Here is a 57671-nt window from a genome sequence, read left to right as displayed (position 1 = left end):
CTTTTGCCGATAGATTTACTACCGCCGAATTTTTTTGCTTCAACGACTGGGCTAGTAACTAAGCTAACCGCAAAAATCATCGCCAGCATAATAAATAACTTTTTCATTTATAGGATCTTGTTCGTGTAATCTGAGGTGCTGCCATAATAGCGGGATGACATTATATGTCAATTAGCAAAAAGCGAAGGCTGATTGTCCTGTGCATATTTAGTGAGTTGCGATTAGCACTGTCATTCCAGTGACGCGCCAACTTTGGTTTAAAAATAAGTCATCCATGCGGGCTCGACGGCTGCATCTGCTGTATATGGACATACGAATGTCGCGATCACATGGATGTGAATGAGCGACCATGCCGCCAACGGTCACTTACATGCCAGTGCTTAATCCCATAAACTACCGTATATTCTGATAGCCAGAACGACCCAAACCGAAGTCCAATCCCCAGATAGGGGTAACCATCTCAGCAGTCATATCTTTTGAATCAAGATTTAGAATAATCGCCATGAAGAAAATATGCGTTTGTCCTATTTTTTCATCTTTTTAAAAAAGATGATTATGTTTCTATTTTTATAGATAAATCTGTACGATTAATTAGTCAAACCTTAAAATAAATGCCATTGAAAGTGGTGCATCGTTTATTAATTTTGCAGAAGAGTTTTCTGTTTCCTCAGACTCATCGTCGTCAGTAATTGAAACAAAACACACTGTCGAATTTAGCTCAATAGGCAGTTCTCTTTTTATTCTGATTAGTACATTTGATAATGTCTGAATGAGTTCATTTTTAAACTTTGCAAAGTTTATTTCTCGAGATGAGTCCTCTCGAAGCATCTTACTTATTTTGGAGAAGGCTCCCGCATTATATCCATCATAAAACCACTCAGATACTGCCCATCTATAGTAATTTTCACACTCTATGCTCTGATCTTCTTCAGCAACGAGAATGCTTTTAAGCTTACCCTCAGAGCTAGCACTTAATGATGCTGACATGGCACTACTGTCAGTGTAAAGAGATACCGCATAGAATGCCTCATCTTTATTTTCTAACAATAACATCTTGATTGTATCGTATGTAATTTCAAAGCATTTTTCTTCTAACTCAATCCAGTCCATTATTCACTCCTTGTACTTAGCTTCAATATTTTCATTTTATGATACACTCAGTTCCATGCAGAATACTGATAATTATCATTTATTTCCTTAAAACTCACACCCGTTAAACCAAGAGCCTCGTACTCGTTTTTAAACTGAATAGAACATACAGAAGCCGCTATCTCGTTACAAAAGAATAAATGTTCACGAATATTATTCTTTATTTTAAATTTATCTATAGACTCATAATATGTCTTCTTTAACCCACGTTCCTCTTGCGTGTTCAATTTTCCAGAATCTAAGTCAATCGAGATAGTATAAGTGGACTCATCCTTATCTAAGATAGACAAATAACTTATTGGAAAAAATAAAAAGTACTTTTTCTGCGGCCGAACTCCTCGATGCAGGTTAATATCGACAGGAATACGAATACACTTAACATTTAATTTTTCACACAAGTATAACATTTCATTAGAAACTAAATTTTCATCAACCAAATAATCACCATTCAGTTGATATGTTTTTGCTTTAAGAGAATAAGCATTTAAAAAATCACCCTCACATGGTGGTGAGTCATAAAACTCATAGTCAGGTAGCTCAGGAGTCCAATGTTTATCCATAAAATACGGTATTCCCTTACCATCAGGATCTGATTGGACAATAAAAAATGGCTGTAGATTTGTGCTCAAAATAACTACCCTGTAATAGGTTAAAAGTTTAATGTCCCTAAGAAAGCATTAGCGCAAACTTGAATTTATTTTAAACATCGTTTTACTCTGTTGCCAGCCATAATATTCCTTCGCAAGTCAAAAAAGCTTAACGAGCCACCCATTGTTAAATTCTCGGTATTAAATTATCGGAATGCATAATTATAAATAACAGACTATCAGGTATACCAAGGGTTTAACTGGATTAAGCACTGTCGTGGAAGTGACCGTTGGCGGCATGGTCGCTCATTAACATCCATGTGTTCGCGACATTCTAGTCTTGTTATAAATCTAGCAGATGCCGCCGTCGAGCCCTCAGGGATGAGTTCATGGCGTGTCACTGGAATGACAGTGCTTAAGCAAAAACAGTATGCATACACAAAAACCCCCGCATTGCGGGGATTTTCAATATATTAAAGACAACTAACACTCACAGCGTTACACGCATTTTCCATCCGATGAGTCACCGGAAGAAAGAGCCCGGCTGATGCCGCCAAAGATGACACTCAAGAAGCCGATACCGACATCTTTTTGTCGCTCATCGGCGCTGCCCGTATCGTGGCCGCTCGCCTCACGCATACTTTGATTACTGTTGGTTCCGCGCACAAAATCGCAAGACGCATTACTGGTATTGTTCACCGAACAGGCACTGAGCAGAGCGATCATTAGGCCGCAAAGGGCAAGGCGTAATCTTGGCATATTAGTTCAACACTTCTTCTAATGCCTTGAGGCATAAAGAAACATTCTCACGGCGGGCACCAAAGCCCATTAGACCGATACGCCATGCTTTACCCGCAAGGGCGCCAAGGCCTGCGCCGATTTCGAGGTTGTAATCCTTCAGTAAACGAGTGCGCACTGCGGCATCATCCACACCTGCTGGGATATAAACCGTATTCAGCTGCGGTAGGCGATAATCTTCGGCAACCACAAAATTAAGCCCTAACTTTTCAAGCCCAGCACGCAGCACTAAATGCATTTCGTGGTGGCGTTGCCATGCATTCTCTAAGCCTTCGGCCGCTAAAATACGCAGGGATTCATGCAGTGCATAAAGCGCATTCACTGGCGCAGTGTGATGGTAACTACGTTTGCCACCCGCGCTGGTCCAATAGGCCATCACTAAGCTTTGATCGAGGAACCAACTTTGCACTGGGGTCTTGCGATTCTTGAGTTTTTCGACGGCAGCAGGTGAGAAAGACACAGGTGATAAACCCGGTACACAGGAAAGGCACTTTTGACTGCCGGAATAAATAGCATCTATGCCCCATTCATCGACCCTTAACTCGACACCGCCAAGGGAAGTCACCGCATCAACTATGCTCAAGCAACCATAGGTTTTGGCTAATGCGCACAGAGTTTTGGCATCGGACAGCGCGCCAGTAGAAGTTTCGGCGTGCACAAAGGCTAAAAATTTGGCATCGGGATTGGCTTTCAGCGCCGCTTCAACCGCAGCAGGGTCAACAGGTGTGCCCCACTCATTGTCCACCAGCACGGCAATGGCGCCCATACGCTCGACGTTTTGGCGCATACGCTCACCAAACACACCGTTACGGCAGACAATCACCTTCTCACCCGGCTCGACTAAGTTAACGAAACAGGTTTCCATGCCCGCACTGCCCGGCGCTGATACCGCCATGGTCATTTCGTTTTTAGTTTGGAAGGCGTATTGGATCAGGCTCTTAAGCTCATCCATCATGCCCACAAACAGCGGATCTAAATGACCGACCGTCGGTCTGGACTGCGCCGCAAGCACTTCGGGATAAACATCCGACGGGCCAGGGCCCATTAAAATACGGCGAGGAGGATTAAAAGCGGTAAAACGCGGTGCTGGTAACATCATGTCTCCTTAATGCGTGTAGGTGTAGGTCGAAGTCTAGTTATTATTCGTTAGCCAATCGTCAGCGGATTAAGTCAGCGACTTAACTGTGGCGCGCTAATCGGCGGCTAGAGTATTAAGTCTACAAAACTACCACAAAAAGGAGCGCCTGTGCGCTCCTCCTTTAGCCTTAGTTATGACTAACATAACTATCACGCGTATGGTGCGCTAAGGTTGTAACGCCTTGTTGCCGTTACCCGCATTTAAAAACAGCTGATAGGCAGGACTTTGAGTTTCCTCTTGATAGACAAAACCCAGCTCAGTTAAAAACTGTTGGAACGGCAAGGCATCACTCGCGGGTACTTCAAACCCCGCCAGCACTCGGCCAAAGGCCGCGCCGTGGTTACGATAATGGAACAGACTGATGTTCCATTTGCTCTGCAAGGTAGTTAAAAACTTCAGCAGCGCACCGGGATGTTCAGGAAACTCAAAGCTAAATAAACGCTCCTCTAAAGGCTCAGGTGGATGACCACCGACCATATAACGCACATGCAATTTCGCGGTTTCATCACCGGATAAATCCTGCACTTCAAAACCATTGGCCTCTAAGGTGGCAATGATTTGTTCTAGCTCACCTTGGCCTCGGCTTAAACGAATGCCGGCAAACACCACGGCAAGATCACGACTACTGAAACGATAGTTAAACTCTGTCATCACCCGCTTATCGAGCAACTCACAGAATGTTAAGAAACTTCCCGGACGCTCAGGGACTTTCACCGCCAGTACCGCTTCTTTTTGCTCGCCGAGTTCGCAGCGCTCCGACACATAACGCAGACTGTGAAAATTCACATTCGCGCCACTTAAAATCGCCGCGACCTTTTCACCATTGCCGCAATCACCACTGGCATTAGCGCTGACATATTTTTTAAGCCCAGCTAAGGACAAGGCCCCTGCGGGTTCGGCGATCGCACGGGTGTCTTCGAAGATATCTTTCACCGCAGCGCAGATTTCATCCGAAGTGACAGTCACTACTTCATCGACATAGAGTTTAGCGACTCGAAACGGCTCAGTGCCGATACGTTTAACCGCCACGCCATCGGCAAATAAACCGACTTGCGCCAGCGTCACGGGCTCGCCCGCTTCCATCGCTGCCTTTAAACAGGCCGCGTCTTCTGGCTCGACACCGACAATTTTCACCTGCGGCATCACCGCCTTGTAATAGGCAGCGATCCCCGCGATGAGCCCGCCACCGCCTACGGGCACAAATACCACTTCGAGATCGCGCTGCTGCTGCAACATCTCTTGGGCGATAGTGCCTTGGCCTGCGATCACGGCTTCATCGTCGAAGGGCGCGATATAGACTCGGCCCTCTTCTTTGGCCATCGCCATCGCAAAGCCATTGGCTTGATCGAAGGCTTGGCCGTGCAATACCACGTTGCCACCTAAACGGCGCACCGCATCGACTTTAATATCGGGCGTCGTCTCAGGCATCACAATCACAGCATCCACACCGCGACTCGCCGCTGACATAGCCACACCCTGAGCATGATTGCCTGCCGAAGCGCACACCACGCCGCGCTGGCATTCTTCTTTCGTCAGCTGGGCGATACGGTTATAGGCACCGCGTAACTTGAAGGAATGCACTGGCTGCATATCTTCGCGCTTCAAAAATACCTGACAACCTAAACGCGCCGATAACTTGTTCATGCTTGAAAGCGGCGTCACTTTCGCTATGTCATACACGGATGACAACAGGATTTTTTGCAGATAGCTTTGTGCCAACTGAAAATGGGCTAAATCCGCCTGAGTTTGCGATGCAAGTGGCAACATAGATGCAGTAAACATAATTAGTCCTCCAGTTTACTGCGATCGCGCACCGCGCCCTTGTCGGCACTGGTGGCGAGCATGGCGTAGGCCTTAAGCGCGAGTGATACATAACGCTGGCGACCAATAGGTTTCCACGCCATTGGGCCAAGACTGTGCATTTTTTCACGGCGAGCATTGAGTTCAGTATCGCTTACCGCCAGCTTGATGCTGCGCTTTGGTATATCAATTTCGATGCGATCGCCATTTTCAATCAAGGCGATCGTACCGCCAGCGGCAGCTTCGGGTGAGACGTGGCCGATAGATAAACCTGAAGTGCCACCGGAGAAACGACCGTCGGTTATCAGCGCGCAGGCCTTGCCTAAACCGCGTGATTTTAAGTAACTGGTCGGATACAACATTTCTTGCATACCCGGGCCGCCTTTCGGGCCTTCATAACGAATAACAACCACATCACCCGCCACCACTTCGCCACCTAAAATACCCGCCACGGCATCATCTTGGCTTTCATAGACGCGCGCCGAGCCGATGAAGGTCAGATTCGATTCATCCACGCCCGCCGTTTTAACGATACAACCGTTTTCGGCCACGTTGCCCGACAATACGGCAAGCCCGCCCTCTTGGCTGAAGGCAAACTCGCGGCTACGGATACAGCCTTCTTGTCTGTCATTATCCAGTGACGGCCAGCGACAATCTTGGCTAAAGGCTTTAGTGGTCGGAATCCCCGCAGGTCCCGCCATAAAGAAGTGTTTTACTTTTTCATCTTGCGTCTGCATCACATCGTATTTCGCCAATACAGACTTCAAATTGCCACCTTCATCGGCCGCCACATGAAACACATCGGTATGCAGTAATCCGGCTCTGTCTAGCTCACCTAAAATCCCCATCACCCCACCCGCACGGTGCACGTCTTCCATATGATATTTAGGCGTTGATGGTGCAACTTTACAAAGGTGCGGCACCAGGCGCGACATGCGGTCAATATCCGCCATGGTAAAGTCAACATCAGCTTCCTGCGCGGCGGCCAATAAATGCAAAACGGTATTAGATGAGCCGCCCATGGCGATATCTAAGGTCATGGCATTTTCGAAGGCTTTAAAGTTAGCGATATTGCGTGGCAATGCCGATTCATCATCTTGATGATAATAACGTTTTGCCAGCGCCATCACGCGACGACCCGCTTCCAAAAACAGCTCGCGGCGATCGGCGTGGGTTGCCAGCATAGAACCGTTACCCGGCAGCGATAATCCTAGTGCTTCGGTTAAACAGTTCATTGAGTTGGCGGTAAACATACCCGAACAAGAACCGCAGGTTGGGCACGCGCTACGCTCGATTTTGGCACTGTCTTCATCGCTCACGTTCGAGTCGGCGCCCGCCACCATTGCATCGACTAAATCGAGCTTGATGAGCTTATCCGACAGCTTAGTTTTACCCGCTTCCATCGGTCCACCAGACACAAATACGACGGGAATATTGAGGCGCAGCGCCGCCATCAACATGCCGGGGGTGATCTTGTCGCAGTTGGAGATACACACTAAAGCATCGGCGCAGTGGGCGTTAACCATGTATTCCACACTGTCGGCGATAAGCTCGCGCGATGGCAGACTGTAAAGCATGCCGCCGTGGCCCATGGCGATACCGTCATCGACTGCGATCGTATTGAATTCTTTGGCGATACCGCCCGCTTCTTCGATGGCGCTCGCGACGAGTGAGCCCATGTCTTTTAAGTGCACATGACCCGGTACAAACTGAGTAAAGGAGTTGGCAATGGCGATAATTGGCTTACCAAAATCATTGTCTTTCACCCCTGTGGCGCGCCATAGCGCACGGGCACCCGCCATATTGCGGCCTTCGGTACTGGTAGCTGAACGTAACTTTGGCATTGACTGTATCCTTTATCTCAAATCGAAAATCGTATTCTTAATTCACATGACGAATGCTTAAGCATTCGCCGTTTGTTGCAAGCTCAGAGGTAACAATACCTTACACTGGGTCACATCAATCAGTTTATTCAACTGATTACTTAACAGTTCGATGGCACGTTCGCTATCGACCTCCATATCCAGCGACAGGCTAGCGTCGTCATTCATACGCATCTGCATTTGGGTAATCGTAAAGCCGCGATGGCGAGTCACGCGCAAAACACGCTCAAGCACTTCGGGGCGTTGTTGAACCGTTAATTCCAGAGAGTGGATCATGTTTGTTTCTCCATTTCGTCCATCATATCGCTGTTTGATGCGCCGGGGGGCACCAGTGGCCAAACGTTAAAAGCATCATCGATTGCAACGTGTAACAAATACGGGCCCTTAGCCGCTAACATTTCGGTTAAGGCTTCTTCCACTTCGTCGGAAGAAAAAATCGTCCGGCCGGGAATATCAAAAGCAGAGGCCAATAACACAAAATCAGGGTTATCGGATAAATCCGTTTCGCTGTAGCGCTCTTCAAAAAATAGCTGCTGCCACTGCTTCACCATGCCGAGTTTTTGATTGTCGATCAGCACTATCTTCACCGGCAGCTTACGGCGTTTGATGGTAGTCAGCTCCTGCACATTCATCATAAAAGAACCATCGCCAGAGACAGTCACCACAGTCGCATCGGGACGGGCCACTTGCGCACCAATCGCGGCGGGTAAGCCAAAGCCCATAGTGCCTAAGCCCGCACTGGACAGGTGATCTTCTGGACGGCGGAACCACATATGCTGGGCCACCCACATTTGGTGCTGGCCCACATCGCAACAAACAACGCTGTCTTCGGGTAATTTATTGGCTAAACGGCGCAGCAGCGCAGGCGCATAGATCAAACTGCCGGGGTGTTGATAATCCCATTGATGCTTACGACATAAATGCTCCACTTCAGCCTGCCAAGGCGTAATGTTCATCGACATGGCTAAGGCGGGGAGGATTTGGCGTAAGTCACCGGCGATTGCCACCTCTGGCATACGTAACTTGCCCAGCTCAGCGGCGTCTATGTCTAAATGGATCACTTTGGCCTTGTCGGCAAAGCTCGCTAAACGGCCGGTGACTCTGTCATCGAAACGGGCGCCAACCACGATCAGCAAATCACAATCCTGTACCGCTAAGTTAGCCGCCTTGCCACCATGCATGCCTAACATGCCTAAGTAGCCGGGTGTACCATGGGCGATACTGCCCAGCCCTTTCAAGGTTGCGACCGAAGGTATACCCGTTACTTTGATAAACTCACGCAGTTGATCGACCGCGCCCGCCATGCCCACACCGCCGCCGACATACAACATAGGCTGCTTAGCCTCAGTCAACAGTGCACGGGCGGCGTCGATATCACTCATCTCAGCTTGGGGTTCGTTCATGACGGCCAGCAAAGGTGTACGGTATTCGAGGTGAGCGAGTTGGATATCCTTCGGGATATCGACCAACACAGGGCCAGGGCGACCAGATGCGGCGATCTCAAAAGCTTGATACAAGGTTGGGATCAGGTCGTTGATGTTTGTCACCATAAAACTGTGCTTAGTGCAGCTCAGTGACATGCCCAGCACATCGATTTCTTGAAACGCATCAGTGCCGATAACGGCGGTGGAGACTTGACCCGTAATGGCCACGATAGGCACTGAATCTAACAACGCATCGGCAAGTGAGGTGATAAGGTTAGTCGCGCCTGGGCCTGAAGTCGCAAAGCACACGCCGGTTTTACCGCTGGCTCTTGCGTATCCTACGGCAGCAAAGGCGGCGCCTTGTTCGTGACGGCTTAAGAGATGTTCAACAGGGCTTCCATAGAGGGCATCGTATATTGGCATAATGGCACCACCTGGGTAACCAAACACTGTGGTGACTCCATGTGCTGCTAACACTTTGATTACCGCGTCTGCGCCTCTGATCATCTGCCCTGGTTCCATATTATCTCTCGCTACGTTAGTCCTGAATTGCCGAAAATCGACGCTAATTTTTTACTCTTTCGAAGCTTAGAACCTTGCTCTAGGCCCTGAAACGAAGAACCCCCCGGTCCTTTCGGAGCGGGGGGTTCTTTCGAAACTTTTAACCTTTTAGGTCTATCAGTTTGCCATGCGCCGCCCCCGCTGTGATTTAATAATCACGACGGTAATAATCACGAGAATGAGCTTGGCAGCTTGGTTAAACATCAATATGGATTCCTAATCGGTGTTTCTAAAATTTGGGTATTGAATGAAAGTTAGTATCGCTTTGGACTTTGCCCTAGCGCGAGCTATTAGCTTTACCATAAAGCAACGGCCAAACACAATAAAAAATATCTTTTGTCAAAAAAAATTCAGCTTCCCTGCCGAGACAATGCAAAACAACAAAGTAAAACGTTAACTGTTGAGCCTCAGTCGGCGCGATTCACCTACTGAACAATAGACTCACTAACTGTGTCGTTTTTGCCCGCTCGACAACCCACTGAACAGGAAAAAATTTGTTTCTCACTAACTGATTTATCACTAAGCTGATTCATCACTAAGCAAGCTCAAGATGCGCGTTTCACTATCTTGAGCTTGCTTGGGAACTGAGCTGAGACCCAAGTCCTTTGAGTATCAACCCTCTCCCCCAATGCTGGGCTTAACTCACTATCACTTAAGCCTCAACAATGCTCTTCATATCTGTCATGTAACCGCGAAGCTCAGCGCCAACATATTCCACTGCCGTTTCACGAATCGCTTCGTTAACAGCGATGAGCGTTAGGTTGTCGACACCGGTTGCGCTGTCTTTCAGGCCAGCACCTAAATACTCAGATGACATGGCATTAACGTAGTCGCGCAGCATAGGTACGGCGGCGTGATTAAACAGGTAGCAACCGTATTCGGCTGTGTCTGAAATCACTACGTTCATTTCGTACAAACGCTTACGAGCAATCGTGTTAGCGATAAGTGGGGTTTCGTGCAGTGATTCGTAATAAGCCGACTCTTCCACGATACCCGCAGACACCATAGTGTCGAACGCCAGTTCCACACCCGCTTTGATCATAGCGACAAGGAAAATACCTTTGTCGAAATAGGTTTGTTCGTCGATATGCTCGCTCGATACGGGCGCATTTTCGAAACCTGTTTCGCCAGTTTCGGCTCTCCAACGCAGTAAGTTCGCATCATCGTTTGCCCAGTCTTCCATCATAGTGCGAGAGAATTCGCCGCTGATGATGTCATCCATGTGCTTTTCAAATAATGGCTGAAGGATTTCTTTTAAATCTTCTGCAATTTCAAATGCTTTAATCTTAGCTGGATTAGACAAACGGTCCATCATGTTAGTGATACCGCCGTGTTTCAGCGCTTCAGTGACCGTTTCCCAACCTTGCTGGATAAGCTTGGCCGCGTAGCCTGGCTCAACGCCATCGGCGATCATTTTCTCGTAACCTAAGATGGCACCCGTCTGCAACATACCACACAGAATGGTCTGCTCGCCCATCAGATCCGACTTCACTTCTGCGATGAAAGACGACAGTAAAACACCGGCTCTGTCTCCACCCGTTGCGCTAGCGTAGGCTTTAGCAATCTCTAAGCCATCACCGTTTGGATCGTTTTCTGGGTGAACCGCGATAAGGGTAGGCACACCAAAACCACGTTTGTATTCTTCACGCACTTCAGTACCTGGGCACTTAGGCGCAACCATCACCACAGTAATATCGGAACGAACTTGCATACCCTCTTCAACAATGTTGAAGCCGTGTGAGTAAGACAAGGTAGAGCCTTGCTTCATCAGTGGCATAACTGCGTTAACCACGTTTGAATGCTGTTTGTCCGGCGTCAGATTAAGGACCAGATCCGCCGCGGGGATTAATTCTTCAAAGGTACCGACACGGAAACCGTTATCGGTTGCTTTTTGCCATGAGGCACGTTTCTGTTCAATCGCTTCAGGACGCAGGGCAAAAGAGATATTCAGACCCGAATCACGCATGTTCAAGCCTTGGTTAAGACCTTGAGCACCACAACCTAAAATAACAATATTCCAATCTTTGATGTAGTTACAGCCGTCGCTAAACTCAGAACGATCCATGAAACGACATTGGCCAAGCTGTGCTAATTGTTGACGTAAATTCAGAGAGTTAAAATAGTTAGCCATCTGATATACCACCTATAAGTCAGAAATTTTGGACGCAACCAAACTAACATAATGTTACGACTTGGTTGTGATTGAAATCACTATAACCCATGCTTATCATTGCTTAAAATGATATATTCGGAACTTCATATTGCATTATGCGCAACGTCAGCCGCAATAACGCTCAGTAACACTGGCAGCAACATCGGCGGCAATATGCAGCACTCAAGCTCAGGCTAAACAGGATAAGTTATGGATATTCGTACCCTCAAATTGTACCTGCACTTATGTGACAGTTTGCACTTCGCCAAGACCGCGGAGCAGATGCATGTGAGCCCATCGACCTTAAGCCGAGCACTGCAAAGATTAGAAGAAGAAGTGAACGCTAAACTGTTAGAGCGGGATAATCGCAGCGTGACCTTAACCCTCGCGGGACACGAGTTTAAGCGATTCGCCGAGCAGACCTTGAACCATTGGAGCACACTCAAGCACAGTATCGATCTCAAGCAGGACGTACTGCGCGGTCGGTTAAATCTATATTGCTCGGTCACTGCTGCCTACAGTCATTTACCGGGTTTATTGGATTTATTCCGCCAAGAACATCCCTTCGTCGAGATTGCTTTAACCACGGGAGATGCGGCGAACGCACTGGCCGAAGTGCAGCAGAATCGCGCCGATATCGCCATCGCCGCCTTGCCGGATCCTTTCCCCAGCAGCTTACATTTTGCCAAAATCGACGATGTGCCACTGTCGATTATCGCACCGACGATCCGCTGTGCAGTACAGCAACAAGTGAGTCAAACGCCCATCGATTGGTCGAGCGTGCCCTTTATCATCCCAGATCACGGCCCAGGACGGCGCCGCGCCGATAACTGGTTCAAACAAATGGGCATCAGCCCTAATATTTACGCCCAAGTCTCGGGACAGGAAGCGATCGCCTCTATGGTAGCGTTAGGTTGTGGCGTGAGCATGAGCCCCGAAGTGGTGATCAATAATAGCCCAGTGCGTGATCGCATTCAGTTGCTCTCGTCGCCAGTGGCGATTCCACCGTTCGAGTTAGGTTGCTGCTGCAAAGTGAAACGACTTGATGATCCCATCGTTAATGCGTTTTTGGATGTGATTTAAACGGGGAAAGTAATACAAAATAAAAGTGCGAGTGGAGAGTTTCAACGAGATAGAAAACCGAAACGGCTCTCAAAAAGCTAAAAACTTAGCTGAAAGAGAACCGCTTCACTATCGAACAGTTGTTATCAAATTGGTGCTAACGAACTATTGCCACAAGATTTCTATCGCAAGGCAATCAACACAAGATGACAGGATTACACATCCGGCGAGTTGAGCTTATCAATAGGATCGATACGGGTCACCAATAGCTGATCGACCTTGTACGAATCGATATCGACCACCTCAAATTTATAGCCCGCATAGTTCACGAAATCCGTACGCTTAGGGATTTTACGCAGCATATACATCATAAAACCAGCAATGGTTTCGTAGTTCTGATTATGCGGAAACTCCTCAATACCAAAGGCGCGCATTACGTCGGTAATAGGCGTCACACCGTCGACTAACCAAGAGTTGCTATCACGGGCGATGATCTGCTCTTCGCTCTCGTGCAATGACCAAGCCCCCATTACGGCGCGCTGTAGATCGTTAGTCGTGACAATCCCCACCACTAAGGCGTATTCGTTCATGACCACGGCAAAATCGGCGCGACTATTTTTAAAGTATTCCATCGCTTCTGACAGGCTCAGCGTATCGGGAATGATCAGCGAAGTATGGATTAAGTTACTGCCTTTTAAGATGATATTCTCACCGTTGATCACACGGATCAGCAATTCTTTCGCATCCACGAAGCCTTTGATCATATCTAACTGACCATCGCAGACGAGGAACTTAGTATGGGGATCTTCAGAAATTTTACGCTTGATATCTTCTTCACTGTCTTGCAGTAAAAAGTACACTAAGCTTTCACGGGCCGTCATGGCCGAAGTCACAGAAACGGTTTGCATTTCAAACACATTTTCCATCATCTGTTGCTCACCGCGATCTAGCACCCCTGCTTCGGCACCGGCATTCATGACGGCATAAATGTCGTCGGAGGTGATGGCATCGTTACGCACGGTTGGGATCTGCAGCAGTTTAAAGATACCACTCGCCATGCCGTTGAAAAACCACACTAATGGGCGTAATAGCACAATACAGAAAGACATAGGCCCGACAACGGCTAAAGCGACAGGCTCAGGCATCGCCATGGCAATGCGTTTTGGCATTAAATCGGCGACTAAAATAAAGGCGCTGGTTACCGTTATGAAGGATAAAACAAAGCTCAATTGGCTCAGCCAAGGCTCGGCAACTAAAGGGGAAAGCAACTGATAGAAGTAAGGCCGAAATGCCGACTCACCCACAATACCGCCCATGATGGCAACGGCATTAAGACCAATTTGTACTACCGTAAAAAAGCTTCCGGGAACGGCTTGTAACTGCAGCACCTTTTCTGCTCGTGCATCGCCCTCATCGGCTAACTGACGTAAACGAATTTTACGTGAAGCGGCAAGTGCAATTTCTGACATAGAGAAAAAACAACTCGCGCCGATTAGACACAATATAATCATCACGTTATCAAAGAGACTCATGTAACACCTTTCATTTAACACTGGACTAACTAGGACCAACCCGCGCTTTATTGCTCGCAAGTCAGTTGAATTCATTGTATTTGAGCAAAGTTTGCTTTGTCTGGTCGCTGTACAACAAGATTGTATTGACCACTTTCACCCCTGAGATGAATGAGCGCTTAGATGACAATCCTTAGGGTGCACTCAGTATATCTGCAAATTCACGAGTTATGCGTGACTCCGCTCTCGCAGCCCACGCATAGCGCTAATGCACTTGCATCATTTAAGTAATTCTTTATGTCGAAACGACTGAATATACAGCATTTAATTATTTTACTCGACTCGATGGCATTAGACATCCGAGCGCGGTGGCTTTGATATTGAGCTGCTAGAACGTACATTTAAACCAACAGAATTGACTATGCAGTCGTGGCTTTGCTTAGTTGCGTTACGTAAAATACGTCCAGAATGGCAGCATGGATGTCACTCAGAGTGCATCGCTAAATCGACAATAGGCGACAGATTATATCTCATCTGCCGCCTAATATTACCTCACCTTGAGTAATTTTTATCTTAGCGACTTATCTACAGCTGTGTTTCACATAAATGTTATCAATTAGTTAGCATGATTGAGGACGTCTGTGGCGTGGTGATGCTAACCGAATATGTCTCCAATTTTGCAGCATAGCGCCTAGACTCTTGAAGCTCAGTAGCCAATCCAGCAACGTGTTGTGATATCTTGGCGAAAGAGTAACGTCACCTTCAACCGGCTCCCATTAAATCACTTCAACCTCGACTCTATTGCGACCTTTATCCTTAGCGCGATAGAGGCAAACATCGGCGCGGCGTAATACGTCGGCCATCTTAAACCCAGAGATCTTATCTAATGGCAAAAACACGCTGCCAATACTGATCGTCACCACAGCCAAGGGAGATACTTGATGGGGAATATTGAGTTGCTCAACGAGATAACACAGTTGCGTAGCAATAGCCGTTAACTGTGCTGGCGTGACCTGCTCGACGACCAAAGCAAACTCTTCACCACCAATGCGAGCCAATAGAGCATTGTGCGGCAGGATATCGCACTGTGCTAAGGCATCAGCCACCCGTTTAAGCACAGTATCGCCTTCAAGATGACCATAAGTGTCGTTGTAGGATTTGAAATAATCGATATCTAACATTAACAATCCCGCTGGAGTGTTAGCTTGTAGCACAGTAGCTAATCTTTCGGTAAAGGGTCGTCTATTAGCTAAGCCAGTTAACTCATCGGTTTCAGCCATCACCTTTAATTGGCTATTCGCGGCAACCAGCGCTTGTTGTAGCACTATCATCTGACGCTCTTTCTGTTCGCGTAGCAGTAACTCGTTCAATGCGGAGGCGAATTGGGTCAACATATTCTTTTTCTGGGCGTTCCAATTTAATGGCCGCGACACAGTCGACAGCGAGAGCAATCCCAATAACTCCCCAGCATTTTTAATCGCAAAGGCGGCAATCGAACATATCCCCACGGATTTCATTACCTCATATTCCTGTGGTGAAAAAGCCTTTAACGCCTCAAGATCCTCAATCACTAAGGTCGATTCCGTCTCGAATTTTTTAGCCAGTTGAGCAATATTATCTACCGAAATCACTTGGACCTTATTTGCGTGTAAGTCACTGGTCCAAAAGCTGCGGTAATAGGCATGCTGCTGATTGAATTCGAGAAGACTCACCCTTTCAACATCAAATAACTGACCTATTTTGTGGCATACCTCAGTTAAGGTTTTATCCACATTGCAGGTATCTATGCTCAAAAATTGCAATGAAATCTCGGCCAACAATTGATTCGACTGCGACTGCCAATCTAATTCTTTAGTTCGTTCTTTGACTAAGTCAGACAATAAATGCTGCTGTTGTTGCAGTGCACGTTGCTGACGTTTATTGATGGCTAAATCATTACGTATCCTTTGATACATACCTTTAAGTGACAATGCCACATGGGCTATTTCATCGGGTCTTGCGGTTACCGTCTCGGGCACAGATAACTTTTTTAACGAGTTAAGATTGATTTTATTAGTGAAATCTTCCAGTGCCGACAATCTATCTGTCACCATGAGTCGCACTAAGGTCAAAATCAAATAAATCATCAATAGGGTCTTTAACCCATTACCAAGCACGATAAAAATCAACTGCCGCCACAGCTCGTAGTAAAGCCGATTGGTATCTAACCCTACGGTCAAAGTCGCTATCGACTGCTCTTGATAGGTCACAGGATAGTGAAATAGAGTTTGCGACTCATCATCGGTTAACAAAGGTTTACCCAGATGCATAGTGACGCCATCGATACTGTCTAAATGTACACTCGACACTAATGGCATCATCCCCAGTCCAGAGAGCAAATCCGATAACAAGCTACGGTCGACGTCCCACAGTGACTTAGCCACGCTTGGCAAAATAGATTCTGAATACTCGCGGATATCCGAAGTCGCATTATCGATACTATCCTGATAGTTCCAAATCAACTGTACCAGCATAGTTAACACAGCAAAAAACGAGCTCACCCCAATAATAATCAGCGTCATCTTGTGGCTAATAGAATGATTATGATGCTTCATGTACACCTGTTATTACGCCTTAAGGGGCAACTTATTCAAAATCTGAGACTGGAAAATCTGTGGCCAATCTCGAGCAACTAACATTTGATAAAATGCCGAATCTGGTTGCAAAACACCGAACAAGGCAACATTGTCATAGGGGAGATATTTTTTATGCTGCTGATAATATTGCAATTCGACCAAACCTAAAGCGCCAACCAAAAAATGCCCGCCACCAATAACACTCACAGAGTGCTGGCGACAAAGCTGTAAAATCTCAGGTGAAGTATTGATCGTACCGACAAATACATCTTTACCAGACACCAAACCTTTTTCCTTCAATGCCTTAAGCACCCCAATCGCCATACGATCACTGGCGGTCCAAATCACATTCAGATCAGGATAACGATTCAGCAGGGTTAACGCTTGCCCATAAGCCACAGCCTCACTCCATTGGCCATAAACCGTTTGAGTCAGAGTGGCATTGGACTGCATAAAGAAATAGTCACTGGCGCCTTGGGTTCGTAGCACTGAAGCAGGCGTCGATTTATCGCCCGAAATCAACAGAACTTTAGCCGCCTTTCCCTCTAAGTCGTCCATTAAGGCCTTAGCGGTCGCCGAACCAATAGCGTAATTATCGGGAATAATGGCGGGTAACAGATATTCTTGCCAATGGGGATCTTGCAGCAAGGCATCACGCTCGCCAGGGGAAATATCATTTAAAATCAATTGTACATAGACAGGGTGAGGATAAAGCGCCTGCAGCATTTTTATCGCGGATTGTTTTTCATTAACCAGAATAACGTAATTAGGTAACGCCTTTGCAGAAGCTAACAACTCATCGAGTTGAGTGATCATCTTGAAGTGATTGCGATCGGAATGAATGATATCGAGTTTAATATCGAGTGTCGTCGATGCCGCCAACATCAATTGGTCGACATCTCCCCAAAAACTGTCATCGACAGCCCCAGGATTAAAAAAAACCACATCGAGTTTTGCCCATGCTGCCCCACCAAAACCCGCAGTACAGATAAACACACACGCTAACATCCACGAACGCATAGGCGAGTTCTCCTCGACCATGTTCCCTCAAATGTCATCCTTCACAAGAGGTCACTTTATTATTATCGATTCACAACCTTGTTACCGCATCGCCGCCAAAAATGTTGCTAAAATCGGCAGCAGATGTTTCGATTAAACCACAAAATGATACAAAGTATACTTTATATGCTGACTATTTATTCCGACACCCTGTCGGTATAGGGGGTTCGAGTGGCTCAGTAGCAGAATGTTTATGGGGATGTAAGTGGCGGCCTTATGGTCAGTCTTGCGACCTAACCACGGAGAAAATGACGGGGACTTAAAAGGAATACAAGTTAGAACTCAGACGTTAATGCAGCCTAGCGGTCGAGTTGAATCAAGGTCGTGGATAGGGGAACCATGATTTTCAGTGGAGGGTAAACCAAATGAGGCTGCTCAACGATGCCTTCATATAATGGCATAGGTTAACCAATTTCTATTAACTAATTGAAATAATTAAATATAATCATCAAACGCTCAATCTATTCAGTCGTAATCATTTCTCCCAGAATCAATCATTTATAACTCACATTCATTCAAAGGCACTAAATTGTGCTTGTGACTCTTCTTTTAATCGGTCGCAACATACACCTTCAATCGTCTCGATGTACTCCGATTGCTGTGTAACCCGCATCGCCAAACAAAAAGGTTGGCAGTAGCCAACCTTATCAATGAACTAATAATCATAAATGCAGTAAATGCGTTCAAATTGACCCGACGCGAGATCGTCCCGGTGGATAATAAAATTCAATTGCATAGAATGCTCACTGTAGACGACTTTGAACAGTACTAGATAATCTTCGGCATTGCCGCCTAATTCAGCCGCGGCGCGGAGTTCGGGTGCTTTATAGCGGCTATCACCATGGCCATTAATGCTGGCTATCCCATCGAAATAGGGCAGCGGCTGCTCGGGAACGAGCAATTCCTGCAGGTTGGATGACTGCCATTCAGGTAGTGCCGCCCACTGCGCTTGAGTGAAAATCTGCCCGGGAATTAACCCCTGCTTATTCATTTTCATCAGGTCAAAGAAGTAGAGCTGATCTTGCCACTCAGATGCCAATTCGTCATCCACAACCGCTAGGGCCTCCAGCACCATAGCTTGTTGCGGTTCTGGTAGCGCTTGTAAACGTGCCTTGGCTAACTTTACTAAATGCGGGTTGTCACTATTAATCATGTCAGGGGCTATCATCTTAATGCTGGCAATTCCCTGAAGTTGATAAGCCTCTTCATACTCATAGTTTGCACATACCGCATCGTCGAACTTAGGTTCGGCAATCGCTTTTCCAGAGTTCAGTTGTTGATCCTCAGCGACATAATAGACATGGCCGCGAAGCATTTCCGAGAATCGCCAGCGCTCCAAAAAGAACAACAATCGCCCTTCTCGAGGCAAATAAGATTGAAACGCCTTCAGGTCGCTGCAGTTGAGCTGTGCGATAAATTGCATGGGCACACGGAAGGCTTGCGCCGCCTCGTCCCAATCCGAATCTTGCGACCAACAATAATGTTCCTCGATATACTCGCGAGTGTGGTCGAATTCCTCAGCGTAAGCATCCAGCATCTCCTCCCGTCCAACCAAAGTCACCGGATAATCCATGCCGACAGGCAAATCCGGCAATCCACCCAGCCGGCTGTTACCTAACTGGGCATAGTCTTCGATTGCACAGGGATAGAGATCGACACTACTGCGAATAAACGCCGAAAGCGTATGGGCAAGATGTGGGTCTTTAAACTGCGCCAGCTTTTGCTCTAACAACTGCCGACGAATGGGGGAATTTTCTGCTAAAAATATATCCATATTTACCTCACGACTCCAATGTTTGTTTTTTATCATTTCTATCAACTATTTGCCATCTTCAAATAAGGTAAATTGCCAAGCCTATCACACGATTAGCAAAGCCGGAGTCAACGGCTTGCTAATGAGAAGGGCAACGACCTAGGCGATAGGAAACCCCTCCCATTAATTACTGCTACACTCAAATTCAGCGAAAAAGATCAACAAAAGGATTTGTTTATGGCGATTGCCTGTGTCAATACCCGAGCCAGTTGTGGGGTCGAAGCTCCACAAGTCACAGTTGAAGTGCATCTCAGCAACGGCTTACCTGCATTTAATCTTGTAGGCTTACCCGAAGCTTCGGTAAAAGAAGCCCGTGAGCGAGTACGCAGTGCCTTGATCAATGCGGGATTCGAGTTTCCAATGCGGCGGATAACCGTCAATCTCGCGCCAGCTGATTTACCTAAACAAGGTGGCCGCTACGACTTACCCATCGCCGTGGGCATATTGGCCGCTTCGGAACAGATTCCCATTAACAGTTTAAAAAATATCGAGTTTGTCGGTGAGTTGGCACTGTCTGGACACATACGTTATTGCCAAGGGTTATTGCCCGCGATTATCGCTGCAAAGCGCCAAGACCATACCTTGGTCTTACCGCTAGATAACCGCCACGATGCCGAGCTAGTCGGCTATCCCAATGTGTTATTTGGTTCGCATCTGCAAAGTCTAGCCGCGTATTTACAAGGGCAAAACCAACTGCCAACACTGGCGCCACAGTTAGAATGGGTAAGCCAAGAGACACCCGAGTCCCATACTTGCCTGAGCGATGTGATTGGCCAATATCAGGCCAAGCAAGCACTCGAAATTGCCGCTGCGGGTAACCACAACCTCTTGATGCTAGGCCCGCCGGGTACTGGCAAGACCATGCTTGCCAGCCGCATGATGGCGCTATTGCCCGCGCTCAATTATGAGGAAGCGTTAGAAGTGGCGGCAATTCATTCCGTTGCAGGACTCGACATTAAACCGCAGCATTTTTTACAGCGACCATTTAGGGCACCGCACCACACGAGTTCTTCAATTTCCCTCGTGGGCGGTGGCAGTATCCCAAAACCTGGGGAGATCTCCCTCGCCCATCGCGGTGTATTATTCTTGGATGAAGTGGCTGAATTTCCGCGTAAAGTCTTAGATTGCCTGCGCGAACCGATGGAAACCGGCGAAGTAGTGATTTCCCGCGCCGCCGCTAAGCTGACATTTTTAAGTCGATTCCAATTAATCGCAGCGATGAATCCTAGCCCTAGTGGCGACTTGGATAGCCATCATAGATCCAGCCCAGAACAAATCCAACGTTACCTTTCGCGGCTTTCAGGTCCGTTTCTCGATCGTTTCGACTTGACCATAGAAGTGCCCAAACTTCCCGCGGGCACCTTGACTCAAGCCGCGCCGCAGACAGAAACCAGCCAAGATATCGCCAAACGAGTGAAGCTGGCGCGTGAGCTACAACTCGCCCGTGCTGGTGTGCTCAATAGCGAACTTACAGGGAAACAATTGAAACGCTTCAGCGGGCTCAGTGATGCTGATTTAGTATTTTTGGAGCAAAGCGTGGTCAAGCTTGGCCTTTCGGTTCGCAGTTTTCATCGTATACAAAGAGTCGCCCGCACTATCGCCGATCTTGAACAAGCACCTAACACCGAACGCCGTCATCTTGCCCAAGCACTGGGTTATCGTGCTATGGATAGGTTGCTGGCACGACTATCCCAGCAATATTGAGTCAGCCACTTTACAGTGAAGATGAACAAATGCACCGACCAGCAGTGCCTAAGATTGAGCCAAACGCCTACACCGAGTAACATAGGCCTCCAATTTTTGTCAGGGGGCTCGGATGGGAATGCTGTTTTCACAGATAAAAGGCTGTATTGCATTTTTAGGTTACGTTATAAATACCGTCTTTTGGACTATCCCAATCGTGTTAATAAGTTTTATAAAACTGATACCTATCAGTCCATTAAGGACTGCGACTAGTCATGTGCTCGACTTTTGTGCCAGTGCTTGGATCAGCGTCAATGGCGTGATTGAGCGTTGCTTGCATCCCGTTAAAATAGAACTGAGTGGTGACACCGACTTTTCCACTAAAGAGTGGTATATGGTGATTGCCAACCACCAGTCTTGGGTCGATATCCTGATCCTGCAGCGGATTTTTAACCGAAAAATCCCTTTCTTAAAGTTTTTCCTCAAGCAAGAGCTGATTTTTGTGCCTGTATTAGGCCTAGCTTGGTGGGCACTCGATTTTCCTTTTATGCGTCGTTATAGCACGGCACAGTTGCGTAAGAATCCTAAGTTAAAGGGCAAAGACATTGAAATTACACGTAAAGCCTGTACTAAGTTTAAGGCTAAGCCTGTGAGTGTGATGAACTTTGTCGAAGGCACGCGCTTCAGCAAGGCTAAGCATCAAAAACAAAACTCACAGTTCCAACATTTGCTAAAACCTAAAGCGGGCGGCATGGCCTTCGCGCTATCAGCCATGGGTGAACAGATCCACAAGCTAGTCGATGTCTCCATTTACTACCCAGACGCAGTACCGAGCTATTGGGACTACCTGACAGGCAAGTTGCCAAGCGTTAAAGTACACATCAAGGTCTCCGATATTGATCCTGCAATGCGCGGTGATTATATGAATGACCGCGATTTTAAAATTGGCTTCCAAGAACAACTGAATCAACTCTGGCTCACTAAGGATCAAGTGTTAAGCCAACTCGCTAGCCAAGCGAATAAAGAATAAAGGTAACGCCACTATGTTGAATTTCCTGCCTGGTTCAGTGTTGTTTATGCTGAGCTTAAGCTTGCTGATCATTAATACCGCCGTTTGGGGCTCGCTTATCAGCATTGGCGGATTAGTGAAACTTGTGATGCCAGCACAAGGTGCGCGCAATGCGGTGACTACGGTCATGAACCGTTTTATGTGGGCTTGGGCCTGCTGCAACGGTGGCATCTTGTATTTGATCGCTAAAATTGAGTGGGATGTCAAAGGGCTCGAAGGACTCGATAAAAACAGCTGGTATTTGCTGATCAGCAACCACCTCAGTGGATTCGATATCGCCGCGCAAACTTACGTGTTACGTAACCACATCCCTATGCTGAAGTTCTTCCTCAAAAAAGAACTCATCTATGTGCCCATCATGGGCCTAGGATGTTGGGCGCTGGATATGCCATTTATGAATAGAACCAGCCCCGCAAAACTCAAAAAGAATCCAAAGCTTAAGGGTAAAGATTTAGCGACCACACGCCGCGCCTGTGCCAAGTTTAGCAATATGCCCACGTCAATCATTAACTATGTTGAAGGCAGCCGTTTTACCCAAGATAAACATCAGCGCCAAAACTCGCCTTATCAACATTTGTTACGTCCTAAAGCGGGTGGTATCGCCTTTACCTTATCAGCCATGGGCGAACAATTTACTAACCTGCTGGATATGACAATCGTCTACCCAGATGCGCCTGAAGATATTCTGTTTGGGGTGATGAATGGTAAGGTCAGTAAGATTATTGTGCGAATTAACGCCCTGCCCGTGCCCCAGGTCGATGCGGCACGTTATTTCTCTGAATCTGAGTACCGCGTCGAATTCCAACGCTGGTTAAACCAAGTGTGGGCGGAAAAAGATCTACAAATTCATGCTTTACTCCAAACACATCAAAGTGTGAACAATAAGGCCACCAGCCCCAATCACACTCAAGCAAGCTAGCTCGTCTCTAGCTTTGCTCTAGTTCAGCAACGCATGCCGCTGCAGCGGATAACTCCAATTCATTGAATACGGTTATTCCTGCGGCACTGAGTTTTTCAGCTGTTAATCCTCGTCCCGCAATTAACTGTTTTACAAATTGACCATCGTAAATCTGCCTATTACCACAGGATGGACTGCGGGCTTTTAAAATCGCCACTTTAATCCCGTGTTGCTGCGCCAGCTTAAGCGCGAGATCGGCTCCCAGACTAAAAGCGTGAGTCACATCCTCACCCTGAGCGGTTAAGATACGCTGCCCAACCCGCTCCGCTGGCGGTCTAGGTGTTGGCAAACCGCCTGCACATTCGGGACAAATCGCCACAATCCGCCCTTGCTCGAGCCACGTTTGCACCAGCTCGCTCTCCATCAAGTTATGGCCACCGTCGTAGCGCACCGCTTGTCCGAGTAAACAACTGCTCACTAACACTTTTTCCACTGTCATCCCCAAATGTCTCATTCCGCCCATAGCATAACGCGAAGGATAAACATGCCAAATGCATTTGGACGATTTCCCCCAAAACCATCAACATCCGCAACGAGGCAGGAAGGTTAAAACCACGTCATTGTTGACAATTTAATATTTAAATATTCATAACATAAAATATTAATAACGAGATAATTAAAATAAAATGATAAAAATCAATAATAAAAATAGAAATCTATTGAAATATAGACTTACGTCTAAGTAAACACATTGTTGACAATCCACCAAGGGAGGGCTATTTTTTACCCATTGTCGACAATCCTATTAATAGTGATGCGCTCTATGTTGAAGCAAGACACGACGTTCGTTTCTGATGACACTCAAGTTCCCCATCTGCACAAGGTCAAATCGACCTCGGCAGATAAGACGTCGACCACATTAGCCGATCAAATTTTGGTGCAGATCCAAACCAGCATCATCAAGGGCGAACTGCCTGCGGGCAGTAAAATTAACGAGCAAGCGCTGGCCGAAAAATACGGTATCAGCCGCGGCCCAACCCGCGAAGCCCTGCAAACCTTAGAAAGACAACGCTTAGTAGTGCGCGCACCCCATGTTGGTGCCCGCGTCGCCCAACTGACGGTGAGTGAACTTAACGATTTATATCAACTACGTAGCGTACTTGAAGGCATGGCCTGCGAACTCGCCGCCAGCCGTATTACCCCAGAACAATTAGCCAAGCTAGAAGATCTGCTCGCAACGCAAGAAGCAGCGCTCGCCAAAGGCGATACTTACTTCCAAGAGGAAGGCGATGTCGACTTCCACTACCAAATTATTCAAGCCAGCGGTAACAAGCATCTGCAGGAAACCTTAGTCGGCGGCCTGTATCACTTGCTGCGTATGTATCGCTACCAGTGCACTAATAAAAATCGTCCCGTGAAAGCGATTGCCGAGCACAGACGCATAGTCGAAGCCATTGCCCAGCGCGATGGTGAGTTGGCCAGTTTGCTGATGCGCCGCCATATCGAACAGGGGCGTAAAAATACCGAATTACGCTTAATTGAATTGCAAGCCAATGCAGCCGCAAAAGAAACCTTAGCCAACATTAGCTAAGTTCTTACGGCTCAATATGCCCACTTCCCATAAAATGGAAAAGGATAAAACCATGACCCAAAGCGCAGGATTACGTTTTCGCCAAGCTCTTGCTAAGGCCAAACCGTTACAAATCGTTGGCACCACCAATGCCTATTTTGCCTTAATGGCAGAACAAACAGGCTTCCAAGCCTTGTATCTTTCGGGCGCTGGCGTTGCCAATGCTTCCTACGGTTTGCCAGATTTAGGCATGACCTCAATGAATGACGTGCTGATTGATGCCGGCCGCATCACCTCTGCCACGCAAGTGCCTTTATTGGTCGATATCGATACTGGCTGGGGCGGCGCATTCAACATTGCTCGTACCATTAAAGAATTCGAAAAAATCGGCGTCGCCGCTGTGCACATGGAAGACCAAGTGTCACAAAAGCGTTGCGGCCATAGACCTAACAAAGCGGTAGTGAGCATTGAAGAAATGGTCGATCGCATTAAAGCGGCCGTCGATGCCCGTACCGATCCTAACTTTGTGATCATGGCGCGTACCGATGCGGTTGCCGTAGAAGGTTTAGAAGCGGGTATTGAACGCGCGCAAGCGTATATCGCCGCCGGTGCCGACATGATCTTCGCCGAAGCCTTAACTGAGCTAGACCAATATCGCCATTTTAAAGCACAGGTAAAAGCACCGATTTTGGCGAACATGACTGAATTTGGTCAAACCCAATTGTTCAATAAAGAAGAGCTCGCCGAGGCGGGCGCCGACATGGTGCTCTACCCACTCGGTACTTTCCGTGCAGCCAACCAAGCCGCACTGAACGTCATGCAAGCGCTGATGAATGATGGTCATCAACGCAACGTGCTAGACACTATGCAGACCCGTAAAGACTTGTATAAATACTTGGGCTACCACGCCTTTGAAGACAAGTTAGATCAACTGTTCAGCCAAGATAAATAACCGAAAAGCTGCAACCCTACAGGGTTTGGCGTTAAAACCGATTTAGCGTTAAACAAATTAAATAAAAAGTGCAGCCTTAACCAATAAATGTCGGCGAATGAACACTCAAAAATAAGTGCATTCATCCACCAGCAATAACCACATAGAGTTAACGGAAGGGAAGGATTATGTCAGAAGCTAAAAAACTAAGCGGTGCAGGATTACGTGGCCAGAGCGCAGGCGAAACCGCATTGAGCACAGTGGGCGTGTCAGGCTCGGGCCTAACGTACCGCGGTTATGATGTGAAAGATCTCGGTGAAAATGCCACCTTCGAAGAAGTCGCCTACCTTATTCTTTACGGCGAGCTGCCCACTCAAGCCCAACTTGATGCCTACAAAACCAAACTCAAAGGCCTTCGCGGTCTGCCGCAAGCATTAAAAGAAGTATTGGAGCGCATTCCAGCCGACACTCATCCTATGGATGTGATGCGTACTGGCTGCTCTATGCTAGGCAACTTAGAAGCCGAGCACAGCTTTAGCGAACAGAGTGAAATTACCGACCGTTTACTCGCCGCATTCCCATCGATCATCTGTTACTGGTATCGCTTTAGCCACGATGGCGTGCGTATCGATACTGAAACCGATGACGATCAAATTGGCGCACACTTCCTCCACTTATTACATGGCAAAGCGCCGTCGGCACTGCATGCTAAAGTGATGGACGTATCGTTAATTCTTTATGCAGAACATGAATTTAACGCATCAACCTTTACCGCTCGCGTCTGTGCTTCCACCCTGTCAGACATGCATTCGTGCGTCACTGGGGCGATTGGTTCACTGCGCGGTCCGCTGCATGGCGGCGCGAACGAAGCGGCGATGGAACTCATTCAAGATATGAAAGATGAAGCCGATGCGCGCGACATCTTAATGGGCAAACTCGAGCGTAAAGATAAGATCATGGGCTTCGGTCACGCGATTTACCGCGACAGCGATCCACGTAACGCCATCATCAAAGAATGGTCAGAAAAACTGGCGGCGGCCAACGGTGACGACCGCCTATACCGCGTATCAGTTGCCTGCGAAGCCCTGATGTGGGAACAGAAAAAACTCTTCTGTAATGCTGACTTCTTCCATGCCAGCGCTTACCACTACATGGATATTCCGACTAAGTTGTTTACGCCAATCTTCGTGTGTTCACGCGTCACTGGCTGGGCGGCGCACGTGATGGAGCAACGCTCTAACAACCGCATCATCCGCCCGAGTGCCGATTATGTGGGCGTGGCACCGCGCAAAGTGGTACCGATTGCCAACCGTTAAGCAAAATTGACCACACTTGGCGCGAGATTTCACTCAATGTAAGTCTCGCGCCAACTTCATTTTCCGAAATGGATGATGTTATGAGCACTGCTATGAATACCCAATATCGCAAGCCCTTACCCGGCACTCAACTCGATTACTTCGATACCCGCGAAGCCGTAGAAGCCATTCAAGCTGGCGCGTATGCCAAGCTACCTTACACCTCGCGCGTTTTAGCTGAAAACTTAGTCCGTCGCTGCGACCCGGCCGTTTTGACCGACTCGCTAAAACAGATTATCGAATCTAAGCAAGAACTGGATTTCCCTTGGTTTCCTGCCCGCGTGGTGTGCCACGACATTTTGGGGCAAACCGCTTTAGTTGACCTTGCAGGTCTGCGTGACGCTATTGCCGCTAAGGGTGGCGATCCCGCCAAAGTGAACCCTGTTGTACCAACACAATTAATTGTGGATCACTCACTCGCTGTCGAATTTGGAGGCTTCGATAAAGACGCCTTTGCCAAAAACCGCGCCATCGAAGACAGACGCAACGAAGACAGATTCCACTTTATTGATTGGACACAAAAAGCCTTTAAAAACATTGATGTCATCCCTCAGGGTAACGGCATCATGCACCAAATTAACTTAGAACGTATGTCGCCTGTGGTGCATTCACGCAATGGCGTGGCCTTCCCCGATACCTTAGTTGGCACCGACAGCCACACGCCGCACGTTGATGCGCTCGGTGTTATCGCCATAGGTGTCGGCGGCTTAGAAGCCGAAAGCGTCATGCTAGGGCGCGCATCCTATATGCGTCTACCGGACATTATCGGTGTTGAGCTCACGGGCAGACCGCAGCCTGGCATTACGGCTACCGATATCGTATTGGCCTTGACCGAGTTTCTACGCGCACAAAAAGTTGTCTCTTCTTACTTAGAGTTCTTCGGCGAAGGCGCAGCGGCGCTGACATTAGGCGATCGCGCCACGATTTCGAATATGACGCCTGAATTTGGTGCCACTGCGGCCATGTTCTACATCGACCAGCAAACCTTAGATTATTTGACCTTAACTGGCCGCGAAGCCGAGCAAGTTAAACTGGTTGAAACCTATGCCAAAACCGCAGGTTTGTGGGCCGACAGCTTGACCGAAGTGCACTATCCACGCGTACTGCATTTTGATTTATCTTCGGTGGTGCGCACCATTGCAGGGCCATCAAACCCACATGCACGGGTGCCAACATCAGAATTGGCTGAGCGCGGAATTAGCGGCGTAGTCGAAAACGAGCCCGGCTTAATGCCCGATGGTGCTGTGATTATTGCGGCGATTACCAGTTGCACTAACACCAGTAACCCGCGCAACGTGATTGCTGCAGGTCTCATTGCCCGCAACGCCAACGCTAAAGGCTTAAGCCGCAAACCTTGGGTCAAAACCTCACTCGCCCCCGGCTCAAAAGCTGTGCAGTTGTATTTGGAAGAAGCCAAGCTATTACCTGAACTTGAACAACTCGGCTTTGGCATTGTTGGTTTTGCCTGCACGACGTGTAACGGTATGAGTGGCGCGCTGGATCCTGTGATTCAAAAAGAAGTGATCGACCGCGACTTGTACGCCACCGCTGTGTTATCGGGTAACCGCAACTTCGATGGCCGTATTCATCCCTATGCAAAGCAAGCTTTCTTAGCATCGCCGCCATTGGTCGTCGCCTACGCAATTGCCGGCACCATACGTTTCGATATCGAAAAGGATGTGTTGGGATTAGATAAAGACGGCAACCCAGTCAAACTTATCGACATTTGGCCATCGGATGAAGAAATCGATGCCGTGATTGCGACCAGTGTTAAACCTGAGCAGTTCCGTAAAGTGTACGAGCCCATGTTCGATTTAGCCGTCGATTACGGCGAAAAAATCAGCCCGCTGTACGATTGGCGTCCGCAATCTACTTATATTCGTCGCCCACCTTACTGGGAAGGCGCATTGGCCGGAGAGCGCACGTTAAAGGGCATGCGACCACTGGCGGTACTGGGTGACAACATCACCACGGACCATTTATCGCCCTCTAACGCCATTATGATGGACAGCGCCGCGGGCGAATACCTGCACAAAATGGGCTTGCCGGAGGAAGACTTTAACTCCTACGCCACCCACAGGGGGGATCACTTAACCGCCCAACGCGCAACCTTTGCCAATCCTAAGCTTAAAAACGAGATGGCAATCGTTGACGGTAAAGTGCAACAAGGTTCACTGACGCGTATCGAGCCAGAAGGTCAAGTGACCCGTATGTGGGAAGCGATTGAAACCTATATGGAACGTAAGCAGCCGCTAATCATCATAGCGGGCGCAGATTACGGCCAAGGTTCGTCCCGCGACTGGGCTGCCAAAGGCGTGCGTTTAGCGGGCGTTGAGGCCATTGTTGCCGAAGGTTTCGAGCGCATTCATCGCACTAACTTAGTCGGTATGGGCGTGTTGCCACTTGAATTTAAAGCGGGCGACAATCGTGCAACTTATGGAATAGATGGCACAGAAGTGTTCGATGTCCTCGGCACGCCAGCGCCAAGAGCGGATTTGACTGTCGTCATCACCCATAAAAACGGGGAGCGCATCGAAGTGCCGGTGACGTGTCGTCTCGATACCGCCGAAGAGGTGTCTATCTACGAGGCGGGCGGCGTATTGCAGCGTTTTGCTCAGGACTTTTTAGAGTCGAATCTGAAGTAAAACTCGCTTTCAACAGGTGGCGACTCCACACGTGAATCGCCACCTTTGATAGCAACGCTAACCTGTATCGCTATTCCCCTTGGAGTTAATAGCATGAGTAAGAATTTTTTCCCGCCACAAATCAAAGTCGCCGCGACTTATATGCGCGGCGGCACCAGCAAGGGCGTGTTTTTCCGTCTGCAGGATTTACCTAAAGCCGCACAAGTTGCAGGTCCCGCACGTGATGCCTTGTTACTGCGAGTGATAGGCAGCCCAGACGCTTACGGTAAACAAATCGATGGCATGGGCGGAGCCACCTCGAGCACCAGCAAAACCGTGATCCTCTCCCCTAGCACCCAAACCGATCACGATGTCGATTACATCTTCGGCCAAGTGGCAATCGATAAACCTTTTGTAGATTGGAGCGGTAACTGTGGCAACTTGACCGCCGCTGTCGGTGCCTTTGCCATCAGCAATGGCTTAATTGATACGGCCCGTATTCCACACAATGGCGTCTGTACAGTCCGAATTTGGCAAGCCAACATAGGCAAAACGATTATCGCCCATGTGCCAATCACCAAGGGTGAAGTGCAAGAAACCGGTGATTTTGAGCTCGATGGTGTGACCTTTCCCGCCGCCGAAGTGCAAATCGAATTTATGAACCCCGCCGCCGATGAAGACGGTGAAGGGGGCAACATGTTCCCTACGGGTAATGTTGTCGATGTGCTAGAAGTGCCGGGCATTGGCAGCTTTAACGCTACTATGATCAACGCGGGCATTCCCACCATTTTTATCAACGCAGAAGACTTAGGCTACACAGGCACTGAGCTACAGGATGATATTAATAGCGACAATGCCGCCCTGGCTAAATTTGAAACCATTCGCGCCTATGGCGCCGTGCGTATGGGCTTGATTTCGCATATTGATGAAGCAGTTGCACGCCAACACACGCCTAAAATCGCCTTTGTCGCTAAACCTAAAGCCTATGTCTCATCGAGCGGTAAAACCGTCAATACAGATGAAATTGACCTACTGGTACGCGCCTTGTCTATGGGCAAACTGCACCACGCTATGATGGGCACGGCTGCCGTTGCGATTGGTACGGCGGCGGCAATTCCCGGCACTTTAGTCAACTTAGCCGCAGGCGGTGGAGACACTCACAAAACGATAGATGCTGTACGTTTCGGCCATCCCTCTGGCACCTTGCGCGTTGGCGCCGAGGCAAACTTAGTGAATGGTGAATGGACAGTTGTCAAAGCCATTATGAGCCGCAGCGCCCGGGTACTAATGGAAGGTTTTGTGCGGGTGCCCGCTGCGTAATTTTATCTAAGTAAACAGTTCAACCAAAGACCTTGCTTCTCCCCCTTCCGGCAAGGTCTTTTTTCTATTCTCGCCCATCATTTTAATCTGCTTCGCCCGTATTTGTCTTAGCATGATATGTTGACATACCTGAAACAATGCTAAGATCCTTTAGCAAAAATGCCAGAATACAAACTCGTCATAAAAAAGAATATTGGCAGTAAAACGGTACAGTTAATATATTGCATGATCTATTACAGAATCGCGCCCATCGATTTTGGTTATTTTTAAACCAAGTCAGCAATTTAAGTCGCATTTTTACAGCAAAATGGCATGTAAGGTCTAGGCTAAGAACTAAACTAAATAGAAACCTAATCAGGATGGGTCCGTTTTTGGTAGGGGAAAATTTGAGTCAACTAATCCACAAGCTAATGTTTAGTACGCTTTTTATCCTAAGTTTGTGGGGGATCTCGTGCAATGGATTAGCTCAACCATTGAGCGCGGCTTCTACACAGCTCAAATTTGAACATATTCGCAGTGAAGATGGCCTTACCCAAAATACGATTACTAGCCTGTTTATGGATAATGCAGGTATGTTATGGATTGGCACTCAAGATGGTTTGCATGCTTATAACGGTCACAGCTTCAATATTTTCCCCCATTCACCCAATGATCCGAGGAGTATTTCTGAGAGCTATGTCTCTGACATTATTCAAGACTCAGAAGGTAATATCTGGGTTTCGACTTTCAGCCAAGGGGTAAATCGACTCGATTTGAGCAAAGGGACCTTTGAACACTTTGGACAAGAACAAGGGCTTACCGATCCACGCACAACCAAACTCAGCGTTGTAGGCAATACACTCTGGATTGGTACTAAAGCAGGACTATTTTCCCTATCGACCAAAACCAAACGCATTACCCAAGTGAACTTAGGTAATAGTGTTCAACCCCACATCACCAGCTTAGCCAATGTTGAAGACACTTACCTGCTGGCAGGAACACAAGATAGCGGCACCTTTGCTGTCAGTGCCAATACTATTACTCGCTTAAATGTCCCGCAGAATCTCACTGCACATCAAATTAGGGCACATTCCGCTAATGCGATCACCTTAGCTCTGGGTGGGCAATTATGGCATTACAACTTGGCGTCACAACAGGGCGAAATCCTCTGGCAGACAGACGATAATGTGCCTTACATTAAAGATTTTATCCAAACTGAGCAGGGTGACTTTTGGGTTGTTGGGCCAGAAGCCGGTCTTATTCAACTCGAGAGAAACGATAAGGCATTTACTGCGACCTACCACAGGTATGATCCTAAGCGTACCAACAGTATTAGTGAAAATAACATACTGAGCTTACTGCAAGATCCCTTTGGCAATTTATGGTTAGGTGCCAGTTATTCTGGTCTAGATAAAATTAATACCCGTCGTCAGTATTTTCAGCATATTTACGAATCCACCCCTAACCTGTCGCAACAAAGTAATAACATTCGCACCTTGTTCCGCAGCCAAGATAATGCGCTATGGATAGGCACCGAAGGTGCTGGGCTTAAACGCATGTTAGCCAATGGAAAATATGAACACTACACGGATCTCTTTGCTAACGCCTTAGGGATGCATCAACGCAACTTGAATCTTATCCTGCGAGATATAGACCAAGACAAAAATGGCGTGCTTTGGTTTGCCACTAACTATGGGTTAGGTCGACTGGCGCTAGATGGCCACTTCCAGTTACTCAAGGTGACAGAACGCACTGATCAAGGCTCAGAAACCAATTATATCCGTAGTTTAGATATTGATGAGCAAGGTCACCTCTGGGTGGCAACAACCAATGCCCTCTACCGTAAGGCGATAAATACCGATGAATTTACTTTTATCTCATTGGCACATATTGATAATTTCTATCCGGCACAAAACCAGTTTTTAATCCTCAGAACACACAAAGACACGCTATGGATAGGTACTCTCGATGGCCTACTTAAACTGGATATGAAAACAGGCACAGGTAAATCCTACTTCCATCAATCCTCAGACAAAAACAGCCTGATCAACAACCGTGTCCGCGATATTTTAGTCACAAAGTCGGGCGAGGTATGGTTTGCCACCCATGGTGGGATCAGCAAGTTACCGTCCCAAGAGACTGATGCAGGTTTTAGCCACTATACCCGCAATCAGGGATTACCAAGTGATACCATCTATGCCTTACTCGAGGATCAAGAACACAACATTTGGTTTAGTAGTAATGCGGGGATAGGAAAGCTCAATCCTAAAACCAATCGTGTCATCATATTTAACGAACAAGAAGGGCTACAAGCACTGGAGTTTAACGGTGGCGTAAAACTTGAAGACAGCGATGGCGATCTCTGGTTTGGTGGCATTAATGGCATAAATCGTTTCAATCCAAAGTCAATTCCAGATCAACGACCCGATGTTAAAGTCGCACTCACTGGCTATAGTATTGCGGGTAAAGGGCACACTATTCTCGATTTAAGTCATCCACCTAGCATAGTAATGGACTATAGCGATCAGCTGATCAGTTTTGAGGTGACCTCATTGGATTTCAGCTATACGGGTAAAAACCGCTTCAGCTATTTTCTTGAGGGATTTGATAACGAGTGGCATGAGCTCCCCACAGGTAATGAAATCACCTTCACCAATATTAATCCTGGTCACTACCAACTGCATGTTCGCCATGGGCTGCAATACAACACTCAAGGTGACTACGCCCTGTCTGTCGATCTTCATGTACAAGCGCCCTTCTATCGAACTCAGTTCGCCTATGCCCTCTACAGTTTGCTCTCTCTATGGCTGTTGGCTTGGATCATTATCTGGCGTAAAAGAAAACGTCAGCAACAGCGCGAATTTGAAACCAGTATCCGCGCCTCAGAGGAGCGACTCAAACTTGCACTTTGGGCCTCTGGCGATGGCATGTGGGACTGGAACATACCAGAAAATCGCGTCTATCGTACCAATATGGATTCTTCAGTCCCCCATTGGAATAGCAGCAATATAGCCCATGAGAGCATGCACTCAGAGGATAGAGAAAGATTCAAATTTGAGCTTAACGAACACCTTCAAGGTCGTTCGCCTTTCTTCGAAGCAGAGTACCGAGTCGAACGCTCCCCCGGTAATTGGGTATGGATTTTAGACCGCGGTAAAGTGGTGGAAAAAGATAGCCTAGATAATCCGATCCGCATGACAGGGACCAACCGTAACATTACCTCGCGCAAACTGATTGAAAACGAGTTGGTACTGTCATCACAAGTGCTTAACAGTATGAACGAAGCCGTTGTAGTGGGAGGATTAAATTATCGAATTCGTTCGGTCAACCCAGCATTTTGTGCCATTACAGGGTACACAGAACGCCAAATAACCGACAGGCATTTCATTCACTTAGCCTTTAGTCGCCAACAGCGGGAGTTGTTCAATACAATTGAACAACAGCTACTGCGTCACAAACATTGGGTCGGAGAACTTTGGATCCGCAATAAACAACGTCAGGCCATTTTAGTCTGGCTTGAAATCAACCAAGTGATCGATATCAAAGGCGAAACCAGTCACTTCGTTGCAGTATTTACCGACATCACAGAGCGGAAAAAAGCCGAAGAAGATCTGCGTTTCCTCGCCAGCTTCGACACATTAACTGGCTTACCGAACCGAACCTTATTTCAAGACAGGCTCAATCACGCGATTACTCAAGCGCACAGAGCGAATAATATCGTTGCCTTGCTGTTCTTAGACCTCGACCGCTTTAAACATATCAACGACTCTATGGGTCATCATGTCGGAGATTTATTACTGAAAGCCGTGGCAAGACGACTGCAAAATGCAGTGCGTGATGGCGATACTGTCGCACGCTTAGGTGGCGATGAATTTACTATTATTTTAGAAGGTGTTGCGAAAACAAAAGCCGCAACCCTGATCTCAGAAAAAGTACTCAGAGCATTCCAAACGCCCTTCCTATTGGACGATAAAACGCTGACCATTTCGACCTCAATAGGTATCAGCTTATACCCTAACGATGCGGACAATGCCGACTCACTGATTAAATTTGCCGATACCGCCATGTACCACGCAAAATCATCAGGTCGAAATAACTTTCAGTTTTATACCTCTAAGTTGAATGAAATCGCCACCCGCCATGTACAACTCGAAAGTGGTTTAAAGGAAGCTATCCAACGCAAAGAACTAAGCTTGGTTTATCAACCTAAATTCTGTTTACGAGATGGTTCACTCACAGGACTGGAAGCACTTTTACGTTGGTATCACACTGAACTTGGTCCTATTTCACCGGTGGAATTTATTCCACTGGCGGAAGAAACGGGTATCATCACTCAAATTGGCCATTGGGTGATCAACCACGCCTGCCAGCAATTAGCCGAATGGAACAGCCTAGGATTTAACGGGATCACTATTGCCGTCAACCTATCGGCTCGCCAACTGAAGGCGGACATTATCTCCACCATCGAAGTCGCTTTAGCCGTATCAGGTCTCCCGGCTCAATCCCTTGAGCTTGAGCTTACTGAATCAATGATCATGGGCAATCCGCAGGAGTCGGTCAGCATCCTATCTAAACTCAAGGCCCTAGGATTGACCATAGCCGTGGATGATTTTGGGACGGGTTATTCGAGCCTAAGCTATCTCAAACGCTTCCCGATAGACACACTCAAAATCGATCGAGAATTTGTCAGAGACATCACCAACGATCCCGACGATGCCGCCATCACCAGCGCCATTATTGCCCTCGCTCACAGCTTAGAACTGAATGTCGTCGCCGAAGGCGTAGAGACCCAAGAACAGCTCAACTTCTTGGCGATGCAGGGTTGCGATCAAGTACAAGGTTTTTTACTGAGTAAACCCTTAAATGCCGAAGATTGTTTAACCTTACTCAAAAATCAATCTAAGCCACAGCCACTTTGATTTAAGGCATTATCGACAAAAACAGCCAATAAAAAAGGCTCCTAGGAGCCTTTAAACATCACCACAAATTCCTTACTTTGCTAAACGTTCAACACGCTTAACCCAGCCTTCAGGACCTTTAATATGGCCCTTTTGGATTTCGGTATACAGTTTATAGATGCGCTGAACATGCTCGCCCACTTCACCATTACCGACAGTGACAACATGGCCATCTTCAAAAATGTAGGAGCCCACAGCAGAAACCACGGCCGCCGTCCCAAAACCACCCGCCTCGATAATTTCACCTGATTCAATATCAGCGATAAATTTATCAAGCATGACAGTCTCTTGGCGCACTTCACAACCGAGCATCTCACCCAATTCCATAATGGATTGCGAGGTGATCGACTTCAAAATAGTATCTGTGAAGGTTGGAATAATCACAGTGCCATCTTTCAGAATGTGGAAATGGTTCATCGCGCCCGCTTCTTCAATCTGTTGATTGGTCGAATCGAGATATAACACTTGCGATGCACCAAAGGCTGCCGCCGCTTTACCCGCACGCAATGAAGCCGCATAGTTACCCGCGGCTTTTGAGGCGCCAGTGCCACCCGATACAGCACGATGGAAAGTTTTGCTGATCAGTAAGCGTATGCCTTTGTTCACGCCAGCCGCGTAATAAGCGCCACTTGGGCTTAACACGACACAGAAGGTATAACGCGAACTTGGGCTCACAGAGAGGCGGTCTTCGGTCGCAAAAATAAAAGGACGAATATACAGACACGCGCCTTCTTGCATCGGGAACCAGAGGCGATCGACATCAATCAACGCATTGATCGCATTCATCTGCATTTGTTCATCGATATTGGGAATACAGACGATATCGGCGGAGCGATTCATCCGCTCGGCATTCTTATTAATACGGAAAGTATAAATCTCGCCGTCTTCATGCATAAAGGCTTTAGCGCCTTCGAAGATCGACTGGCCATAATGCAACGCCATTGCACCCGGTGCCATTTCAAATGGTCCATAAGGAACGATGCGCGGATCGCACCATTGTCCATCATGATAATCCATCAAAAACATATGATCGGTTCTGAGGCTACCAAAGCCCACATTACCCTCGGGCTTGAATTGCTCAGTACGGCGCTCGGACGCAGGTTTTAAATTGTAAGTTATTTCCATCGCATACCACCTTGATTACTGAACAAGCAGACTAGGGAGCGACAGGAATAAAGTCAAGAGGGGCGCGCATATCTAAAGGTCTAAGCAAATAAAAAACTCGCTAACACGCTTGGTTCAACTTTTCACACGGCCTCAGAGACAGGATAAAACAATCCGCATTGGGTCACACATAATGCCAATGGCAAGTATTTTTGCCACAATAGGGTCGAACTCCCAATGAGATGATCCAATGTCAGATTATAAAATGATCCCCTGCGCCCACTACGACTATCTCGAACTCGCCTGTCTGCGTGGTTATCAACTCAACATTGAGCTTATTGATGGCACCCAGTGCCAAGGTAAAGCCATCACCACACAGACAAGAGCCGACAAAACTGAGTGGCTTATCATCCAACTGCAACAAACTAAACAGTCCCTTAGACTCGACCATATCGCCGCCATCACACCCCTCGAGCCTAATGCGAATTTAGCCGAGTACTCATTGCGGCCAAGCAACCCTAGCAAAGGATATAACATGGCAACTATGATTTTATCGGTTGAAATCGGTCACTGGATCGGTGGGCATAACGGCCAATACCCCCATCTCATTGAATTTGATATGGCACATCTGGATAGACCCTTTCAGGTCTGCGAAGGTTGGGGGCATGGTTTAGGAGGCTCCGCTTACTCACTCGCACAATTTGTCGAAACGCCTTATTTCCTCAAACTCAAAACCGAGGCTCCTTGGGCGTTTGCCATTATCGAACAAGGCTTAGCCCAACAAGATATTGAGACTATCGCCACCGCACTCTCAGAACAATATGGGGATCATCCGCCGCTTGTCCCTGCACATTTAATGGAATACTTATTAGGTTAAAGCAAAAGGGTTTTGTTAGAAGAGAGTGGACCTGCTGAACAATACAGGTTTAGTTAGCGAGGTGTATTGCGGAAAAGCTTCACCGAGTCATGACACTCGGTGACAGGATTCGAAATAGGGATCGAAACAGGCTTCTAAACGGGACGAAAAATAGCTTAGCGCTTAAACCGCAACCGCCGCAATCACTGAGACTTCAACCAAATATTCTGGCTCGGCAATAGCGGCTTGCACACAAGCACGGGCTGGCGCATGACCTTTAGGCACCCAAGCATCCCATACCGCATTCATCGCATCATAATCACCCATATCTTTCAGATAAATAGTCGCTGACAGTAAATGCTCACGCGAACTTCCCGCCTGCGCTAACAAGGTATCGACCTCCTCAAGCATAGTGACAGTTTGCTCGGTGATACCTTGATACTTGTCCTTCGCCACTTGACCACACAGATACACAGTACCTTGATGGATCACTATACTGCTCATGCGGGTACCTACATCTAAACGGGTAATACTCATATTGATAATCTCTTAAATCAGATGCACTTAAATAAATGGCTCAGCAAGAACCGAATCGGCCATTTTAGCGATAAACTGACTTTATGTCTGCGCCACGAATCTGGGCAAAGGTGAATAAAAACGTGCCATCAAGACAAATAATCCTAGACTACAGCTCACCACGGCCAGCCACACTAACGGCGTCGCCACGGCTAAATTGACTAATTGAAATCCGACTAAGGCTGCGCATGCCGCGATCAAAGCAAAGGGCAACTGAGTCACCACATGGTCATGGGGAGCGCAACCTGAGCTGGTCGCACTGAGCACGCTGGTATCTGAAATGGGCGAGCAGTGGTCGCCAAAAACCGACCCCGCCATCACAGCGCTCAGTACAGGTAACAATAAATGAGGATCTAAGTTATGGGCAATCTCTGCGCCAATAGGGATCATAATTGCAAATGTTCCCCAGCTTGAACCCGTCGCAAAAGCCATTATCGCGCAGAGTAAAAACATTCCCGCTACCAGCAGATGCGGGGAAAGATAAGCCTTAGCCCAAGCAGCCAATAATTTAGCGACGCCAAGATCTTGGATCACAGCGCCAATCATCCAAGTGCAGAGTAAAATCGCAATGGCGAAGGCGATCATGCGAACTCCGTGGCTCAAATCCCCCACTAACGCCGTTAAACGTCGCCCAGACAAGCCTAACATGGCAAGAGTGACTAAGGTTGCCAACAAACAAGCATCGCGCATAGAAGCGCCAATATCAGCCTTAGCAAGCCAAAGTGACACATCCCAAGAAGAGACCTGCTGAGCCCCAGACCACAAAGTTAATCCCACTGAAGCAGACAGCAGAGTCAGCATAGGGATTGCGAGCAGCCAAGGATTACCCTTGGCCTCAACTGTACTAGAAGAATCCACCACAGTCGCGACGACAAAAGAGCGAAAGCCCACGCCATACCAAGCGACGAGCACGGACAAGCCTAAGGTCACTATGGCGTAAAAGTTAAATAGGGCCACATCGATAAAGGCTTCCAGCGGCGACACAGGTAAAAAGCTGATCCCCGCGATAAGCGCCATCACATAGGGGCCCCAACTGGAGAAAGGCAATAGCGCGCATAAAGGCGAAGCATTGGAATCAACTAAATAGGCGAGCTGCTCATGGCGAATACCATAACGCTGGCTGAGCGGCTGACAAACATGACCGACAGCAAGACAACTGAAAATCCCATCGATAAACACTAACCAACCAAGAAATACGACCCCAAGACGCGCCTGACGTTCAGTACGAATACGGCTATACAGCCAATCACCAAACTGACCCACGGCACTACCACGTGCTAACAATTGCGTCATGCTACCGAGCAGTAACATGGCGAACAGCACATTGAGATGCCACGCTTGCCAAGCACCTTGGGCATAAAATTGTTTTGCACCAATATCAAGCAAATACAACCCAGTTTGCAGAGGATCAAATTGGGCGATTAATAGGGCACCAGAGACAATACCTACGCCTAACGCCACCAGCGTGCGGCGTAAAAATAGGGCTAAGGTTAAGGTCAACAATAGCGGGAGTATGGCGAGCAAACTAGGCGACATGGACCATTCCGATAAAAAATAAAACCAAGAATACTAACGAGTTAATAACAAATGCAAAAAAACTTAATTTAGAACCCAGTAATAGAGTGTTTTTTAACCAAACGGCAAGAATCGCTATTCCTTAAGTTCTAGGCACTGCTAGAATCACAGTCCCATCCAGAAACCATAGGACTCTCCAGATGAGCCTTGAATTACTGTCCAAACTGGAAACCAAAATCCAGGCTGCACTCGAAACTATCGAGCTTCTAAAAATGGAGCTTGAAGAAGAGAAGCAAAAAGCGTCTACGCTGAGTGAGCACAATCAACAATTGAATGCGCAAAACCAGCAACTACAAGAAGAACTCACTTCTTGGAACGAAAAAGTGACTGGCCTTGTTGGCTTGTTAAACAGCGAAATCTAAACTGCATTAGTTTGATGATGCTGCGCTTCGATCAGTTCGTTCAATTCTAAAATAGCCTGCTTCACTTTTGGCAGGCTTTTTCTTGGCAGTAAAAACCGTCCCTTCTCAAATTCCAATCGTCCTAAATCTTTAACCCAAATAACACCAGTGAGAAAAATACGCGCGTGCTTAACGATAAGCTTAGGTGCGTAGACAGGAAAAACTCTCATATGACCACCTACAAGCATTCTTGTTGTTATTGATTACAGTTGTTTGACAGAAGCTTTGCCACTTGAGTTTCATCGTTAGAGTGGTATTTTTCATCTTTTATCGCCAAAAATACTTAATCGTTTGATTTAGTTAAACTATGAATATGTCACCCTGTGAGTAAAAAAGAAGAACGCCACAATAATGTCACTTGCCAATTTTTTGACACTCTGCTAAATTATTAGCGTTACTCAGGGTAAAAATGAGTCCTCTGGCTCAAGTCCGTACTTTCTTTTACAAGAAGTACGGTTTTTTTTGCCCATTTTTTGCCTCGTCTTTATTCAATAAGTTCAAACGCCTAGCCTACAGAAGCCCACTCAGTACGTTAAGACCCCTATCAAAGCTTTATTTGCCTTGTTGTTGCCAACCGCCACAATAAAAAAGAGCCCTTAGGCTCTCTTTAACATGCAATCGATACAGCATTATCATCCGCTCATATGACAGCAGTGCGGGTAACGCCTATCGAACTATTTTTTTGCTAGGTAGAAAGCAATTTCTAACAGCTCGTCGTAGGATTTGATTGCCCCTGTTTCAACACGGTACTTACCGTTAACAACCAGAGCAGGTACACCCGTCAGCTTAGCGTTTTCAGTATCACGCTTCATCTTTGCCATTTGCGCCTTTACCATGAAAGACTCTGCGGCCGCATCGAAGGTTTTACCATCGACACCGTTAGCAATAAACACGGCACGAACATCATCGCGATTAGTAAAATGCTGTTTCTTCTCATGAATAGCAGAGAATAACGCCGCATCCATTTTCTCATCAACGTTTAACTGATGTGCGACTGCAAATGCGCGTGACATTTCAACCCCCATCTCTTTGCCGATAAAATCAACGTGTGCTTGGTTAAACGCAACGCCTTCTGGCTTATCGGTGAGAATTTTTGGCACTACGGTTTTAGAGAAAGTAAAACAATGCGGACAATAGAAAGAGAAAAACTCAGTAATCTCAGGCTTCGCTGTTGCTGGGCCATCGTTAATCACTGTGTAATGCACGCCTTCTTGGTATTCCACAGCCGATACTGCCAGTGGCGCCAGTAACAGAGCCGCGGCCATGAGTAATACTTTTTTCATGAAAATTCCTTAAATCATTTTGATAAATTGGCTGGAGACTAACATATTCCATTTTTTGAGTGTAACTCAAGCTTAAGAGTTCAATCTAATGTCACAAGATACGTCTGTGAAATCATATTTTGCTCAATGCTAATACGGCACTAGGCTCAGTGGTGGTTCGCTAAGGGCAAATAATTGCTCTTTGAACGCCAAAATCTGCTGTTCCCAATACTTTTCATCCCCAAACCAAGGGAAGTTCATCGGGAAGGCCGGATCGTCCCAGCGACGGCCAATCCACGCGTTGTAATGCACCATACGCAGCGCCCGCAGCGGTTCAATCAAGGCTAACTGTCTTGTATCAAACTCACAAAATTCTTCATAGGCTTCGAGTAAGATCTCAAGCTGCATCAGTTGCTGCGCTCTATCCCCGGTTAGCATCATCCATAAATCTTGAATCGCCGGCCCCATGCGAGCATCGTCTAAATCGACGAATCCGGGACCGTCTGGCGTCCACAAAATATTGCCTGGGTGTAAATCGCCGTGCAAACGAATGGCCGCAAAATCTTGGCGATCCCAAATCGCATTCGCCTTTGCCAACACTTGCTCTACTACGGTAAAGAACGGCAAGCGTAGGCTATTAGGCACCAGATTAGATTGCTTTAACCACGCGAGCGGCTCGGCGCCTAAAATCTGCGGATTCAGCGGTTCACGTTCAGCAAATACCGTTTGCGCCGCGTACTGGTGTATCCGACCGATGAACCGACCCACTAATTCCAGCTGCTCTAAATTATCGACTTCGAAGGCGCGACCACCCAAGGAAGGAAACAGGGTAAATCGATAACCTTGGTACTTGTGTAACGTATGGCCTTCGATAATTACAGGTACGGCAATCGGGATATCTTCTGCCGCGAGTGCGAGCGCATAATCATGTTCCTCTTGGATCTGCGCATCGCTCCAACGGTCTGGGCGATAGAACTTCACCACATAGCGCAGTCCTTCATCGCTACGGAACTGATACACGCGGTTCTCGTAACTGTTCAGCGCGAGTAAGCCCGTTTCCGGGTACACGCCCAGACTTTCGATCGCATCTAAGATCAAATCCGGTGTTAGGGCTTGAAAATGGAACTCTGCGCCGCTAGGACTCGCGGTCGGTGGCGTCATATTCTGACTCATATTCAGTTCACTCTTAGGTGAGGTTGCAGCAAAGTGGCTAAGTATTCCAGCACCTCAAAATCGGCTTCTCGTTCGGTCGAGAGCCAGCAAATGTTGCCGTAAAACTCATAATTGAGCCATAACTGGCTGCCTTCAAATTCTAATAACCATTGGTGCCTATCGGCGCCCCACTGACGCTCGCGCACAGTGCAATCGAGCGCCGCGGCTAAGGGTTCGGCAAAGTCGGCGAAACGATCAAAATCGATATCCGCACTGACCGCTAAACTTAAGGCACTTTTATCTAAGCTAATGGTATCTAAGCTCATGGCTTTTAAATGCTTGCTTGGTAATTTCATGCTTGTTATCCCATCAACTACTACATGACATGATCAAACCTTGGCCCCAGTCCGGTGGACGCTTGGCTAAGTCTTCATGCTCTGCGTGTTCGGCAAAGGGCTGAGTTAAGATTTTTTGCAGCAAATGCAGCGGCGCAAGATTACCCTCTTCCACCGCGATTATCGCCTCTTGGGCTAAATAGTTACGCAAAATATATTTGGGATTCACACTATTGCGCTCAGTTTGCCACGCAGGGATATCCGCTACTGCGCCCAATCGCTGTTGGTAGGCTTGATACCAAGTATCAAACTGGCTGACATCAATAAAGTCATCCCGTAGCGCACTGTGTTTGCTGGTCGGATCTAACTTGCCTAATTGACGCCAAGTTTGAGTGTAATCGAGTTGATTTTTCTCCATCAGCACAGTAAATCGACCTATGAGTTCGAGATCCTGCTTGTCCTGATCCGCCGACGGAACATCAACGGTAGAGAGACCCAATTTTGCCCGCATCAAGCGCAAATAAGGCTGCACTAGCGCCTCTTGGTATTGATTAAGAATGGCAATTAAGTCATCGGATGGGATCACTGGCGTGAGCGCCTGCGCTAAACGTTGCAAGTTCCACAAACCGACGCCCGGCTGCTGACCAAAGGCATAGCGACCTTCGGGATCAGAATGATTACAGATAAAGTCTTCTTGGAATGTATCGAGGAACGCAAAGGGACCGAAGTCAAAACTGTCACCTAGAATCGACATATTGTCTGTGTTCATCACGCCATGGGCAAAACCGACCGCCTGCCAGTGGGCAATCATCTTAGCGGTATCTTGCACTACCTGTAAAAACCACGCTTTATAACCTGCGGCATCACAACTCAAATGGGGATAATGCTGAGTAATAGTGAAGTTGAGTAATTGAGTCAGCTTGTCGGCACGGCCGCGCTCACTGTGGCAGAAAAACTCGAAATGACCGAAACGAATGTGGCTGCGGGCTAAACGTACGGTAATGGCTGCGGTTTCTTGGCTCTCACGCCATACAGGCAAATCAGAGCCAATCACAGCCAAGGCGCGGGTCGTCGGCACCTGCAGATGATGCAGCGCCTCAGAGACTAAAAACTCGCGCACCGCGGAGCGCATCACAGCGCGGCCATCACCACGGCGCGAATAAGGCGTCGGACCGCCACCTTTAAGGGCGACATCCCATGCGCAATTTGGACCAATCGCTTCACCTAAAATGATCGAGCGTCCATCCCCTAAGCGCGGCGTGTAACCGCCAAATTGGTGGCCGCTATACACTTGGGCATAGTAAGTCGCGCCATCGACGGCCGCATTGCCAGATAAGCCCAATAACAACTCATCGGTGGGTTGGCTCAAGCCAATCAATTGCGCGGCGTCATTACTCCATGCCAGCCATTCAGGCTTAGTTATCCCTTGTGGATATACTTGCGAGTAAAACTCAGGCAGCTGAGTAAAAAAATCCTGTTTAAACTTCATCTTGTCCACCTATTGGCTCATGGTCTTGCAAACCAGCACCGACTTATCGTCGAACTCACATAGGTGCCCACATTGATAAGATCCAAGACCAAAACCACTCACGCCAGAACGACTTAGACGTTGCATACCATGAGCCTTGCTCTGGCATTGCTCTAGAGAATCGTAGTAACCATTAATATCTTCGGCCTGCAAAGGCGTCACCGGAATGGCACTCACATCGGGATAATAAAATAGGGTCCATTCTGGGGTTTTAGTACAGCCACTGAGTAGCAATAATCCAAGCCCGAATAAGACATTCGGTAAGGCATAGCTTAGTTTCATTTTTCCCCTATTAAGCCCATAAAAAAAGCGAACCTTAGTTCGCCTTTTGCGCATTCAGTTAGCAGGGATTCTACACTGCTTAGACGAGGGAAATAACCGCTTTTCGACTAAGGGTTTACCCGCTAAGCGCTCCCTACAACATATCAAGCCGTGGTTGCTTTAGTCTGTGCTTTCTCAATCCGGTTGATTCGGCCCTCAAAGCCAGTGACAGTGCCATCGCTCAGCCCAAGCTCGAGTGCTTTACGACAGATGACAATGGCGGCATCGAAGGCTTGGGTATCATTTAACAAGGTGGCTAAATGCAGGAAACCGGAAGATTTAAGCTCAGTATCTTTGCCTTGCTCGGCGCTAGCCGCTTGGAACAGTGCAATATACTCTTCCGCTAATTGAGCACCATAGTTGAGGTAATCCGCCGATTTACGCTGTTTGTAGCATTCAGCAATCATATTTTGCAGCGCGGTATAGCGAGCACTGGCTGACGTCGCTCCTTGATACTCCTCAAAGGCCCGAACTAAAGTCACATTCGCCCAAGCCCCTGGCGCACCGACCTCAGAACGTGTGTTCGATGCTGGCTCTGCGTCATCTTGGGTGTCAGCTTGTTCATCTGTAGGCGTAGTGCCTAAAATGATCACCGCCTCTTCGTTATGGGCTGCAGGTATATCGACTTCGATGATATCTGTGTCTAGCGCCACCGAAATGCTCGCAGGGTTTTCGGTCTCACGGGGCATTAATTCGGCTTCAACTTCGATAACGGGCTCTACTTCAGCCACGCCAGTATCCTCAACCCTGTTAACTGGCTCAGGTTCTAAACGCTCGGGCTCAGCAGCGGAGAAAATAGGTGCCTCTTCGGTGGGAACTACAGGTTTTACCGAGGTCGACTTGGGTTTCATCGCCTCTTGTTCTTCTTTCGCTAATCGCTGCGCGCGAAGGAATAAAAACACCCCGACAGCAATCAGTATAAATACGACTAAAATCTTCATTCTTGTTCACCTTTGATGGCTGCTTCTCATCAGAAGCCGTGTCAATGGGTTTGCCAACGTCCATTAGGACAGTGTCCATGGCAACCGAGTCTAGCTAAAAATTGAGCAGAGATTAACCGCTATTAAAGTCCATTGTGTCGGTGCAAATCAAGTATTTATGCCTTTTTATACGATCTTGCGCTCAAATAGTTATAGCCAATTGCGCTAGACTGGCACAATCCAATTCCCTAATCCCCCCATCCACCTGCTTATAACAAACATAAGGAAAACCTGATGCAAAGTATTCTTATCGTGGCCCATGCCAGTCCCTACGGAACAGAAAAGCTATTTAATAGCTTACGCATCGCATTAGCCCTGAAGGATCAGGACGAGCAAGCGGTCGATCTTAAACTTTTTCTCATGTCAGATGCCGTGTTTGGCGCACTCAAAAATCAAACCACACCTGACTTAAGCTACAACCTGCAGCAGATGTTTGAAATTCTCTCGGCACAGCAAGTTCCTATTCTACTTTGCAAGACCTGCGCTCAAGCACGAGGCGTCACTGCAGAAATGATTATCGAAGGTGCATATATAGGCACACTGCAAGATTTAACTCGCTGGACATTAGCTGCCGACAAAGTGATGCATATCTAAGGTTGACTTGTAAGTGCGACATTGAGGATGAAGGATTGTTTAAAGCCCTATTTTGTGCGCACCTTCATAAATTGGCGCTTTCGTTTTGTCAGCGCCAATTTCACTGCCTATGATGGGATATCCGAGTGACAAGCTAAGGTATTCCAATGGGCACAGCCACACTGCTTACGGGCAAACTCCTGTACGAACACCAAACCATTGCCGCTATGGTGGCGATTTATTGCAAAGCGAAACACCAAGGCCAAGACTCAACAGGTCTATGTGTAGATTGCATCGAGCTATTGGATTATGCCGCGACACGCCTAGATCGCTGCCCCTACGGACAAAACAAACCCACCTGTAATAAATGCCCAGTACATTGCTACAAACCCGCGCAGAAACAAATCGTCAAAGAGATCATGATCTTTTCTGGTCCACGGATGTTATTACCGCATCCCGTTCGTGCAATCAAACACTTACTCGCAGAACGCGTTCCCGTTCCCAGCGTTGTGCCAGAGGCGGCTTCAAATCGTCATCGGCGCATAGCAAGCCAGCAGAAAAACTAACGGCGATACTTTTACCGAGCCGATTTCCCTGATATAACAGGGCTCGAGGTATCGCATATGAACGAGTTTCATAGTTTTTTCACTCAAGCTTACTGGTGGTTGTCATTATTTGGAGGCGTACATTGCCTCGCGTTAGCTATTTATATTCGCTATTTCTATCACCCAGACGCTAACCAAAAACTCCTCGCCGCTTTCTTAAGTCTTATTGCTCTATACTTCCTCACGGGTATGTTGAACCGCGATAACAGTCCAATTCCCATTCATATCCTATTCAATCTGATTAACCCTATCTATTTTTTGCTCATGCCTTTGCTCTATCTCTATTGCAAACGCAGTTTAGCGCCAACCAATAAACCGCTAGGTTTTTCAAAGCATTACTGGCCATCTGCATTAACATTAGTTTTCGCCATTTTAGATATTGCCCTAAGATTAACTGCGCATCCCATCAACGAGTGGCAACCCATAGCTCTGATGCTTAAAGAAATGAGTATCAGCCAATGGGGCGCTCTACTCCCAGCGCTGTTATCTGTACAAACCTGTTTTTACTTTATCGCGCTGTGGATGTTGTTTCGTCGACATAAGCGCAATCAAAGAGATGTCACTCAAACCCAAGAGGCGCTCGGCACCATTCGGTTTCGTTGGCTGATAAGCTTGACCTTGGCCATGTTGTTGAATTGGTTAATCCGCGTATTTGTGGTGATCTTGCCTTTCTATCTTGGTGATAATCTATCGCTACTTTCCCACGCATTGCCAAGGCTGACCTTACTACTGAGCATGTATATGCTGGCGGTGTATGGGCTAAAGCAAATCACCCGCTCTGCCTACTTAAAAGGCCGCATGGCCGAACCACAGCTAGAGCAACGCCCACTCGTCATTGAAAATATTCTCACCCCAGAGGAGTATGAATTTTTGCATCAAGTTCAGCAGGACGATGCAGAAAAAAACCAAGGTTCTTCGCCACCTAAGAACTAATTGGCGAAACTGCACTCCAATCATCACCACCAATATCACTCCAACCATTAAGTCGAACACTGAACCTAAGCTGACACATATGTCACTTTTGGCTGTCATTTGTGTCGATAAAGGCTAGTCTGGAACAACTAAAGACTTGAAGAGGCGTTACCATGAAATCATTTTTAACAGCCATTGCGGCATCAACATGCCTTATTGTGAGCCTATTTGCTGCCCCAACTGTACATGCAGATGAAAGCTACGATCAGGCTGTAGTCAATTTCCAAAAAGCGAAAGAAACCAGTAAATTTTTCGACACAGCCTATGGCTATGCTTTATTCCCAACTGTGGGTAAAGGCGGAATTGGGATCGGTGCAGCCTATGGCAAAGGCCGAGTCTACCAAGGCGGTGCCTATATGGGTGATTCGAGTCTGACTCAATTATCCATCGGTTTTCAATTAGGTGGACAAGCCTACAGCGAGATCATCTTCTTTAAAGATGCCAAAGCCTATGAAGCCTTCACGAGCGGCAGTTTCGAGTTTGATGCCCAAGCGTCGGCAGTTGCCATCAACATGGGAGCAAGCGCTCAAGCAGGAACCACAGGCAACTCAGCAGGCGCAGGCCAATCGGGTGGTAATCGCTCGGCGAGCGGCTCTTATATCAACGGTATGGCAGTATTTACCGCAGCAAAAGGCGGCTTAATGTTTGAAGCCGCTCTTGCGGGTCAAGCCTTTAGCTTCGAGCCTAAAGCTAACTAACACGAACCATTCGACTGTGATATCAAACGGCGAGCCTAAATGCTCGCCGTTTTTTCTTAAATGATTACCTCAAGCTTCAGACTCAGATGTTCTAACTAAAACCAAGTCATTAGGATTGAGCGAAATAAGTTGAAATGCATATTTAACTTAGCGAAGTAATAATAAGGGGATATAGCTTTTACTGATCATCCTTGTGGTATTACTACCCACAAAAAACTCCCGAATACGCGAATGACCATAGGCGCCCATCACCATAAGATCGATTTGATGCTCAAGTTGATAGATCTCAAGGGCCGTTTGCACTTCTCCCTGACAAACGGCGGTAACCACATTGAAATCCGCCGCAATCAGAGATTCGGTCACCAACGCCAGTTCAGCTGTCGCCAGCGATTGATCATCAGACACCATCACTAAATGACATTCGAGCCCTTTCAAGAGCGGACTCGTTAGCACTTGATTAAGGGCTTTTTTCGCAGTAATGCTGCCATCATAGGCGATCATAAATCGCTTCGGTGCAGTAAACTCGTCCATCACCACTAAAATAGGCTGCTTAAGCGTGCGAATGACATTTTCTAAATGGCTGCCAATGGCCTGCGCTTGATCTTGATGCTGCTCCCCTTGACGGCCCATCACCACCAGTCTGGCATGGGATTCTTGCTCTAACAGGGTTTCGACTAAATCGCCGTGACGCTGCAAGGTTTCAACCACAACTGCGGGTTGTGCCTCCACGATGCGCGTTTGCGCATCTTGCAGCATATACTTACCCTGCTCAAGTGCGAGTTTGCCTCGACGCGCTTCAAGCTCAACCATTTCATTGAGTAAGTGCTCCCGTGTACCTAGGCCAATATTTCCTGACAGATTTGACTCTATCGGATAAGCAGACTTATCCAATACATGCAATAGAGTTACTGGGGCATCCAGTTGCTGAGCGGCCCAGCCACTGGCGTCACATACGGCGAGTGTCACTTTTGAACCGTCGATACAGGCAATCACATTTGTCATCGTTATTTTCCTTTTACTGTGTTGCTAAGGGCTTAGTGACCAGACATCATGTTTTCAACGTCTTCAGGCTTATCGTGCACCCCAAATTTATCGACTATGGTTGCACTGGCTTGGTTAAGGCCAATCAACTCCACTTCAGTTCCCTCGCGACGGAATTTAATCACTACCTTGTCTAGGGCCGATACCGCAGTAATATCCCAAAAATGCGCTTGAGATAAGTCAATAGTCACCTTATCAACCACTTCCCTAAAATCAAATGAATTACTGAACTTATCTGCCGAGGCAAAAAAGACTTGCCCAATAACTTGATAATGGCGACCTGCGTCAGCAGCAGCCGTTACACTCTTAACCACCATAAAACGGCCCACTTTATTAGCAAAAAACAGGGACGCGAGTAATACCCCCACAAATACTCCCATAGCTAAGTTATGGGTAGCGACCACCACAGCAACGGTCGCCACCATCACAAGATTGGTTGATATTGGATGATGCTTAAGATTACGAATTGAATCCCAAGAGAAAGTACCGATAGACACCATGATCATCACGGCAACCAGTGCCGCCATAGGGATGAGCTTTAACCATTCGCCGAGGAATACAATCAATATGAGTAGAAATACCCCCGCTGAAAAGGTCGATAACCGTCCGCGACCACCCGATTTAACGTTGATGATCGACTGACCAATCATAGCGCAACCAGCCATACCGCCCATTAAACCCGCGCCGATATTGGCAATACCTTGGCCCTTACACTCGCGATTCTTATCGCTTTGGGTATCGGTTAAATCATCGACTATGGTGGCAGTCATCATAGATTCCAGCAAACCCACCACGGCAAGGCCGGCCGAATAAGGGAAGATGATCATCAGAGTTTCAAGGGTCAATGGCACTTCAGGCCAGAGGAAAATAGGCAAAGTATCAGGTAGTTGCCCCATGTCACCGACAGTACGAATATCTAACCCCATATAAACCGCAAAAAGTGTTAATCCGACAATACACACGAGAGGCGAAGGTACGGATTTACCGATCACAGGGATAAGTGGGAATAAATAGATAATACCAAGGCCTGCAATCGTCATCGCATACACATGCCAAGTAACATTAGTCAGCTCGGGCAACTGGGCCATAAAGATCAGAATCGCCAGTGCATTCACAAAGCCCGTCACCACAGAACGGGAGACGAAACGCATCAAGCTTCCTAGCTTTAAGTAACCCGCGGCAATTTGCAGCACACCAGTTAATAGGGTCGCCGCGAGTAAATACTCGAGGCCGTGTTCCTTCACTAAGCTCACCATCAACAACGCCATAGCACCCGTTGCGGCAGAGATCATACCAGGACGACCACCTGTAAACGCGATGACCACTGCGATACAGAATGAAGCATACAGGCCGACTTTAGGATCGACGCCTGCAATAATAGAAAAGGCAATCGCCTCAGGGACTAACGCCAGTGCAACCACAATACCGGCTAACAGATCTCCGCGTATATTGGAGAACCACTCTTTTTTCATGGTTTGTATCATGTCACTCACTCTGATTGAAATTTAATCATATCTTCCAATAGCTAATATCAACACTTGACTCAAATGTCAGCGCATAGCCAATAAGGTACTTATGCGTCAAGGTGACGAACTGCAATTGGATTATGGGGTACAGCAAAACAACTACCGAGTCGGTAGCTAATAAGGACGGAGCTTAACGATCCAAGAAGAAAGGATTAAACTAATGCGGCTTAATGCTCATCACCGAAAAATAACCTCACTTATATGAGCCAACTCAAATTTGACTGCATTAAAAATAGTTGTGCTATTGGGAATAGCGACATAATGACGTGTATAAAACAGGCCGGAGTATAGAGAGTTGTTTGCTCAAAATCAAAAAACTTCAGTTAACATCAGAGTGATTAAAATACCCGCCATACTTTGGCGGGCATTGAATAAAAAAAACCGCAACAACTCAGGGATAGCTTAGGTAAGTATTAAGCACCATCTGATATCGCTTTATGCCGAGGCAGTTTGATTGAGATAAGCGCCGCTAACGCAATAAATGCCGCCGATATCCACAGACAAGCCGCCATGCCATACACTTGATACACCCAGCCAGACAACACAGTCCCGATCAAACGCCCCATAGCATTAGCCATGTAGTAAAAACCCACATCTAACGATACGCCATCTTCATCCGCATAACTGACGATAAGATAGCTGTGTAATGAAGAGTTGATCGCGAATAAGGCGCCAAACAGCATCAATCCCCAAATCAGTATATTCGCAGCATGGAAGTCATAACTTATCGCCAGCGCAATGCCTGCCGGCACTATGCTCAATATCGCCGCCCAACCTAAGGCGCTACGTCCATCGGGAACCTTGTTTTGGCTCGCCGACTTTGTCCCCGTCAAGCGAGGTGCGAAGCCTTGCACTATGCCATAACCTATCACCCAGAGTGCGAGAAAACCGCCGACATACCAATGATCCCAACCAAAGGTTGAGGCCAAATAAACGGGTAAAGCCACCACAAACCACACATCCCGCGCACCAAATAAAAACATGCGTGCGGCAGAAAGCGTGTTTACCGCCGGACTCTTAGAGAAAATTTCCGTGAACTTAGGTTTGTTTTTGGCTTTACCTAAATCGCGCTGCAAACTTAACAGACTAAAAATCCACACCAGCAATAGGACAATTGCCATGCCTAACACGGCCTGCTGGAATCCAAACAGGGTCAGTAAGGCGCCGCCCAAGAAGAACCCCGCGCCCTTTAGCGCATTTTTGGAGCCAGTGAGCATAGCAACCCACTTATACAGCTCACCCTGAGCATCATTGGGCACCAACAATTTGATACTGCTTTTAGCGCTCATCTTATTGAGATCTTTAGCGATACCCGACAAGGCCTGCGCCGCCATCACCCAAGCAACCGTCAGCATACCGCTAGGCACAAGCAGCATGCTAAGGGCGACAATCTGCATAAATAGGCCCACATTCATGGTCTTATTTAAGCCTAAACGCGCCCCGAGCCAGCCGCCGACTAAGTTCGTTACCACCCCAAAGATTTCATAGAAGAGGAATAGCATGGCAATTTGCAGCGGGCTATAACCTAAGCCATAAAAATAGAGCACCACTAACATACGTAATGCGCCATCGGTGAGCGTGAATGCCCAATAGTTGCCTGTGACTACCAAATACTGGCGGATCTCGGGTGATATGTTAGACAAAAACCCAGTAAGCTTACCCATAAAGCTTATGCCTTATCCATCAGACCGACCATGCGGGCCAGTTCGACGGTGCGATTGGCATAACCCCACTCGTTGTCATACCAAGCGTAGAGTTTGACCTGAGTGCCATTGATAATCATGGTCGATAGCGCATCGATAATGCTCGAACGCGGATCGGTTTTATAATCAACCGAGACTAACGGTCGTTCCTCATAACCTAAAATACCTTTTAGCGGTCCGTCTGCCGCTTCTTTTAACAGGCGATTGACTTCAGCTTCGGTCGTTTTGCGACTCACCTCGAACACGCAATCGGTTAATGAGGCGTTCGCTAATGGCACCCGCACCGCATGGCCGTTAAGCTTACCTTTGAGTTCAGGGAAAATATGGGTAATGGCCGTCGCTGAGCCTGTTGTCGTAGGGATAAGGCTTAAACCACAGGCCCGTGCACGGCGGAGATCTTTATGCGGCGCATCTAAAATAGTTTGAGTGTTGGTAATATCATGAATGGTTGTCATGGAACCATGCACTATACCGAGGTTTTCGTGGATCACTTTGACGATTGGCGCCAAGCAGTTAGTGGTACAGGAGGCCGCAGTCACAATCGGATGAATGGCTTTGTCATAGAGCTGATGATTCACCCCCATGACAATGTTTAACACGCCCTCTTCTTTAACAGGCGCCGTGACTACAACGCGTTTAACGCCTTGATCTAAATAAGCTTGTAGCACTGCTTTGGTTTTCATCTTACCCGAGGCTTCAATCACCACATCACAGCCGGACCAATCGGTTTCGGCGATGGTTTTATTGCGAGTACAGCGAATACGCTTGCCATCGATAATGATGTCATCGCCATCGCTGATCGCCTCATGTTGCCAGCGGCCATGCACAGAATCGAATGTCAGCAAATGAGCTAAGGTCGCCGCATCCCCTGCGGGATCATTAATCTGCACAAACTCAACCTCTTCCCAGCCCCAAGCAGCGCGCAATGCTAAACGTCCCATACGGCCAAAGCCATTTATCCCGATTTTGATTGTCATACCTGCATCCTTCCCACTCAGTTTTATATTAGGTGTTTTATATTATTTGTTTAAGATTAAAGCGTTATCTGTTCGATATAGCCGCGCTAATGCCCTTCTCGTTGGCAATGGCGGTAATGATCTCAGCGGTTTTAGTGCATTTAGCGCATCCACTACCTAATACTTTGATGTTTAACATTTTTATAATTCTCACAGAATGGGACCTATAGCGTTAAAGATCCAACCGATTAAGGTGAATGAAATCAATAAAATGGCAAAAACGATGGCCAGCAAACGCCATTGCATCACCTGCTTGAGCAAAATGAACTCGGGAAAACTGGCGGCAACCGTAGACATACAAAATGCTAATGTCGTCCCTACGGGCAAGCCATTAGTGATAAGGCTCTCCATGATAGGAATAACCCCTGTGGCATTGGAATACAGAGGAATACCAATCAATACCGCCACAGGAACCGACCACCATTGACCATCGCCTAAGTGGGCTTCGATCCAACCGTCAGGCACAAATCCATGGAGTGCGGCGCCAAGCCCAACCCCAATAATGACCCATTTCCACACTCGGCCAAAAATCTCTAGGGTCTCGCCTTTCGCAAATTCATGCCGTTCCGTTAACGTCATGGATGTTGATGTCATACCCTCGCTATTATCGCGACTTGCTTGCGCCTTACCTTGCTCGAGTGCTTTGGCGGCAAAGGATTGCAGCCAACGCTCAGCGCGAATCGTGTCTAAAAATGCCCCCGCCAACATACCCACTGACATGCCGACCAGCACGTATATCACAGTGAACTGCCAGCCCAGCAGACTCACAAGCAACAGAACGGCGACTTCATTAATTAACGGCGAAGTGATCAGAAATGCCATAGTGATCCCAACGGGGATCCCCGCGGAAGTGAAACCTAAAAAAACCGGAATACTCGAACATGAGCAGAATGGGGTAACAGCGCCAAAACCCGATCCCATAAAGTAACCGACAAAACGATTTTTACCCGCCAAGTAATCCCGAACCCGCTCGACATTGAGCGAGGCCCGCACCAAAGCGATGCCATAAATCATCAGCAACAGGAGCGCAAAAATCTTAGTGGTATCTTCAATAAAAAAATGGATGGCGTCGGCGAGCTTAGTATTGGGCTCTAAACCCATCAAATCAAAAGTTAACCAGCTTGCTAAATCTGAAAATATTTGCAGCATTGTTACGCCACCTTAATATTAAGCAAAACTTTAGACACGTAAACATATGAAAAAACGTATATTTGAGGTTAAATTTTTGCTGCTAGTCTTCTAGCAGCAAGCTTTAGCACGGTCAGGACGCCCGCCCATCTTGCACAAATTACGCATATTTTCTTCAAGGAATACAGTGTTTTGGTTGGTAACTTCACTCAACACTAACTGACTCCATTCGGGTAAGTCATTATTGATACGATAGAAAATCCATTGCCCCTGACGGCGATCAACTAATAAACCGCATTTACGTAATTGGGCCAAATGTCGCGAAATCTTAGGCTGAGTCTCTTGCAATGCCTCGGTCAATTCACAGACACAGAGCTCCCCCTCTTGCTGGATCAACATCATGCAACGCAAGCGGGTTTCATCGGCTAAACATTTAAAAAACTGGGTTGGATTAATCATTGATGCCCTTAGACTGAACTAGTACAAACATTTTGATCCTTTTGTTAACTTTCCTAAAGGTTCATTCAAACAGCAAGCTGTGAGCGGTAAGAAACAACACTCGTTTTTCATGGCTATGGATCTTTTGGAAAGACCTTGTACAATATATACGAATTTTCATATATGTAAATATCCGTATATAAGATCACCTTAAGTTTCACACATTAATCAAAATGGTGTTTGAGTATAGTGTTCAACACTAAGATACATACGAAAATTCACATATAAAAAATCATTCTGACCCACCGACAATATCGTTAGGTGAGGGCATTATTTTATGGTTACGGGTAGACAATCTCTACTCTTTGAGGAGCTTGTATGTGGTTAGCAGGGGCAATTTTTGTTCTCACCATAGTGTTAGTAATTTGGCAACCTAAGGGGTTAGGCATAGGTTGGAGTGCTACCTTGGGCGCCGTATTGGCCCTACTACTGGGTGTGGTGCACTTAGGGGATATTCCTGTGGTATGGAATATTGTCTGGAATGCGACCGCCACCTTTATTGCCGTGATCATCATCAGTTTATTATTGGATGAGTCGGGATTTTTCGAATGGGCCGCGCTGCATGTGGCCCGTTGGGGCAAAGGTCGTGGGCGTTTACTCTTTACTTACATAGTATTACTCGGCGCGACTGTTGCCGCATTGTTTGCCAATGATGGCGCGGCGCTGATCCTCACCCCCATAGTGATTGCTATGTTACTGGCTCTGGGCTTTAGCGCCGGAGCAACCTTAGCCTTTGTAATGGCGGCGGGTTTTATTGCCGATACCGCAAGTTTGCCGTTAATTGTCTCTAACCTAGTCAATATTGTTTCAGCGGACTTCTTCAACATAGGTTTTAACGAATACGCCTCTGTGATGGTGCCTGTCGATATTGCTGCTATTAGTGCCACCTTAGTCATGCTGCATCTGTTTTTCCGCAAAGATATTCCCGCGACCTACGACTTGCAAAAACTACGCGAACCTAAGGCCGCCATTCGCGACCTCAACACCTTTAAAACCGGTTGGGGCGTATTAGTCTTACTCTTGGTGGGCTTTTTTGGCTTAGAACCGCTCGGTGTGCCCGTGAGTTTAGTGGCTGCCGTGGGTGCCCTGATCCTGTTTGTTGTCGCGAAAAAAAGCCATGCCATAGATACCACTAAGGTACTTCGCGGCGCGCCATGGCAAATCGTAGTCTTTTCACTCGGCATGTATCTAGTGGTTTATGGTCTTCGCAACGCAGGCTTAACCGATTACCTATCAAGCGTATTAAATAGCTTGGCAGAACAAGGGCTTTGGGCTGCCACTATGGGCACGGGCTTCTTGGTCGCGTTTTTATCGTCCCTTATGAACAACATGCCAACGGTGTTAATTGGCGCCCTCTCGATAGACGGCAGCAATGCAACTGGCGTGATTAAAGAGGCCATGATTTACGCTAACGTAATTGGTAGCGATTTAGGTCCTAAAATCACCCCCATCGGCAGTTTAGCAACCCTGCTGTGGCTGCATGTACTGGCGCAGAAAAATATTAATATTACCTGGGGTTATTATTTCCGCGTCGGCATAGTGATGACGCTACCTGTGCTATTTGTCACCCTAGCGGCACTGGCGCTGCGCCTCTCCTTCTAATCTTCGTCCATGGGCACTAGAGCATCTGTTTAGTGCCTATGGATAAATTTATAAGCAATTATTTATCAGAGACATGTTATGACTAATATGATTGATGACAGCATTAAGATTTACCACAATCCAGCCTGTGGCACATCGCGCAACACCTTAGCATTGATCCGTAATAGTGGAGTCGAACCCCAAATCATCCACTACTTAGAAACGCCGCCCTCCCGCGATGAATTACTTAAGTTAATTAATGAGATGAAAATCTCTGTGCGTTCATTGCTACGCAACAATG

General features: G+C 47.3%; 50 protein-coding genes and 1 pseudogene (2 of these 51 cut by a window edge). 19 read left to right on the top strand and 32 right to left on the bottom strand.

The window, feature by feature from the left end; translation table 11 throughout:
• The 10 genes from L5L98_RS12305 to ilvC all read right to left on the bottom strand — a co-directional run.
• Positions 1-107, bottom strand: partial view of a Tim44 domain-containing protein gene (locus tag L5L98_RS12305; protein ID WP_263141173.1) — the 5' portion only. The gene continues 757 nt to the left of window position 1, outside the view; 107 of the gene's 864 nt are visible here — the first part of the coding sequence; its start codon is at positions 105-107; the stop codon falls past the left edge of the window.
• 484 nt (positions 108-591) lie between these two features.
• Complete coding sequence (locus L5L98_RS12300; protein WP_263141172.1) at positions 592-1110, bottom strand: DUF4303 domain-containing protein; 519 nt, start codon at positions 1108-1110, stop codon at positions 592-594.
• A 47-nt stretch (positions 1111-1157) separates the two neighbouring features.
• Positions 1158-1778, bottom strand: a complete 621-nt coding sequence (locus tag L5L98_RS12295; protein ID WP_263141169.1) for an imm11 family protein — start codon at positions 1776-1778, stop codon at positions 1158-1160.
• A gap of 456 nt (positions 1779-2234) precedes the next feature.
• The gene (locus L5L98_RS12290) at positions 2235-2495 is read right to left on the bottom strand and encodes a hypothetical protein (protein WP_263141168.1); all 261 of its coding nucleotides are present in this window, start codon (positions 2493-2495) and stop codon (positions 2235-2237) included.
• Between the two features lies 1 nt (position 2496).
• Complete coding sequence (locus L5L98_RS12285) at positions 2497-3630, bottom strand: pyridoxal-phosphate-dependent aminotransferase family protein (protein WP_198573270.1); 1134 nt, start codon at positions 3628-3630, stop codon at positions 2497-2499.
• A gap of 207 nt (positions 3631-3837) precedes the next feature.
• On the bottom strand, positions 3838-5439 hold the full coding sequence (ilvA, locus tag L5L98_RS12280; protein WP_263141229.1) for a threonine ammonia-lyase, biosynthetic: 1602 nt from the start codon (positions 5437-5439) through the stop codon (positions 3838-3840).
• A 17-nt stretch (positions 5440-5456) separates the two neighbouring features.
• Entirely contained in the window at positions 5457-7316 is a 1860-nt protein-coding gene (gene ilvD, locus L5L98_RS12275; RefSeq protein ID WP_263141166.1) for a dihydroxy-acid dehydratase, read from the bottom strand.
• Between the two features lie 57 nt (positions 7317-7373).
• On the bottom strand, positions 7374-7631 hold the full coding sequence (gene ilvM / locus L5L98_RS12270; RefSeq protein ID WP_006083459.1) for an acetolactate synthase 2 small subunit: 258 nt from the start codon (positions 7629-7631) through the stop codon (positions 7374-7376).
• Positions 7628-9301: an acetolactate synthase 2 catalytic subunit gene (gene ilvG, locus L5L98_RS12265; RefSeq protein WP_263141162.1), complete on the bottom strand. Its 1674-nt coding sequence runs from the start codon at positions 9299-9301 to the stop codon at positions 7628-7630. The genes ilvM and ilvG overlap by 4 nt, the downstream gene beginning before the upstream one ends.
• A gap of 691 nt (positions 9302-9992) precedes the next feature.
• Positions 9993-11471, bottom strand: a complete 1479-nt coding sequence (gene ilvC, locus L5L98_RS12260; RefSeq protein ID WP_131524931.1) for a ketol-acid reductoisomerase — start codon at positions 11469-11471, stop codon at positions 9993-9995.
• 231 nt (positions 11472-11702) lie between these two features.
• Between ilvC and ilvY the strand changes: the two genes are divergently transcribed.
• Positions 11703-12575, top strand: a complete 873-nt coding sequence (gene ilvY, locus L5L98_RS12255) for an HTH-type transcriptional activator IlvY (RefSeq protein ID WP_263141157.1) — start codon at positions 11703-11705, stop codon at positions 12573-12575.
• A 194-nt stretch (positions 12576-12769) separates the two neighbouring features.
• Here the strand turns inward: ilvY and L5L98_RS12250 are convergent, their stop codons facing one another.
• From L5L98_RS12250 to L5L98_RS12235, 4 genes are all read right to left on the bottom strand, one after another.
• Positions 12770-14086, bottom strand: coding sequence for a hemolysin family protein (locus tag L5L98_RS12250; protein ID WP_105250472.1), 1317 nt, complete (start codon positions 14084-14086; stop codon positions 12770-12772).
• Positions 14087-14841: 755 nt separating this feature from the next.
• Positions 14842-16626 (bottom strand): GGDEF domain-containing protein, encoded by a 1785-nt coding sequence (locus L5L98_RS12245; RefSeq protein ID WP_105253010.1) that lies wholly within the window; start codon positions 16624-16626, stop codon positions 14842-14844.
• 45 nt (positions 16627-16671) lie between these two features.
• On the bottom strand, positions 16672-17700 hold the full coding sequence (locus tag L5L98_RS12240; protein ID WP_173248009.1) for an ABC transporter substrate-binding protein: 1029 nt from the start codon (positions 17698-17700) through the stop codon (positions 16672-16674).
• A 694-nt stretch (positions 17701-18394) separates the two neighbouring features.
• Positions 18395-19513 carry a YwqG family protein gene (locus L5L98_RS12235; RefSeq protein WP_263141154.1) on the bottom strand — a complete coding sequence of 373 codons (1119 nt, stop codon included), beginning with the start codon at positions 19511-19513 and terminating at the stop codon, positions 18395-18397.
• Between the two features lie 216 nt (positions 19514-19729).
• Here L5L98_RS12235 and L5L98_RS12230 point away from each other — a divergent pair, with 216 nt between their 5' ends.
• From L5L98_RS12230 to L5L98_RS12220, 3 genes are all read left to right on the top strand, one after another.
• The gene (locus tag L5L98_RS12230; protein WP_105250475.1) at positions 19730-21256 is read left to right on the top strand and encodes a YifB family Mg chelatase-like AAA ATPase; all 1527 of its coding nucleotides are present in this window, start codon (positions 19730-19732) and stop codon (positions 21254-21256) included.
• Between the two features lie 112 nt (positions 21257-21368).
• Positions 21369-22265 (top strand): acyltransferase, encoded by an 897-nt coding sequence (locus L5L98_RS12225; RefSeq protein ID WP_212600634.1) that lies wholly within the window; start codon positions 21369-21371, stop codon positions 22263-22265.
• A 13-nt stretch (positions 22266-22278) separates the two neighbouring features.
• Positions 22279-23223 carry an acyltransferase gene (locus L5L98_RS12220; protein ID WP_263141150.1) on the top strand — a complete coding sequence of 315 codons (945 nt, stop codon included), beginning with the start codon at positions 22279-22281 and terminating at the stop codon, positions 23221-23223.
• A gap of 7 nt (positions 23224-23230) precedes the next feature.
• On the opposite strand, the gene L5L98_RS12215 is transcribed toward L5L98_RS12220, so the two are convergent.
• The gene (locus L5L98_RS12215) at positions 23231-23725 is read right to left on the bottom strand and encodes a DUF523 domain-containing protein (protein WP_263141148.1); all 495 of its coding nucleotides are present in this window, start codon (positions 23723-23725) and stop codon (positions 23231-23233) included.
• 300 nt (positions 23726-24025) lie between these two features.
• On the opposite strand from L5L98_RS12215, the gene L5L98_RS12210 reads away from it, so the two are divergent.
• The 6 genes from L5L98_RS12210 (at position 24026) to L5L98_RS12185 (ending at position 35900) form a co-directional block, all read left to right on the top strand.
• Positions 24026-24793: a GntR family transcriptional regulator gene (locus tag L5L98_RS12210; protein ID WP_006084449.1), complete on the top strand. Its 768-nt coding sequence runs from the start codon at positions 24026-24028 to the stop codon at positions 24791-24793.
• A 52-nt stretch (positions 24794-24845) separates the two neighbouring features.
• Complete coding sequence (gene prpB, locus L5L98_RS12205) at positions 24846-25724, top strand: methylisocitrate lyase (protein WP_006084450.1); 879 nt, start codon at positions 24846-24848, stop codon at positions 25722-25724.
• A 167-nt stretch (positions 25725-25891) separates the two neighbouring features.
• Positions 25892-27019, top strand: coding sequence for a 2-methylcitrate synthase (gene prpC, locus L5L98_RS12200; RefSeq protein WP_014611487.1), 1128 nt, complete (start codon positions 25892-25894; stop codon positions 27017-27019).
• Positions 27020-27099: 80 nt separating this feature from the next.
• A complete protein-coding gene (gene acnD / locus L5L98_RS12195) occupies positions 27100-29703 on the top strand; it encodes a Fe/S-dependent 2-methylisocitrate dehydratase AcnD (RefSeq protein ID WP_263141142.1) in 2604 nt (867 codons plus the stop codon).
• A 93-nt stretch (positions 29704-29796) separates the two neighbouring features.
• On the top strand, positions 29797-31002 hold the full coding sequence (gene prpF, locus L5L98_RS12190; protein ID WP_263141139.1) for a 2-methylaconitate cis-trans isomerase PrpF: 1206 nt from the start codon (positions 29797-29799) through the stop codon (positions 31000-31002).
• 371 nt (positions 31003-31373) lie between these two features.
• The gene (locus L5L98_RS12185; RefSeq protein WP_263141226.1) at positions 31374-35900 is read left to right on the top strand and encodes an EAL domain-containing protein; all 4527 of its coding nucleotides are present in this window, start codon (positions 31374-31376) and stop codon (positions 35898-35900) included.
• 72 nt (positions 35901-35972) lie between these two features.
• Here L5L98_RS12185 and L5L98_RS12180 read toward each other — a convergent pair whose 3' ends face one another.
• Positions 35973-37064 carry a branched-chain amino acid aminotransferase gene (locus tag L5L98_RS12180; protein WP_263141137.1) on the bottom strand — a complete coding sequence of 364 codons (1092 nt, stop codon included), beginning with the start codon at positions 37062-37064 and terminating at the stop codon, positions 35973-35975.
• A 229-nt stretch (positions 37065-37293) separates the two neighbouring features.
• Here L5L98_RS12180 and L5L98_RS22390 point away from each other — a divergent pair.
• Positions 37294-37565: pseudogene (locus L5L98_RS22390) on the top strand (Rho-binding antiterminator).
• Between the two features lie 13 nt (positions 37566-37578).
• A complete protein-coding gene (locus L5L98_RS22385) occupies positions 37579-37920 on the top strand; it encodes a hypothetical protein (protein WP_317633954.1) in 342 nt (113 codons plus the stop codon).
• 162 nt (positions 37921-38082) lie between these two features.
• Here the strand turns inward: L5L98_RS22385 and L5L98_RS12170 are convergent, their stop codons facing one another.
• Together L5L98_RS12170 and L5L98_RS12165 are read right to left on the bottom strand one after the other, a co-directional pair.
• Positions 38083-38436 (bottom strand): RidA family protein, encoded by a 354-nt coding sequence (locus tag L5L98_RS12170; protein WP_173248029.1) that lies wholly within the window; start codon positions 38434-38436, stop codon positions 38083-38085.
• A gap of 81 nt (positions 38437-38517) precedes the next feature.
• Entirely contained in the window at positions 38518-40011 is a 1494-nt protein-coding gene (locus L5L98_RS12165; protein WP_263141130.1) for a Na+/H+ antiporter NhaC family protein, read from the bottom strand.
• Positions 40012-40190: 179 nt separating this feature from the next.
• Here L5L98_RS12165 and L5L98_RS12160 point away from each other — a divergent pair, with 179 nt between their 5' ends.
• Entirely contained in the window at positions 40191-40412 is a 222-nt protein-coding gene (locus L5L98_RS12160; RefSeq protein WP_006083484.1) for a cell division protein ZapB, read from the top strand.
• Here the strand turns inward: L5L98_RS12160 and L5L98_RS12155 are convergent.
• From L5L98_RS12155 to L5L98_RS12125, 7 genes are all read right to left on the bottom strand, one after another.
• Positions 40409-40621, bottom strand: coding sequence for a DUF1107 domain-containing protein (locus L5L98_RS12155; RefSeq protein WP_006083486.1), 213 nt, complete (start codon positions 40619-40621; stop codon positions 40409-40411). The genes L5L98_RS12160 and L5L98_RS12155 overlap by 4 nt on opposite strands.
• Positions 40622-41125: 504 nt before the next feature.
• The gene (locus L5L98_RS12150) at positions 41126-41734 is read right to left on the bottom strand and encodes a thiol:disulfide interchange protein DsbA/DsbL (RefSeq protein ID WP_168826000.1); all 609 of its coding nucleotides are present in this window, start codon (positions 41732-41734) and stop codon (positions 41126-41128) included.
• Between the two features lie 129 nt (positions 41735-41863).
• Complete coding sequence (locus L5L98_RS12145) at positions 41864-42886, bottom strand: serine/threonine protein kinase (protein WP_263141119.1); 1023 nt, start codon at positions 42884-42886, stop codon at positions 41864-41866.
• Between the two features lie 2 nt (positions 42887-42888).
• Positions 42889-43221: a DUF3630 family protein gene (locus L5L98_RS12140; protein WP_212600622.1), complete on the bottom strand. Its 333-nt coding sequence runs from the start codon at positions 43219-43221 to the stop codon at positions 42889-42891.
• Positions 43222-43234: 13 nt separating this feature from the next.
• A complete protein-coding gene (locus L5L98_RS12135; protein ID WP_263141113.1) occupies positions 43235-44689 on the bottom strand; it encodes a protein adenylyltransferase SelO in 1455 nt (484 codons plus the stop codon).
• 9 nt (positions 44690-44698) lie between these two features.
• On the bottom strand, positions 44699-45010 hold the full coding sequence (locus L5L98_RS12130) for a hypothetical protein (RefSeq protein WP_105250486.1): 312 nt from the start codon (positions 45008-45010) through the stop codon (positions 44699-44701).
• 143 nt (positions 45011-45153) lie between these two features.
• Entirely contained in the window at positions 45154-45990 is an 837-nt protein-coding gene (locus tag L5L98_RS12125) for a hypothetical protein (RefSeq protein WP_263141110.1), read from the bottom strand.
• Positions 45991-46263: 273 nt separating this feature from the next.
• Between L5L98_RS12125 and L5L98_RS12120 the strand changes: the two genes are divergently transcribed.
• The 4 genes from L5L98_RS12120 to L5L98_RS12105 all read left to right on the top strand — a co-directional run bounded on the left by L5L98_RS12120 (position 46264) and on the right by L5L98_RS12105 (position 48877).
• Positions 46264-46623: a DsrE/DsrF/TusD sulfur relay family protein gene (locus L5L98_RS12120; RefSeq protein ID WP_263141108.1), complete on the top strand. Its 360-nt coding sequence runs from the start codon at positions 46264-46266 to the stop codon at positions 46621-46623.
• A 146-nt stretch (positions 46624-46769) separates the two neighbouring features.
• Positions 46770-47168, top strand: coding sequence for a nitrous oxide-stimulated promoter family protein (locus L5L98_RS12115; protein ID WP_173248043.1), 399 nt, complete (start codon positions 46770-46772; stop codon positions 47166-47168).
• 57 nt (positions 47169-47225) lie between these two features.
• Positions 47226-48140, top strand: coding sequence for a hypothetical protein (locus tag L5L98_RS12110; protein ID WP_173248045.1), 915 nt, complete (start codon positions 47226-47228; stop codon positions 48138-48140).
• A gap of 152 nt (positions 48141-48292) precedes the next feature.
• Positions 48293-48877, top strand: a complete 585-nt coding sequence (locus tag L5L98_RS12105; RefSeq protein WP_105250489.1) for a YSC84-related protein — start codon at positions 48293-48295, stop codon at positions 48875-48877.
• Between the two features lie 147 nt (positions 48878-49024).
• Here the strand turns inward: L5L98_RS12105 and L5L98_RS12100 are convergent, their stop codons facing one another.
• From L5L98_RS12100 to L5L98_RS12070, 7 genes are all read right to left on the bottom strand, one after another.
• Positions 49025-49879 carry a universal stress protein gene (locus L5L98_RS12100; protein ID WP_263141105.1) on the bottom strand — a complete coding sequence of 285 codons (855 nt, stop codon included), beginning with the start codon at positions 49877-49879 and terminating at the stop codon, positions 49025-49027.
• 32 nt (positions 49880-49911) lie between these two features.
• Entirely contained in the window at positions 49912-51402 is a 1491-nt protein-coding gene (locus tag L5L98_RS12095) for a SulP family inorganic anion transporter (protein WP_263141103.1), read from the bottom strand.
• A gap of 455 nt (positions 51403-51857) precedes the next feature.
• Positions 51858-53108 carry an organoarsenical effux MFS transporter ArsJ gene (gene arsJ / locus L5L98_RS12090; RefSeq protein ID WP_263141101.1) on the bottom strand — a complete coding sequence of 417 codons (1251 nt, stop codon included), beginning with the start codon at positions 53106-53108 and terminating at the stop codon, positions 51858-51860.
• Positions 53109-53113: 5 nt separating this feature from the next.
• Complete coding sequence (locus L5L98_RS12085) at positions 53114-54124, bottom strand: ArsJ-associated glyceraldehyde-3-phosphate dehydrogenase (RefSeq protein ID WP_263141099.1); 1011 nt, start codon at positions 54122-54124, stop codon at positions 53114-53116.
• A 64-nt stretch (positions 54125-54188) separates the two neighbouring features.
• Complete coding sequence (locus tag L5L98_RS12080) at positions 54189-54302, bottom strand: thioredoxin family protein (RefSeq protein WP_411569210.1); 114 nt, start codon at positions 54300-54302, stop codon at positions 54189-54191.
• Positions 54303-54313: 11 nt separating this feature from the next.
• Complete coding sequence (locus tag L5L98_RS12075) at positions 54314-55312, bottom strand: permease (RefSeq protein ID WP_263141097.1); 999 nt, start codon at positions 55310-55312, stop codon at positions 54314-54316.
• A 90-nt stretch (positions 55313-55402) separates the two neighbouring features.
• On the bottom strand, positions 55403-55750 hold the full coding sequence (locus L5L98_RS12070; RefSeq protein WP_105250495.1) for a metalloregulator ArsR/SmtB family transcription factor: 348 nt from the start codon (positions 55748-55750) through the stop codon (positions 55403-55405).
• A 357-nt stretch (positions 55751-56107) separates the two neighbouring features.
• Between L5L98_RS12070 and L5L98_RS12065 the strand changes: the two genes are divergently transcribed.
• Positions 56108-57391, top strand: coding sequence for an arsenic transporter (locus tag L5L98_RS12065; RefSeq protein WP_263141093.1), 1284 nt, complete (start codon positions 56108-56110; stop codon positions 57389-57391).
• A gap of 87 nt (positions 57392-57478) precedes the next feature.
• Positions 57479-57671, top strand: the 5' end (the start) of a protein-coding gene (gene arsC / locus L5L98_RS12060; protein WP_198573266.1) for a glutaredoxin-dependent arsenate reductase. 242 nt of this gene lie beyond the right edge of the window; 193 of the gene's 435 nt are visible here — the first part of the coding sequence; its start codon is at positions 57479-57481; its stop codon lies beyond the right edge, outside the window.

Origin of the sequence: Shewanella sp. SM23 (assembly GCF_025654295.1) — a bacterium.
Classification (GTDB): domain Bacteria; phylum Pseudomonadota; class Gammaproteobacteria; order Enterobacterales; family Shewanellaceae; genus Shewanella; species Shewanella oncorhynchi.
Note: the sequence above shows the minus strand (reverse complement) of the source record. Positions and strands in the feature narration are given on the sequence as shown.

Coding starts and splice junctions, on each gene's coding strand:
- L5L98_RS12110 (WP_173248045.1), top strand. CDS start 47,226: ATGAACGAGTTTCATAGTTTTTTCACTCAAGCTTACTGGTGGTTGTCA.
- L5L98_RS12240 (WP_173248009.1), bottom strand. CDS start 17,700: ATGCGTTCGTGGATGTTAGCGTGTGTGTTTATCTGTACTGCGGGTTTT.
- L5L98_RS12165 (WP_263141130.1), bottom strand. CDS start 40,011: ATGTCGCCTAGTTTGCTCGCCATACTCCCGCTATTGTTGACCTTAACC.
- L5L98_RS12225 (WP_212600634.1), top strand. CDS start 21,369: ATGGGAATGCTGTTTTCACAGATAAAAGGCTGTATTGCATTTTTAGGT.
- L5L98_RS12140 (WP_212600622.1), bottom strand. CDS start 43,221: ATGAAATTACCAAGCAAGCATTTAAAAGCCATGAGCTTAGATACCATT.
- L5L98_RS12235 (WP_263141154.1), bottom strand. CDS start 19,513: ATGGATATATTTTTAGCAGAAAATTCCCCCATTCGTCGGCAGTTGTTA.
- L5L98_RS12230 (WP_105250475.1), top strand. CDS start 19,730: ATGGCGATTGCCTGTGTCAATACCCGAGCCAGTTGTGGGGTCGAAGCT.
- prpF (WP_263141139.1), top strand. CDS start 29,797: ATGAGTAAGAATTTTTTCCCGCCACAAATCAAAGTCGCCGCGACTTAT.
- L5L98_RS12130 (WP_105250486.1), bottom strand. CDS start 45,010: ATGAAACTAAGCTATGCCTTACCGAATGTCTTATTCGGGCTTGGATTA.
- ilvA (WP_263141229.1), bottom strand. CDS start 5,439: ATGTTGCCACTTGCATCGCAAACTCAGGCGGATTTAGCCCATTTTCAG.
- prpC (WP_014611487.1), top strand. CDS start 25,892: ATGTCAGAAGCTAAAAAACTAAGCGGTGCAGGATTACGTGGCCAGAGC.
- prpB (WP_006084450.1), top strand. CDS start 24,846: ATGACCCAAAGCGCAGGATTACGTTTTCGCCAAGCTCTTGCTAAGGCC.
- L5L98_RS12170 (WP_173248029.1), bottom strand. CDS start 38,436: ATGAGTATTACCCGTTTAGATGTAGGTACCCGCATGAGCAGTATAGTG.
- L5L98_RS12070 (WP_105250495.1), bottom strand. CDS start 55,750: ATGATTAATCCAACCCAGTTTTTTAAATGTTTAGCCGATGAAACCCGC.
- ilvM (WP_006083459.1), bottom strand. CDS start 7,631: ATGATCCACTCTCTGGAATTAACGGTTCAACAACGCCCCGAAGTGCTT.
- L5L98_RS12300 (WP_263141172.1), bottom strand. CDS start 1,110: ATGGACTGGATTGAGTTAGAAGAAAAATGCTTTGAAATTACATACGAT.
- L5L98_RS12220 (WP_263141150.1), top strand. CDS start 22,279: ATGTTGAATTTCCTGCCTGGTTCAGTGTTGTTTATGCTGAGCTTAAGC.
- ilvY (WP_263141157.1), top strand. CDS start 11,703: ATGGATATTCGTACCCTCAAATTGTACCTGCACTTATGTGACAGTTTG.
- L5L98_RS12155 (WP_006083486.1), bottom strand. CDS start 40,621: ATGAGAGTTTTTCCTGTCTACGCACCTAAGCTTATCGTTAAGCACGCG.
- L5L98_RS12115 (WP_173248043.1), top strand. CDS start 46,770: ATGGGCACAGCCACACTGCTTACGGGCAAACTCCTGTACGAACACCAA.
- L5L98_RS12075 (WP_263141097.1), bottom strand. CDS start 55,312: ATGCTGCAAATATTTTCAGATTTAGCAAGCTGGTTAACTTTTGATTTG.
- L5L98_RS12105 (WP_105250489.1), top strand. CDS start 48,293: ATGAAATCATTTTTAACAGCCATTGCGGCATCAACATGCCTTATTGTG.
- L5L98_RS12125 (WP_263141110.1), bottom strand. CDS start 45,990: ATGAAGATTTTAGTCGTATTTATACTGATTGCTGTCGGGGTGTTTTTA.
- L5L98_RS12215 (WP_263141148.1), bottom strand. CDS start 23,725: ATGGGCGGAATGAGACATTTGGGGATGACAGTGGAAAAAGTGTTAGTG.
- L5L98_RS12150 (WP_168826000.1), bottom strand. CDS start 41,734: ATGAAAAAAGTATTACTCATGGCCGCGGCTCTGTTACTGGCGCCACTG.
- ilvG (WP_263141162.1), bottom strand. CDS start 9,301: ATGGAACCAGGGCAGATGATCAGAGGCGCAGACGCGGTAATCAAAGTG.
- L5L98_RS12065 (WP_263141093.1), top strand. CDS start 56,108: ATGTGGTTAGCAGGGGCAATTTTTGTTCTCACCATAGTGTTAGTAATT.
- L5L98_RS12080 (WP_411569210.1), bottom strand. CDS start 54,302: ATGTTAAACATCAAAGTATTAGGTAGTGGATGCGCTAAATGCACTAAA.
- L5L98_RS12290 (WP_263141168.1), bottom strand. CDS start 2,495: ATGCCAAGATTACGCCTTGCCCTTTGCGGCCTAATGATCGCTCTGCTC.
- L5L98_RS12135 (WP_263141113.1), bottom strand. CDS start 44,689: ATGAAGTTTAAACAGGATTTTTTTACTCAGCTGCCTGAGTTTTACTCG.
- L5L98_RS12095 (WP_263141103.1), bottom strand. CDS start 51,402: ATGATACAAACCATGAAAAAAGAGTGGTTCTCCAATATACGCGGAGAT.
- L5L98_RS22385 (WP_317633954.1), top strand. CDS start 37,579: ATGGCAACTATGATTTTATCGGTTGAAATCGGTCACTGGATCGGTGGG.
- L5L98_RS12210 (WP_006084449.1), top strand. CDS start 24,026: ATGTTGAAGCAAGACACGACGTTCGTTTCTGATGACACTCAAGTTCCC.
- L5L98_RS12120 (WP_263141108.1), top strand. CDS start 46,264: ATGCAAAGTATTCTTATCGTGGCCCATGCCAGTCCCTACGGAACAGAA.
- L5L98_RS12100 (WP_263141105.1), bottom strand. CDS start 49,879: ATGACAAATGTGATTGCCTGTATCGACGGTTCAAAAGTGACACTCGCC.
- acnD (WP_263141142.1), top strand. CDS start 27,100: ATGAGCACTGCTATGAATACCCAATATCGCAAGCCCTTACCCGGCACT.
- L5L98_RS12160 (WP_006083484.1), top strand. CDS start 40,191: ATGAGCCTTGAATTACTGTCCAAACTGGAAACCAAAATCCAGGCTGCA.
- L5L98_RS12085 (WP_263141099.1), bottom strand. CDS start 54,124: ATGACAATCAAAATCGGGATAAATGGCTTTGGCCGTATGGGACGTTTA.
- arsJ (WP_263141101.1), bottom strand. CDS start 53,108: ATGGGTAAGCTTACTGGGTTTTTGTCTAACATATCACCCGAGATCCGC.
- L5L98_RS12285 (WP_198573270.1), bottom strand. CDS start 3,630: ATGTTACCAGCACCGCGTTTTACCGCTTTTAATCCTCCTCGCCGTATT.
- L5L98_RS12180 (WP_263141137.1), bottom strand. CDS start 37,064: ATGGAAATAACTTACAATTTAAAACCTGCGTCCGAGCGCCGTACTGAG.
- L5L98_RS12145 (WP_263141119.1), bottom strand. CDS start 42,886: ATGAGTCAGAATATGACGCCACCGACCGCGAGTCCTAGCGGCGCAGAG.
- ilvC (WP_131524931.1), bottom strand. CDS start 11,471: ATGGCTAACTATTTTAACTCTCTGAATTTACGTCAACAATTAGCACAG.
- ilvD (WP_263141166.1), bottom strand. CDS start 7,316: ATGCCAAAGTTACGTTCAGCTACCAGTACCGAAGGCCGCAATATGGCG.
- L5L98_RS12245 (WP_105253010.1), bottom strand. CDS start 16,626: ATGACGCTGATTATTATTGGGGTGAGCTCGTTTTTTGCTGTGTTAACT.
- L5L98_RS12250 (WP_105250472.1), bottom strand. CDS start 14,086: ATGAGTCTCTTTGATAACGTGATGATTATATTGTGTCTAATCGGCGCG.